At 49.0% G+C, this 46289-nt stretch carries 53 protein-coding genes and 1 rRNA gene (1 of these 54 cut by a window edge); 35 read left to right on the top strand and 19 right to left on the bottom strand.

Annotated features, from left to right (window positions below; all coding sequences use genetic code 11):
• The 4 genes from EDC56_RS17930 to EDC56_RS17945 form a co-directional block, all read right to left on the bottom strand.
• A protein-coding gene (locus EDC56_RS17930) for an NAD(P)/FAD-dependent oxidoreductase (protein ID WP_123714019.1) crosses the window boundary here: on the bottom strand, positions 1–909 show its 5' portion. It extends 714 nt beyond the left edge of the window; only the first 909 of its 1623 coding nucleotides appear in the window; it begins with the start codon at positions 907–909; its stop codon lies off the left edge, out of view.
• 411 nt (positions 910–1320) lie between these two features.
• Positions 1321–1857, bottom strand: coding sequence for a glycine zipper 2TM domain-containing protein (locus tag EDC56_RS17935; RefSeq protein WP_123713969.1), 537 nt, complete (start codon positions 1855–1857; stop codon positions 1321–1323).
• 587 nt (positions 1858–2444) lie between these two features.
• Complete coding sequence (locus EDC56_RS17940) at positions 2445–3653, bottom strand: BaiN/RdsA family NAD(P)/FAD-dependent oxidoreductase (protein WP_281273378.1); 1209 nt, start codon at positions 3651–3653, stop codon at positions 2445–2447.
• A 184-nt stretch (positions 3654–3837) separates the two neighbouring features.
• On the bottom strand, positions 3838–4560 hold the full coding sequence (locus EDC56_RS17945) for an HAD family hydrolase (protein WP_123713971.1): 723 nt from the start codon (positions 4558–4560) through the stop codon (positions 3838–3840).
• A 261-nt stretch (positions 4561–4821) separates the two neighbouring features.
• Here EDC56_RS17945 and EDC56_RS17950 point away from each other — a divergent pair, with 261 nt between their 5' ends.
• The gene (locus EDC56_RS17950; protein ID WP_123713972.1) at positions 4822–5211 is read left to right on the top strand and encodes a BlaI/MecI/CopY family transcriptional regulator; all 390 of its coding nucleotides are present in this window, start codon (positions 4822–4824) and stop codon (positions 5209–5211) included.
• 194 nt (positions 5212–5405) lie between these two features.
• Positions 5406–6359, top strand: coding sequence for an alpha/beta fold hydrolase (locus tag EDC56_RS17955; RefSeq protein WP_123713973.1), 954 nt, complete (start codon positions 5406–5408; stop codon positions 6357–6359).
• Positions 6360–6890: 531 nt separating this feature from the next.
• Here EDC56_RS17955 and EDC56_RS17960 read toward each other — a convergent pair.
• Positions 6891–7820, bottom strand: coding sequence for a DUF808 domain-containing protein (locus tag EDC56_RS17960; RefSeq protein ID WP_123713974.1), 930 nt, complete (start codon positions 7818–7820; stop codon positions 6891–6893).
• Between the two features lie 9 nt (positions 7821–7829).
• The gene (locus tag EDC56_RS19700; RefSeq protein ID WP_162844238.1) at positions 7830–7997 is read right to left on the bottom strand and encodes a hypothetical protein; all 168 of its coding nucleotides are present in this window, start codon (positions 7995–7997) and stop codon (positions 7830–7832) included.
• Here EDC56_RS19700 and EDC56_RS17965 point away from each other — a divergent pair.
• Positions 7986–8417, top strand: coding sequence for a DMP19 family protein (locus EDC56_RS17965; protein ID WP_162844239.1), 432 nt, complete (start codon positions 7986–7988; stop codon positions 8415–8417). The two genes, EDC56_RS19700 and EDC56_RS17965, sit on opposite strands and share 12 nt — an antisense overlap.
• Positions 8418–8483: 66 nt before the next feature.
• Here the strand turns inward: EDC56_RS17965 and EDC56_RS17970 are convergent, their stop codons facing one another.
• Positions 8484–8879: a winged helix-turn-helix transcriptional regulator gene (locus EDC56_RS17970; RefSeq protein ID WP_123713976.1), complete on the bottom strand. Its 396-nt coding sequence runs from the start codon at positions 8877–8879 to the stop codon at positions 8484–8486.
• Between the two features lie 117 nt (positions 8880–8996).
• Between EDC56_RS17970 and EDC56_RS17975 the strand changes: the two genes are divergently transcribed.
• On the top strand, positions 8997–9644 hold the full coding sequence (locus EDC56_RS17975) for a glutathione S-transferase family protein (RefSeq protein ID WP_123713977.1): 648 nt from the start codon (positions 8997–8999) through the stop codon (positions 9642–9644).
• Between the two features lie 93 nt (positions 9645–9737).
• On the opposite strand, the gene EDC56_RS17980 is transcribed toward EDC56_RS17975, so the two are convergent.
• From EDC56_RS17980 to EDC56_RS19495, 4 genes are all read right to left on the bottom strand, one after another.
• On the bottom strand, positions 9738–10208 hold the full coding sequence (locus tag EDC56_RS17980) for a CYTH domain-containing protein (RefSeq protein ID WP_123713978.1): 471 nt from the start codon (positions 10206–10208) through the stop codon (positions 9738–9740).
• 44 nt (positions 10209–10252) lie between these two features.
• Positions 10253–10909 carry a 7-carboxy-7-deazaguanine synthase gene (gene queE, locus EDC56_RS17985; protein ID WP_123713979.1) on the bottom strand — a complete coding sequence of 219 codons (657 nt, stop codon included), beginning with the start codon at positions 10907–10909 and terminating at the stop codon, positions 10253–10255.
• Positions 10910–10959: 50 nt separating this feature from the next.
• Positions 10960–11616: a 7-cyano-7-deazaguanine synthase QueC gene (gene queC / locus EDC56_RS17990; RefSeq protein ID WP_123713980.1), complete on the bottom strand. Its 657-nt coding sequence runs from the start codon at positions 11614–11616 to the stop codon at positions 10960–10962.
• Between the two features lie 782 nt (positions 11617–12398).
• Complete coding sequence (locus tag EDC56_RS19495; protein WP_148059451.1) at positions 12399–12614, bottom strand: hypothetical protein; 216 nt, start codon at positions 12612–12614, stop codon at positions 12399–12401.
• Positions 12615–13059: 445 nt separating this feature from the next.
• On the opposite strand from EDC56_RS19495, the gene EDC56_RS18000 reads away from it, so the two are divergent.
• Positions 13060–13395 carry a GIY-YIG nuclease family protein gene (locus EDC56_RS18000; RefSeq protein WP_123713982.1) on the top strand — a complete coding sequence of 112 codons (336 nt, stop codon included), beginning with the start codon at positions 13060–13062 and terminating at the stop codon, positions 13393–13395.
• 20 nt (positions 13396–13415) lie between these two features.
• Here EDC56_RS18000 and EDC56_RS18005 read toward each other — a convergent pair whose 3' ends face one another.
• Positions 13416–14003 carry a Clp protease/crotonase-like domain-containing protein gene (locus EDC56_RS18005; protein ID WP_123713983.1) on the bottom strand — a complete coding sequence of 196 codons (588 nt, stop codon included), beginning with the start codon at positions 14001–14003 and terminating at the stop codon, positions 13416–13418.
• Positions 14004–14048: 45 nt separating this feature from the next.
• Complete coding sequence (locus EDC56_RS18010; protein WP_123713984.1) at positions 14049–14597, bottom strand: putative ATP-dependent zinc protease; 549 nt, start codon at positions 14595–14597, stop codon at positions 14049–14051.
• 431 nt (positions 14598–15028) lie between these two features.
• Here EDC56_RS18010 and EDC56_RS18015 point away from each other — a divergent pair, with 431 nt between their 5' ends.
• From EDC56_RS18015 to EDC56_RS18105, 23 genes are all read left to right on the top strand, one after another.
• Positions 15029–15259, top strand: coding sequence for a hypothetical protein (locus EDC56_RS18015; RefSeq protein ID WP_123713985.1), 231 nt, complete (start codon positions 15029–15031; stop codon positions 15257–15259).
• A gap of 629 nt (positions 15260–15888) precedes the next feature.
• Positions 15889–16482 (top strand): hypothetical protein, encoded by a 594-nt coding sequence (locus EDC56_RS18020; protein ID WP_123713986.1) that lies wholly within the window; start codon positions 15889–15891, stop codon positions 16480–16482.
• 84 nt (positions 16483–16566) lie between these two features.
• The gene (locus tag EDC56_RS18025; RefSeq protein WP_123713987.1) at positions 16567–16785 is read left to right on the top strand and encodes a DUF7336 domain-containing protein; all 219 of its coding nucleotides are present in this window, start codon (positions 16567–16569) and stop codon (positions 16783–16785) included.
• A 244-nt stretch (positions 16786–17029) separates the two neighbouring features.
• Positions 17030–17155: a hypothetical protein gene (locus EDC56_RS20010; protein WP_281273379.1), complete on the top strand. Its 126-nt coding sequence runs from the start codon at positions 17030–17032 to the stop codon at positions 17153–17155.
• 3 nt (positions 17156–17158) lie between these two features.
• Positions 17159–17422 carry a hypothetical protein gene (locus EDC56_RS19500; protein WP_148059452.1) on the top strand — a complete coding sequence of 88 codons (264 nt, stop codon included), beginning with the start codon at positions 17159–17161 and terminating at the stop codon, positions 17420–17422.
• 107 nt (positions 17423–17529) lie between these two features.
• Entirely contained in the window at positions 17530–17724 is a 195-nt protein-coding gene (locus EDC56_RS19505) for a hypothetical protein (protein WP_148059453.1), read from the top strand.
• 114 nt (positions 17725–17838) lie between these two features.
• Positions 17839–18354, top strand: coding sequence for a hypothetical protein (locus EDC56_RS18035; RefSeq protein ID WP_123713989.1), 516 nt, complete (start codon positions 17839–17841; stop codon positions 18352–18354).
• A gap of 185 nt (positions 18355–18539) precedes the next feature.
• Complete coding sequence (locus EDC56_RS18040; protein WP_123713990.1) at positions 18540–19079, top strand: hypothetical protein; 540 nt, start codon at positions 18540–18542, stop codon at positions 19077–19079.
• A 151-nt stretch (positions 19080–19230) separates the two neighbouring features.
• Entirely contained in the window at positions 19231–19695 is a 465-nt protein-coding gene (locus tag EDC56_RS18045) for a DUF3592 domain-containing protein (protein ID WP_123713991.1), read from the top strand.
• 361 nt (positions 19696–20056) lie between these two features.
• A complete protein-coding gene (locus EDC56_RS18050) occupies positions 20057–20500 on the top strand; it encodes a GNAT family N-acetyltransferase (RefSeq protein ID WP_123713992.1) in 444 nt (147 codons plus the stop codon).
• A gap of 142 nt (positions 20501–20642) precedes the next feature.
• Entirely contained in the window at positions 20643–20972 is a 330-nt protein-coding gene (locus EDC56_RS18055) for a 5-carboxymethyl-2-hydroxymuconate Delta-isomerase (RefSeq protein ID WP_123713993.1), read from the top strand.
• A gap of 122 nt (positions 20973–21094) precedes the next feature.
• Positions 21095–21736, top strand: a complete 642-nt coding sequence (locus tag EDC56_RS18060) for an HAD hydrolase-like protein (RefSeq protein ID WP_123713994.1) — start codon at positions 21095–21097, stop codon at positions 21734–21736.
• 74 nt (positions 21737–21810) lie between these two features.
• Positions 21811–22254 (top strand): GFA family protein, encoded by a 444-nt coding sequence (locus tag EDC56_RS20160; RefSeq protein ID WP_123713995.1) that lies wholly within the window; start codon positions 21811–21813, stop codon positions 22252–22254.
• 98 nt (positions 22255–22352) lie between these two features.
• Positions 22353–22784 (top strand): ribose 5-phosphate isomerase B, encoded by a 432-nt coding sequence (gene rpiB / locus EDC56_RS18070; RefSeq protein WP_123713996.1) that lies wholly within the window; start codon positions 22353–22355, stop codon positions 22782–22784.
• A gap of 126 nt (positions 22785–22910) precedes the next feature.
• Complete coding sequence (locus EDC56_RS18075; protein WP_123714020.1) at positions 22911–23318, top strand: GNAT family N-acetyltransferase; 408 nt, start codon at positions 22911–22913, stop codon at positions 23316–23318.
• Positions 23319–23429: 111 nt separating this feature from the next.
• Positions 23430–23579, top strand: a complete 150-nt coding sequence (locus EDC56_RS19510) for an ATP-binding protein (protein ID WP_148059455.1) — start codon at positions 23430–23432, stop codon at positions 23577–23579.
• A gap of 21 nt (positions 23580–23600) precedes the next feature.
• Entirely contained in the window at positions 23601–24104 is a 504-nt protein-coding gene (locus EDC56_RS18080) for a hypothetical protein (RefSeq protein ID WP_148059456.1), read from the top strand.
• Positions 24067–24423, top strand: coding sequence for a hypothetical protein (locus tag EDC56_RS18085; protein WP_148059457.1), 357 nt, complete (start codon positions 24067–24069; stop codon positions 24421–24423). The genes EDC56_RS18080 and EDC56_RS18085 overlap by 38 nt, the downstream gene beginning before the upstream one ends.
• A 385-nt stretch (positions 24424–24808) precedes the next feature.
• Positions 24809–25378, top strand: a complete 570-nt coding sequence (locus EDC56_RS18090; protein ID WP_123713999.1) for an SMI1/KNR4 family protein — start codon at positions 24809–24811, stop codon at positions 25376–25378.
• Between the two features lie 44 nt (positions 25379–25422).
• The gene (locus EDC56_RS20140) at positions 25423–25830 is read left to right on the top strand and encodes a GFA family protein (protein WP_123714000.1); all 408 of its coding nucleotides are present in this window, start codon (positions 25423–25425) and stop codon (positions 25828–25830) included.
• A 74-nt stretch (positions 25831–25904) separates the two neighbouring features.
• On the top strand, positions 25905–26174 hold the full coding sequence (locus EDC56_RS19515) for a hypothetical protein (RefSeq protein WP_148059458.1): 270 nt from the start codon (positions 25905–25907) through the stop codon (positions 26172–26174).
• Positions 26175–26284: 110 nt separating this feature from the next.
• Positions 26285–26785 (top strand): GNAT family N-acetyltransferase, encoded by a 501-nt coding sequence (locus EDC56_RS18100; RefSeq protein WP_211333751.1) that lies wholly within the window; start codon positions 26285–26287, stop codon positions 26783–26785.
• A gap of 129 nt (positions 26786–26914) precedes the next feature.
• Positions 26915–27382 carry a GNAT family N-acetyltransferase gene (locus EDC56_RS18105; RefSeq protein ID WP_211333752.1) on the top strand — a complete coding sequence of 156 codons (468 nt, stop codon included), beginning with the start codon at positions 26915–26917 and terminating at the stop codon, positions 27380–27382.
• Positions 27383–27741: 359 nt separating this feature from the next.
• On the opposite strand, the gene EDC56_RS18110 is transcribed toward EDC56_RS18105, so the two are convergent.
• Positions 27742–29673, bottom strand: a complete 1932-nt coding sequence (locus EDC56_RS18110) for a peroxidase family protein (RefSeq protein ID WP_123714002.1) — start codon at positions 29671–29673, stop codon at positions 27742–27744.
• A gap of 697 nt (positions 29674–30370) precedes the next feature.
• Between EDC56_RS18110 and EDC56_RS18115 the strand changes: the two genes are divergently transcribed.
• The 3 genes from EDC56_RS18115 (at position 30371) to EDC56_RS18130 (ending at position 33106) form a co-directional block, all read left to right on the top strand.
• Positions 30371–31372: a hypothetical protein gene (locus EDC56_RS18115; protein WP_123714003.1), complete on the top strand. Its 1002-nt coding sequence runs from the start codon at positions 30371–30373 to the stop codon at positions 31370–31372.
• Between the two features lie 790 nt (positions 31373–32162).
• A complete protein-coding gene (locus EDC56_RS20145) occupies positions 32163–32540 on the top strand; it encodes a DUF1203 domain-containing protein (protein WP_162844240.1) in 378 nt (125 codons plus the stop codon).
• Positions 32541–32578: 38 nt separating this feature from the next.
• On the top strand, positions 32579–33106 hold the full coding sequence (locus tag EDC56_RS18130; protein WP_123714006.1) for a nucleotidyltransferase family protein: 528 nt from the start codon (positions 32579–32581) through the stop codon (positions 33104–33106).
• 51 nt (positions 33107–33157) lie between these two features.
• Here the strand turns inward: EDC56_RS18130 and EDC56_RS18135 are convergent, their stop codons facing one another.
• Entirely contained in the window at positions 33158–34207 is a 1050-nt protein-coding gene (locus tag EDC56_RS18135; RefSeq protein ID WP_123714007.1) for a TIGR01620 family protein, read from the bottom strand.
• Positions 34204–35706: a YcjX family protein gene (locus EDC56_RS18140; RefSeq protein WP_211333754.1), complete on the bottom strand. Its 1503-nt coding sequence runs from the start codon at positions 35704–35706 to the stop codon at positions 34204–34206. The genes EDC56_RS18135 and EDC56_RS18140 overlap by 4 nt, the downstream gene beginning before the upstream one ends.
• Positions 35707–36008: 302 nt before the next feature.
• Here EDC56_RS18140 and EDC56_RS18145 point away from each other — a divergent pair, with 302 nt between their 5' ends.
• The 4 genes from EDC56_RS18145 (at position 36009) to EDC56_RS18160 (ending at position 41657) form a co-directional block, all read left to right on the top strand.
• Complete coding sequence (locus EDC56_RS18145) at positions 36009–36818, top strand: DUF3100 domain-containing protein (protein WP_123714008.1); 810 nt, start codon at positions 36009–36011, stop codon at positions 36816–36818.
• 36 nt (positions 36819–36854) lie between these two features.
• Complete coding sequence (locus tag EDC56_RS18150; RefSeq protein ID WP_123714009.1) at positions 36855–37322, top strand: hypothetical protein; 468 nt, start codon at positions 36855–36857, stop codon at positions 37320–37322.
• Positions 37323–37395: 73 nt separating this feature from the next.
• Positions 37396–38571: a M20 aminoacylase family protein gene (locus EDC56_RS18155; RefSeq protein WP_211333755.1), complete on the top strand. Its 1176-nt coding sequence runs from the start codon at positions 37396–37398 to the stop codon at positions 38569–38571.
• Positions 38572–38732: 161 nt separating this feature from the next.
• On the top strand, positions 38733–41657 hold the full coding sequence (locus tag EDC56_RS18160; RefSeq protein ID WP_123714011.1) for a DUF748 domain-containing protein: 2925 nt from the start codon (positions 38733–38735) through the stop codon (positions 41655–41657).
• A 72-nt stretch (positions 41658–41729) separates the two neighbouring features.
• Here the strand turns inward: EDC56_RS18160 and EDC56_RS18165 are convergent, their stop codons facing one another.
• The 3 genes from EDC56_RS18165 to rrf form a co-directional block, all read right to left on the bottom strand.
• Positions 41730–44336 (bottom strand): TRAP transporter permease, encoded by a 2607-nt coding sequence (locus tag EDC56_RS18165; RefSeq protein WP_123714012.1) that lies wholly within the window; start codon positions 44334–44336, stop codon positions 41730–41732.
• A 153-nt stretch (positions 44337–44489) separates the two neighbouring features.
• Complete coding sequence (locus EDC56_RS18170) at positions 44490–45461, bottom strand: TAXI family TRAP transporter solute-binding subunit (RefSeq protein ID WP_123714013.1); 972 nt, start codon at positions 45459–45461, stop codon at positions 44490–44492.
• A 284-nt stretch (positions 45462–45745) separates the two neighbouring features.
• Positions 45746–45861, bottom strand: a 5S ribosomal RNA gene (rrf, locus tag EDC56_RS18175).
• Positions 45862–46289: the final 428 nt, after the last annotated feature.

The following is a 46289-nucleotide window of genomic DNA, read 5'->3' on the forward strand; positions in this document are numbered from 1 at the left end:
AAAACGACAGTCGTCGATCATCGACTGTGGGTGTTCGACGCGGAAACCGATCGAGAACGGCTTGGCCTCGATATAGACGCCCTTGTCACGCAACATCGTAAAAGTATCGCGGGCACTGTGGCCGATGGCAAACACCACATGCTCGCTCTCCAGCCGGCTACCATCCTGTAGCACCACACCCTGCACCTGACCATCGTCGATCAATACCTCGTCGACGCGCTGACTAAAGCGCACCTCGCCCCCCAGTTCGGTAATTTTATGGCGCATGTTCTCCACCATCTTCACCAGCTTAAAGGTGCCGATATGGGGCTTGGAGACATAGAGGATCTCCTCCGGGGCGCCGAAATTAACAAACTCATGTAACACCTTACGGCCGTGGTGGTTGCTGTCCTTGATCTGGCTGTAGAGCTTGCCGTCGGAGAAGGTGCCTGCGCCGCCCTCGCCAAACTGTACATTCGATTCGCTATTGAGTTCACGCTTACGCCACAAGCCCCAGGTGTCTTTAGTGCGTTCGCGCACGGCCTTACCGCGCTCAAGGATGATCGGCGCCAAGCCCATCTGCGCCAGAATAAGCCCTACAAACATGCCGCAGGGACCGGTGCCGATGACAATCGGCCGCTTCGCGGGCACCTCGGTCGCGTGACCGACGAACTTATAGCTCATGTCCGGCGTGGCGCGGACGTTATTATCCTTGGCGAAACGCTCCAGCAACTGCTCGTTGCAGCGGGTGTCAACATCGAGCGTGTAAATCAGGGAGATATTGGTTTTCTTTCGGGCGTCGTAGCCGCGCTTAAAGACACTCACATTGAGTAGATCACCTTTGGCAATCTTCAACGTCTTCAGTACCTTAGACTCGATAGCCATCTCATCATGGTCGAGTGGCAGCTTAATTTGTGTTAACCGAATCATAATCTCTTCCCAGCTTCTCGCACCCCGTTTGGTATCAACATTCAAGGTACTGACAATAATCTCTGCACACACCAGACAGCACGCATCAAACGATGAAAATAGGGTTTAATCGAGGAGATACTGAGTGGCCGGCAGTTAATCGGAGGATTCTAGCATTTTCGGCGTCAGATACCCATACACGGTAACGACGAGCAATCGCTAGTGACAGAGAGAGGAATCGGGGAGAGCGAGGCACAGTTGATCATGGGCGGCGAATAGCCAGGGGAAAGCTCGCATCCACGCTTATTGGCTGCAAACAGGCCATCGGTAAACACTATAACGCCGAGCTTACATCAATAAGCTCGGCGCCATCAAAACCAACAGATCACAACAGGCTATAAAAGCAGTTGTGATTTAAAATCAATAAGTTGATTATTCTGCTAACACAACCTTACCGTTTTCAACGGGCAGGCGGCTCACCTGTGGCTTCTGCTTCATGCGGACAACGCCAGTCTCATCACCAATGGTATAAGAGACGTCGTAACCGACCGTTTCTTCATGCTCTTCGTTAACCGTTGTACACTGCTTTTTGTAGGTCGTGGTGGTGTCTTTGTCCTGCATGTTTTTCTGCGTCTTATTGCCCGCATAGCCACCGGCAATCGCACCGACAGCCGTCGCTGCATCCTTACCATGGCCACCGCCCACTTGGTGACCGATTAAACCACCGACGGCGGCACCGATGGCGGTACCGGCAATTTGATGAGTGTCTTTAACCGCTGCGTGCTCGGTGACAGCAACATCTTTACAGACTTCATGGGGGGTCTTCACGGTCTCGGTGACAGCTTCTACACCGGTCACTTCAGCAAACTTCGCTTTAGAAGCCTCGTCATTACAACCAGTTAAGCCAAGGCTAGCGCTTACAAGGATGATGCCGGTAAGGCAGAGTTTTTGGGGAGCTGAAATATTCATGGCATACCTACTGTATCAAATAATTTTCTCATCGATAAAATATGATCGATTTTTCTGTGCCGAAAACTACTTGCAGGCAGGCAGAACTGTCAATTTTTTTCAGTTTAAATCTGGTGAAAAATTGACCAGGAATAATAATTTCCTGCTTTTCAATAACCTATAGCGCAAGCTTTAATTCGTCGAATTAAGAAAAACAAACTTGTACATATCGCATTATTATTAACGAATTAGATGATAAAAAAAGCTGATAGTAATATATTTTCTGTCGATATTTTTATCAACATTTAATAGAAAACAATAGGTATTAACTTAAAAAAAGAGCGATAATCGCTTATTTAAATGTCATATTAATAGCAACAATCAACCGTCAAATAACAGCAAACAACGATAATATTTTTTTCATTTAAGTATTATCGACATTACTCAATCGACGGCGGAGCCATTAAACAAGCGTTTACAAACATAAAGTAAAACTTCTCTTTTGATCGAGGATGATTTTATGCTCGCAATTAATGAATGCTGTTCCGTTACAAAACTCAGCGAATAAAAACCATAGCGAGAAACCAGCAAGCCAGCCCTGCGATCGATTAAACGTACTGCCCTGCGGCGAAACCCGACGACCACGCCCACTGAAAATTAAAGCCGCCGAGATGACCCGAGACATCTAACACCTCACCAATGAAGTAGAGGCCCGGTTGCCCTTTAGCCTCAAAAGTCTTCGAGGAGATCTGATCGGTATCGACACCGCCCAGCGTCACCTCGGCGGTGCGATAACCTTCTGTCCCCGAAGGTTTCAAGACCCAACCGTTAATATGGTCACCGATCTGCTGCAACTGGCTATCGGTGGCTTCGGCAATGGCCGTCTCACTCTGTGCCGGCCAGAACAACTGCTGTAGCTCGACCACCAGCGCCTTCGCCAAATGCTGGCCCACGAGTGTCCGCACGAGGCTCTTCGGGCTGCGACTCTTCTGCGCCTTCAGCCATTCGCCCATATCCAGCGAGGGCAATAGATCCAGACAGATCTCGTCACCTGGCTGCCAGTAGTTGGAGAGCTGCAACACTGCCGGGCCACTGAGACCTCGGTGGGTAAAGAGAATCGCCTCGCTGAAGCTGTGACGACCACAGCTGAGAGTGCCATCCAGCGCCAGCCCTGAGAGACGCTCAGTGATCGCCTTAAAGCCATCACTAAAGGTAAAGGGCACCAGCCCTGCCCGCAGCGGCAACACGTTAATGGCAAACTGCCGAGCAATGTCGTGCCCGAAGCCCGTCGCCCCCATCGTCGGTATCGACAGGCTACCGGTGGCAATGACCAGCGACGCGCAGCGCAGCTCGCCCTGACTCGTCGATAGGCGATAGTATTCGCCCTCCTTACCCGGAGGCCTCACCTGCGTCGTTTTGCAATGTGTCGTCACTTTCACACCGGCCTGCTCGCACTCCTGCAACAGCATCGTCAAGATGTCTTTCGCCGAGTCATCACAGAACAACTGCCCGTGCTTGCGCTCGTGGTAGGCAATACCGTGCTCGAGCACCATGCCGATAAAGTCCCAGTTACTGTAGCGGGTCAGCGCCGACTTGACGAAGTGGGGGTTGGCACAGATATAGTGCTCCGGTGTCACCTCCATGTTGGTGAAGTTACAACGACCACCGCCGGACATCAGAATCTTCTTGCCCACCTTATTGCTGGCATCGATCACTAAAACGCTACGGCCACGTCGGCCAGCAGTCATGGCACACATCAGGCCAGAGGCACCGCCACCGATCACGATGACGTCGAAAAAAGGGCTGGATTGGGACAAAGTTGTTCTCGTAAGTGAGTGCAAGACCACATCGCCAGCCATGAGGGGGTTATCTCTCGAACGGCTGATGTGTTGTAGAGTGAATTTTAACAGATAGCGGCGTCGCGATGAAACAATCGTAACAGCAAACAGACCCTCGTCTTAGCTCAGCCGGCAATCTCGCCCGATAGGCTCACCTGGCAAACTACTGCTCGGCCAAGGCATCGACAAAGGCGATCAGCTCCGCTGGCGACGCCACCACATCGCTTGGCATCACACCGCTATCGTTGCCGGTACCGTGACTGACCCACAACGAGCGAATACCGCTGTCGTTGGCCCCCTGGATGTCCGCCGCCAACGAGTCGCCGATATGTATCGCCTCGTCAGCCGAGCAGTTGGCCAGACGCAGCGCCTTGGCGAAAATGCTCGGCGCCGGCTTCTGCTCCGGCTCCTGGCCTCCGATGATGATATGGTCGACATAGTCGCCGAGACTCACCGCCGCCACCTTGGCGAGCTGGGAGAACTCGGGGCCGTTGGTGATCACCACTAACGTGTAACGCTGACGCCACTCAATCAATTTCGCCTTGATACCCGGGAAAAAGTTGAAACACGCCTGGCGCGCCTCATCAAAACAACGCTGCAGCCCCTCTGCCTCTGCCTCCGCACAAGCCCCCCCCTGCTCGTCCAACAGGTCGCGGATCAAGCGCACGCGGAACGCCGCCTCATCCACCACCGGCAGATAACGGACGCTCTGCGCCGCGTCGAAGTCACGGTAGATGCCGCTGAGATAGCGCTGCGAGAAAAGTGCAGCGTCGAGCGAGACGAACTGATCACAAGCACGCTCGGCCATCGCCGCCAACGCCTGACGATTGGCTCCTGTGGTATCGCAAAGTGTCTCATCGAGGTCGAGTAACAGGGCTTTCAACATGTTTCATTGCCTATCATAGTGGGCGGCGCGGCCGTTATTGGCAGACAAATATACCACCTCACTGGTCAACCCGGAACCACGGTGCGAGGCTAGCGACGGACAAGCCTGCCAGCCAACAAGAACTGGCGATCTAACAACGGCTAAATCATTCTAGACACTAGACTTGGCTAACGAATCGTTTATTATTTAAACGCTTCTGTGGTCGATAGACGCCGTTATTCTAACAATAAAAATCACCCCGACCGTCAAACAGTGGGAGTTATGCAGTTACATCAACTACCGGATCTTTCTCGCGCCGAGCACGACATTTTTCAGGTGCTGTGGCAGCACGGTCAGCAGAGTATTCGCGAGGTGCACGATCAACTCGACAATGACTGGGCCTACTCCACCACCAAGACGGTGATGGATAGATTAACTAAAAAGGGGTTGCTGAGCCGAGATAACTTCCACGGCGTCTTCCTCTACCGCGCAATGATTGATCGCCCGACCGGCCTAGCCAAGCGAGTCCGTTACTTTGCCGAGCGCGTGCTCAAGCTCGACCACACCACCGTCATCGCGCTGTTGGCGCAGCGCGGCGAACTGTCTAGCGAAGAGATCAACAAGCTGCGTCGACTGATCGAGCTCGATATTCAACACGATAACGCGCAGTAGCGTTAGCCATGCATGACCATAGAGAGCACCGCCGACACGCCAAGGAGCCCCCCCTCGCCCACACTGGTGAGACCTGCTCCGTTAAATAACAACGGCATATGAACATCGGTGCTGGCTTTTAATCGTTGTGAAGGCTATAAATATTTTTTACACGCAACGCCATCCACCCACACTATCATCGACATGAGCGTATTATGAGCCAGCCCAGCATCGACACCCTGACACGTCCCAGCGGCGCTAGCATTGCCGTCCATCACTGGCCCAGCCAAGACCAGCCAATCGGCGTCATCCAGCTATTACACGGCATCGCCGAGCACTGCGGCCGCTACCAGCGTCTCGCCGAATTTTTAACCCTGCATGGCTGGCATGTCGTCGCCCATAACCATCGTGGCCACGGCCCCGAGGCGGAGCAGCTCGGGCACTGCCAACGCTTTACCGGCGAAGCCGACAGCTGGTCCTGCCTAGTCGATGACGCCATCGCCGTCTCCGAACACTGTCGACAACGCTTTGATGGGCTACCGCTACTGCTACTCGGCCACAGCATGGGCTCGTTCATGGCCCAACATTGTGTCATGCGCAAACAGGTGCAATCCTCGCAACCGGCGTTCTACGACGGCCTCATACTCTCGGGCTCTAACCTGCCAAAGCCCATGGAAGTTAAAGCGCTACAGGCCATCACTCGGCTCGAACAATGGCGGCTCAGCCCGGCCCAAAGCAGCAAGCTGATCGCTAAACTCTCCTTCGGTCACTTCAACAAGCAGGTCAACGGCCAGCGCACCGACTACGACTGGCTGAGCCGTGACCCGGAACAGGTCGACCGCTACCTCGACGACGAGCTCTGTGGTTTCGACTGCAGCATCGGCTTCTGGCAGAGCTTCTGTCGTGGCCTGCTCACCATTAACGCCCGAGGCATCGCCGCCGTCGACCAACGGTTAGCGCTCTATATTCTCTCCGGTAAGCAGGACCCCGTCGGCGGCATGGGCGTCGGTGTCAGTAAGTTAGCTACACTCTGGCGTCAGCACGGCAATCCCGTCGACGTTCAGCTCTACGCCAATGCCCGGCACGAGTTATTCAACGAGATCAATTACCGTGATGTGTATCGAGATTTACTCCGTTGGCTAACCGACGGACGAAAAAAAACCGCTTAATCTGGGGGGATTAAACGGTTTTAAAAGACCTTGGATGTGGAGGACACACACTGTGTGTACGCCTTCTATTATGCCAATCGGCCATCGAGATACTATTCGCAGTTATACTGAAGCTATTGCCACATATACCTATTCGCGAATATTCAACAATAAACACAGCACAAAAAAAAACCGTTCAGCCGGGGGAGACTGAACGGTTTTAAAAAGACCTTGGATGTGGAGGACACACTCTGTGTGTACGCCTGCTATTATGCCCTTTATCGACGGCGAAACTATTCGCAGTTATACCGAAAGAAGTGCTATTTATACTTATTTTTCAGTGTTAATAGCCCAGCGCTAGGCAAAAAAAAACCGTTCAGCCGGGGGCGACTGAACGGTTTTAAAAAGACCTTGGATGTGGAGGACACACTCTGTGTGTACGCCCACTATTATGCCCTTTATCTGTAATAAGAATATTCGCAGTTATACCAAAAAAGATTGATAATTATACTTATCTAACAAGCCTCAATACTAGCCATAACACCTAAACTGTTATTCAGCTCCGCCTTTTAATGCCTTGGCCGCCGTCACCGCCAACAATACGACGCCCCCACAAACCACGCCTAACAAACCGCTCAGTACAGGCGGCGCCACCACGGCGGCAACACCGCCAATAGTCGGCCACGATGCGACCCAGGCGACGCTATGTTCGAGCAGGGCATGCGAACCCGGAATACCGTGTAGGATGATACCGCCGCCGACCAAAAACATCGCGACAGTGCCGACAATCGTCAAGCCGCGCATGAGATATGGTGCCGAGGCAACCAAGAACGCGCCGCAACGTTGCTTCAACGAACCCAGCTGTGACACCTTCACCAAGTAAAAGCCCAAGTCATCGATCTTGACGATGGCCGCAACCAAACCGTAGACGCCGGCGGTGATCAGTAGCGCGATCGCCGACAATACACCTAATTGAGTCGGCAGTGACGCGGCCTGCACCACCCCCAAGGCAATCACAATAATCTCTGCCGAGAGCACAAAGTCCGTGCGAATCGCGCCGCTCACCCGCTGCTTCTCGAAAGCGGCGATGTCGACATCTTCCTTAACCAGCGCCTCAAGGCGTTGCTGGCTCCCCTCATTACTGTGATGGAACAGTTTCTCGAACACCTTTTCGAAACCTTCGAAGCACAGAAAGAGCCCGCCTAACATCAGCATCGGCGTAATCAACCAGGGAATAAACGCACTGATCAGCAGCGCCGCCGGCACCAGCAGCGCCTTATTCTTTAACGAACCCTTGGCCACCGCCCAGACCACCGGTAACTCACGGTCAGCCCGCACACCGGAGACCTGTTGCGCATTCAGCGCCAAGTCGTCGCCCAGCACCCCCGCGGTCTTGGTTGCGGCGACCTTGGTCATCACCGCGACGTCATCGAGTAGTGTTGCAATATCATCGAGCAGGGTTAACAGGCTTGCTCCCGCCATAGCTTTCTCCTAAATTTTTTGTTGGCTGTCATGAAGACTACCATAGCCTCCTCGCTGAGATTGCCCCCCTAGCGTCAAGCAGATCATCATCTGCTCTCGCTGATAATGATACAATGTCAGCCAATCAAGCAACCGCCTACCACGCACAGCCTGCCCGAGGATGCCATGGATCTCCAAACAAAACTCATCGATAAGTGTCTCAGTGAACGCGAAGCCGGCCTCACCGCCAGCATTCTCGACGACCTCGACAACCCCTGCAACCTCTACACGCTGCTGGCACTGTTCTGTTACGACGTACAAGAAGGCGGCTTCGCACAATTCGTCTACAACTCCAACGGGGTGTATTTGGTGGAGGTCGCCCAGGCCCTCGAGGCGGTCGAGGCCGACAACACCGGCCTGTTCCTCGAGCGCGTCATCAACCTCTGTCTAGACGAAGATAAACTGTATAAGAAGTTTCTCGCCAGTGATGGCAGCGACGGCTTCTTCAAGCGTAAACTCGATAAGATCAGCGAGGAGTACCTGCGCTGTGACGAGCCCCTCATCGTCGAAGCCGAAGAATCACTCATTGCGCTCATCAGCCAGTGTGAAGCGGACTAACTCGAGTATCACAAGCTGGGCTGCCGACCCGCCGCCAGCCCAGAATCAGCTCAGCCCCGAATCAACTCAGCGCAGATAGCCACGCACACGCTCATCGATATGTACCCCTGCAATATGCTTATCCGACCAACGTATCAACTCAATCAATAACGGCCCAAGATCGCGCCCCTTCTCTGTTAACTGATAGTGATAACGCACGGGCCGCTGTTGGTAAGCGCTGCGAGTGACGAGCCCAGAAGCCTGTAAGCGCTTCAGACGTGACGACAAGATATTGGTTGGAATTGCCTCACTGCTCGCCTGTAGTTCGCCATAGGTCTGCGCGCCGAGAAACATGTCTCGAATAATCAACAAGCTCCACTTGTCTCCCAGCAGGTCGAGGCCGCAGCTTATGGCACAGGAAGAGCGTCTGCTCGATGACGCGGGGGCATCGCCTGCCACGGATGTGTTTTCAGTCTTTTTCATCCCACTACGATAACACTCACCTAGTTACTTGCATAATGAAAGTCACTTAGATAAGCTCAACCTAACTCACTTGCAAAAGTGAAGTAACTAATAACATAAAGATAAAAGGACCGATCGATGATCACATTACACGGTGTCATGCTCTCCCCCTTCGTGCGCAAAACCATGCTCTGTCTCGCCGTCAAAGAGCTCGACTATCAGCACATCACCGCCATACCTGGGCAGTTCGACGAAGACTTTCAACAGATCAGCCCGCTGCGAAAAATTCCCGCCCTGGTCGACGGCGACTTCGCTATCGCCGATTCCAGCGTTATCGCCGAGTATCTCGACGACCGCTACGACGGCCCCGCGCTGCTACCAACGACGGCAGAACAGCGGGCGCAGGCTCGCTGGCTAATGAACTTCGCCGGCGACGCCCTCGCCAGCGTGGCGCTGGATATCATCTACTTTCAGCGGGTGCTGCAACCACTGCTGTATAGCCAAACCACCGACGAGGCCCGTGTACAGAAAGCTATCGAGCAGCAGATGCCACCACTACTCGACTATCTCGAGCAGGTCGCCCCCGCCACAGGTCTGCTATTCGCCCAGCTCAGTGTCGCCGATATCAGCCTAGCCAGCATTTTCATCAGCCTCGGACAAGCCCAGTATCAAGTCGATGAGCAGCGCTGGCCACAACTACACGCTTATTTACAGCGCCTCAACGAGCAGCCGCTGATCATCGAGCAGATGGCAAAAGAACAGGCCTTCGTCGCAAGCTGGGGATAATTCTCTGCGGCGACAAGGTCATCAACGCAGCAATAAACTCGCGCATAAGGCTGCGCGAGGCGACGGCAGCGCGGGCTCGATATAGTCGCCGCCTTACCAGCGGCAATAGGGGGCTTCGATCAGCCTGGCGTTGTAATACTGTACCTCACCGGTGACCTCTCGACCCAGCCACTGCGGCTTATGCACCTGCTGCTGCTCATCCTCGAGCTCCAGCTCAGCCACCACCAGCCCACGGTTATCACCGTAGAACTCATCGACCTCAAACACTTGCTCGCGGTAGCTGACGAGGTAGCGGCGCTTCTCTATCACTCCCGGCTCGCACAGTTTCAACAGCTCTTCCGCTTCGAGCAGCGGCAATTCACGCTCCCACTCATAGCGCGATAGGCCCGCGGCATCGCTCTCGCCCTTGATGGTGAGAAAGCCGCGCTCGCCCTTGATACGCACGCGAACGGTTCGCTCCTTCACGCGACTCAAATAGCCCTGCACAATGCGTTGCGAGCTGCTTGCAAGGTCCTTAAAACAGCTGCTATTCACTAGGTATTTACGCTCTATCTCACGCGCCACGATACGCCCCTTTATCCATGATTGTCGGCCTTAGAGCCATCAGCCTAGGCGATGTTCAGCACCTTATGCTGCTGTAAGTTTAAGCGCCACTGCGGATGCTGTAGGCAGTAGTCGATCGCCTCCTGATAGCGGCTCGTGCCCAACAGCGATAGCTCCGCCGCATGGGGGTCATTCTCCGGCGAAATATAGTAGCGCTGCGCCTGGATGTGCAAATAGTCGGCAGGGTCGATACCCTGCTGTGGATAAACCACCTTCAGCTCGTCACACTCACGCAGTACCACCTCGTTGCCCTGTTTGGGGCTAATACAGACCCAGTCAATTGCCGCAGGCAACGGCAGCGTGCCGTTCGTCTCGATGGCAATCACACAGCCTCGTTGGTGCAACGCAGTCACCAGCGCCTCGTCGAGCTGCAGCGCCGGCTCACCGCCGGTAATCACCACAAAGCAGGGCACCTCTGCACTCGGCCAGAGTCCCGTGATCGCATCGGCCAGGGCATCGGCCGAGCGGAACTTACCACCATCGACACCGTCTGTGCCAATAAAGTCGGTGTCACAGAAACGACAGTCGGCGCTGGCCCGGTCCTGTTCACGACCGGTCCATAGGTTGCAACCGCTGAAACGGCAAAATATGGCAGGTCGCCCTGCCTGAGCGCCCTCGCCCTGCAAGGTATAAAACATCTCTTTGACGCTGTAAACGGCCATAACGCCCCTGTGCTTAAGTCCGAAAGTTCATTTAAAATCAAACAACTAAGTTAATCGTAAGCGACCGGGTCGCGGCGTTCTAATGCCGCGAAGGCCTCGAGACGTTCGACACAGGAACCGCATAGGCCACAGGCCTTCTCGAGCCCCTTATAACAGGTCCAGGTCTCGCCATAGTCGAGATCCATCGCCAGACCATCACGCAAGATATCGGTCTTGTTTTTGTAGAGGTAGGGGGCGTAGACATCGACCACCTCGAAATTCGCGAGGCGAGACACCTCGTTCATCTTCTCGACAAACTCAGGACGGCAGTCAGGGTATATGGTGTGATCACCGGAATGCGCGCCATACCAGACTGCCTCCGCACCGATATCGACAGCATAGCCAATAGCCAGTGAAATCAAGATCATGTTGCGATTAGGCACCACCGTCGACTTCATACTCTCAGCCTCGTAGTGTCCCTCCGGCACCGCTATGTCACTACTCACTAACGATGAGCTCTGCAACAAATCGGCAATGGCGGTGATATCACTCATCTTGTGCGTAACACCACGATCCTCGCAGACCTGCTTGGCACAGATCAGCTCTCGACTGTGTTTCTGGCCGTAGTTAAACGACAACGCAAACACCTCGTGGCCCTGCTGTAACGCCTTGTTGAGTACGGTATAAGAGTCCATACCACCTGAATATATCACCACCACCTTCGCCATGCTTACGCCTCAACTACCTATCTATCTATTTGAAATATTAATAATAATTATCTTACCCACAACTTACCCAACCGACAGCGAACCGCGAGCTCTGTTCACACAGAGGAGTAAACCGCTAGGTGGGTATTAAAGTGTAGTGGGTCTGTCCTGCGATGTAGCGCTATAGGCGCTACTGCCGTAGACAGCAAAACATACGGGAATGGCCGTAAACGCTATCGCGATAACGGCGAACAACGTCCTGCCGATAAGATTCGTCATTCAAGGCGCGGATTATAGCCCAAACTTCACAGTCGGCCAATTACCTCATCACGTCACCAATAAACGTAATAAAAAGAAGGCGCTCTCTACCCGTTTCTCAAGGGGGCTTCCTTCTTCTATAGAAGGGCGCAAACAGCCCCTATTTGATGCTGATAAAAACTGTGGAAAAAAACGACCCGTTTTTCTAAATCAGGGGCATTTGACTGAGTTGATATAACTTTTCGCTCTATTTCTCGTCGATATACCTTACAGTTATTATCTTATATTCACATATTCCAGCTATTCCCACCCTGATTTGCCTGTTTTTTAACCAGAACAAACAGTTGTGCACAAGAACCACCAATTATTACCGATTGTAATCTTTTCCCCAAATTCTGTGGACAAACATGTGTGCAATAGGTCGACTCCTGCCCCAAGTCCACTACTGGCGCAGCCCATCAATTCTGGTTGTTTTTTGATCAACTCTTAGCCTGCATTTGTCGCCTTTATACAAGCTTATTATCAATAGATTAACGAACAGCAACTTAGCTCACAGCAACCACCATACAGCGACCATTAACATCGGCGACACACAGCAGGCAACGAGTCAGCCGGAGCAATTCGACGCCCCCCATTCGACACCACCCATTCGACACCACCCATTCGACACCGCCAATTCGACACCGCCAATTCGACACCGCCAATTCGACACCACCCATTCGACACCGCCAATTCGACACCACCCATTCGACACCACCCATTCGACACCACCCATTCGACACCGCCAATTCGACACCATCAACACGCTACACAAGACACGCTCACACGAGCTGCGCTTGTCCCCAATTTCTGTGGGTAAGTATTAGGATAACCGACCAACAACAGTGACAAAGACATTAAATACAGAAGGTTATGTCGATCGAATGGTTTTTGAACGCTGCCAACAATTCAGCTGCCAGAGCTCACCGTTGCAGTCAGCGACAGACACAGTCTATCTAACACTTAGCATAAGGCTAAGGCGACACTACTGTCAGCGATGACGAGAAGCCAGCAACTAGCCTGGTGCTGCTTCAGCAAACAGGGCGAGGACGGTAAATAAGATAGCGCTATTACTCATACTGACACCTTATTATTGTTATTCGTTATAATCTCAGCCACCCGACTTATACTACGCCGCAATAGCGTCAACACAAGCGATTCCCCCCCATGAGCAAACAGCGGCCAGAACCGACTAGCCTTACCAACACGGTAACACCTCCAGCCCCGGGCAGTGCGGCCGACTGGACGGTCTATATCATCCGCTGTAGCGATCAGAGCCTCTATACCGGTATCTCCACAGATGCGGAAAGGCGCTTCGACGAGCATCACGAGACCCACTTGCGACAAGGCAACAAGGGCGCAAAATATTTCTACGGCCGCGCACCAGTGACGATAGTCTACCGTGAGCAACACAGCAGCCGCTCAGCAGCAAGCAAACGAGAAGCGGCCATTAAGAAACTCTCGCGCAGTAAAAAACTACAGCTGATCGCAAGCGGAAAATAACATCACCGTCTCCGTCCTAGCTAGGGATACAGACCTGCCAACAGTGACGCCTTACAGCGCATTAGCGCAGTCAGCTTACCTTCGTCTTGAAACACCTGTGTCGCGAGACCGATGCGCCGCGCCCTAACCGCGCCAAATAAATCCTGCGAGCGCACCCCCGCAGCGATCACAGATTGCATATAGCCGGTAATTTGTCGCGCCCATGGCAGCTGATCTATGCCTGACAAGGAGAATAAGCTGTCCCGTTCGGCTAGCACCATGTCACAGCTACTGGCCATCAGTAACGCTATACCAAAGCAGCCACCCTCGACACAGAGGATAACTGGCGCCGGAAAACTCTCTAAACGCAGCAGCACATCCATTAATAGGGCCGGACGAACCTCTTGTGCCGCCCCCGCATGGCAATACCAGGCGCTACTCCCCAACGCGTGATTAAAGTCGTCACCCTCATGACTAATCACCAGCAGCGTGCAACGCCCCTCCTCGGCGATGGCTCGCAACTCTATTGATAATTCTCGCAACAGGAAGCGCATCGATAAGCCAGCACCAGAACACGACTTGATCGTTAGCATCACCTCGTCAAATGGACCGTCAACTCTCTCAATCATGACCCATTCCTCTCACTGAACACCAACAGAGTCGACCAGCCCTCACTAACTCCTGTCGGCAAGCTGTTGCGCTGGCGCCGTATCGGCCGCCGAAGCTAGCGGCCTATTACCGACTAGTATCGTATCGCCCATGAAGTTTCTCCCCAGCAACATCGCATAGGGAAAGGCGCGCCGATCCATTAACGAGACATCAATATAACGGGTGACGCCGGCAACACGCAGATGCATTTTCACCACCGGCAGCAGCAAGCGGCTACCATCATGACGAATAATGCGCACCATCCGCACCACGTCATCGCGATGATGACTCACTCGCCCGGTCTTTCTGTCAACCAACTCATAATCGACATAAAAGGCTGTTTTAGTCCGCTCGATACGCACGTTGCGTGCATCGAGCGAGGTGGTCTGTGCGCCGGTGTCAACCAGCGCCTCCACCACCCGATTGGCCGCCGTCAGTTCGACACGCTCCACGATACTTAATATGGTTAACGAGTCCTCCCTCGACGATGTCGAACAGTTCTCAGCGATGACGGGGGCGACATAACCAGGCGCAATAACCAAGCTCAAGCAGAGTAAATAGGGACGATAATCCATCGGATACCACCTATTGCGACAAGTACAATACCGCACCACCTGTCGCCAGTTAATTTTCAGCGAGCCGACGTTTCCATACGTCGAAAATCAGGCTAACTCCTAATCAATCAGCCCACTTAAAAGTGTAGGCTAGTTTCCTTCTAAACCGAGCAGAAAGACTGTAAAAAAGGCGTATACATCATATTGTTGCGGAATTAAAAAACGCTAGTTTTCATTCATTTAATTTTAAAGGAATGAAAAAAAAATCCAATATAACAATACAAACGATCGAGAGCTGATCTTGCCCGCATTCACAGACACTAAAACTAAACTGAGCTGAGCTGAGCTGAGCTGAGGTGAGATGAGGTGAGGTGAGGTGAGGTGAGGTGAGGTGAGGTGTACTATGCCCACGAACAACAACACAGGTAAAACCTGTCAGTATTCTAACCACGGTGAGCGACCTTCGCCCACCTGTCGCTACCTTCGCGCTGGGACGTTTAACGAAGATTGGGCAATATCTGCAGAGCTCAGTTGATTGGGATGCGTGTAACAGCCGCGTCGATGTCACCCCCAAGTTTTACAAGGGTATCTATCACCACGACAGCACCGACAACAAAGCCAACCCATTAACAGTGGTGGGTCACATTGCCCTCGATGATGGCACCGTCCCACTAACGTTTTGAATTAGTCTCTATAGTGTCAGAGAAAGTCAGAAGGTGGCAGCGCGAACAAGAATACTTAGCTGATTCTGCGAGAAACACCAGCACTAGCTGCAGCATATAAAGATGAGCAGCTGCCAATATAATAGGCGCGTTGAATAAGATACACGCGCAACGTGCGCCTATATTGTTATCCAACTCCTATCGGTAACCCTCTATAAATATTCATCTTAAAAAAATAATCAACGAGTTAAAAAAAATAACACCGCATCGCGATGAGCGATATGCCGCCCTGATTATTATTTCAAAAGGTGCTTAAAAAACGAACAAATCAGGCCGCTCAAATCAGCAAAGGTAATTTCGGCACTATTGCCGCTAAATTACCCCTCACCTACAGCATCAATGCGTTAGAAGTTAGCCCAAAAATAAGCCGACGGCGGGTAACTAGCTGATATTAATACCCATAAATGTTGCGGTGTAGTTCTAATATACGCGCAAGTTGCGGTGTAATTCTGAAAGGCTTTTTATTGAAGGTAGATAAGCTTATGTTAATCATGTAATTTATAGGCAACTAAAATAATTAACCCCAGAATTACACCGCAACTGTGATACACCGCAGCTTGCGGTGTAATACGCTGTTAGAGCATACGAGTATGTACATCGAGAAGTTGGAAAGCAGGTTTCCAGCATGTCTTGCTGAAGACATAAAAATAATTGAAGCCACCATCGATCTTAGTTCGAAGCATCAGTCATATGAGCCGTTTGAAGTTAGCTTTGAAACGAACATGTTGTCCATACCTGCTAGGATTTATACAGACGAAAGACAGCTTGAAAAACTGAAGAAGCTGTCTTTGACTCAGAAGGAAATGGTTTATTGTTTATACTCTAGGCACCATGATGGTTTCGTTAGAGAAAGATGTTTGAGGGAATTCGTAACATCAAATAATTCATTCACCGCTCCCTATATCCTTCAGCTTCTTGGTGAATACGTCATAGAAATTATTGAGGTTATCTATCAAAAAAGAGAAATTCTCAATAAAGAAAATTTGGTGTCCTACATATCTGAAAACCCGGAACACTATGAAAAAACCAGGCAGCGTGTATATAGCTACTGGGATTGCTACTATCGTCGAGCATACCCAAAATACAAAAGAGGTGTTAATCCAAAGGGTGAGTGTTACCTAGATTATCCTGGTATAAAAATGGTTAAATACATCAATGCATTACTATCTAGCCACAAGCTCTAACAAGGCAAAGCACGCCGATGTCAAAAGTTCCGCTTCGCTCCACTTTTGCCACCGGTGTTTGCGGCGTTATATGCCTAAGGGATCATGATGGAGTACGTATACCTTTTAGAACATACTCATATTTATAGTGAAGGTGAAGAAAGCACTAAGACTATTGGCATCTACAAATCCGAGGCAGAAGCATTGAAGGTAGTTGAAAAACTAAAAGGAGTTTCTGGTTTTGAAAAATACCCCCAAGGCTTCAATATAGACAAGTACAAGCTAGGCCAATCGTTTTGGCAAGAGGGTTACGCAGGTGAATAACCACCGGGATATAACAAGGCAATCAAGCGCGACAAAGTGCTACGCACTTCGCCGCTTATTTAGGCGTTATAGCGCTAAAAGCCCCACTCTCTAATCTTACTTATCAGAACTCGCTCCACGCCTACAAACCTGCCTAATCGTCGTAAACCCATTCAACTATCAGCCACTTGTAACTTTCCATCCAGCCATTAGTACGGTACTGTATCCCTCAAATAATTAACAACACGGCTTAGCGGCAGTTAGCATGGACTTACTTCACAATCAGCAACAGTGCACCAAGCCCAGCTATAACAAGGCCAATCAGCATCGCCAGCAAAGCTGTCTGGACTTCGCTACGCTCAGCCGCTGTTGGCGGCGTTATGGACCCTAAATAATGTCGAATACTTACGTTACTATTCACGGCAGTGAATGGAAGAAAGAAGATGTCGATGAGCCTGTAACCTGGGCTAAAACCAAACAGTGGGTTAAAGAATCTTGGCCCTCTGATGCTGACAACTGGGATCACGATCACTGCCAAGTATGCTGGTGGAAACTTCATAAGTCTGATGACCCTGAACATGGAATTGGCTATCATAATCATGAAAATAATAACTGGCTTTGCACTGAATGCCATGAGCAGTTCGTTGTTCAGCCATAACAAAACGGTCAATGGCGCCTGCGGCTGGACAGCTTTAAGCGCTGCTTCGCAGCAAAGCTGCCCATTACCTAAGCGTTATGTAGTCAAAAAAGCCAATGGTGTTTTAAATGTCGAATAGTATTCACATGACTATTAAGCAAACTGTCCGTGAGTCAGGTTACAATTATGGAAGCCCAGAATTCAAGAAATATGTGTTCGAGCACAACATTGAATTATTGGCGGAAAAATCATCTTTAAAAAATAAAATTCGCCAAAAACGCCAAACGGAAAAGTTTAATAAGAATAATGGATCAAGCACATAACAAAACCAAGAACGGCGATAGCTTTTTCATTGCGGCTTCGCCTTCATTACAAAGCTACGCGTGTTGGTGGCGTTATGTGTAAATCTACCTCACTAAAATAAATAGAGTATATATATGTCACTTTTAAAAGTCGCTTTTCTATCACTTTTTATATTTCTTGTAGCTTGCGCAAGTAACAAAGATAATTTAACAAAGCGTCAAGATGCATCATTTCAAAATGGAGCCGTAAATACTGGCATTAAATCTTACAGCGGTTCTGGTGGGATAAAATGTTGTTACGACGTCTACTCGGAGATAAAGGATGCTACAGGTGAAAAACCTATTCTGGTATTAACTCGGCAACCTGAGCCAGGCACTAGAATTCAGCGAGTATCAATAACTGCAGGTAGCGCTGATGAACTAATTAACTATCTAGAGTATCAATTTAATTTACCAAAAGGTGAAACTGACCAAAAATCTATCAGTTTGGGTGGCGGTAAATGGCGTGTTGGCTCAAATATGCACGAAGGTGAAAGGCTAGTATTCATACTCAATCTAAATTATAATTTCGCCTTTAATAACGGCGACTTACCTGAGCTAATTAATGTATTGAAGGCTTATCGTGAAAAATTCGTCAAGTTAGACATATAACTAACTAACTACATATCCACCAAAAATAGCTTGTATTTATAATAATAAACATAACAAGAGCATGTTGCCGGAAAGTATTTCCATTGCTTGGTTTGTGCATCGCTACGCCATTATCGCACAAACCAATCCATTCCAATCCTTCCGCAAATGCGGGCGTTAGCTTCCAATCTGGATCGGAGAATTAATTGAAGATAGACAATGAAAATATTAGAACTCAAATAGGAAATGTTGGCTTTAAGATCCATGCTTCCGATGGAGATATTTCTAATGCGTCAATTGCTATCGCTGAAATAAAGCCAATTCTTCCCCAAGGAATGGAGGTAGAGGGTAGTATTGGGGTTCTTTTAACTTTGGTATCTCCAAGCCAAATAAAAAATTTAAAGTTTTCCTGTACTTGGAGCGACAATGAAGCAAAAGGTGATGCTTGCTCCGGAGAAGGCTTAGATGCATGGGAATGGGAAAGAGAGGGGCAGCTAGTTGTTATCGGAACTGAAGATGGCGAATGGTTATTTTCAAGGCTTAACCTAGGTAAGGTGACGCTAGATAATTACCCTGTATCCATCGATGTAAACCGCATCACAATAGAATTAGATCAATACCCGGCAAATACAGAGTTAACCCTGCATTTTGTCGTTTCAAGTAATAGTCTGCCAGAAAAAGAAGATTGTTCTTGCTGGTATGCAGTGGATATAGCGCATAAAAGGGTTGTTGAGTCATGCAGGTAAAAGCTAACAAGGCGCTGCTGTCGGACAAATTTTCCGCTGTTGGCGGCGTTATATGCACGGAAGAGCTGAGGATGCCTAACGACCCCATGCCATGGAAATTATTAAGAGTAGTATCTGCCAATATGCCGTGCTTTATTGAGCATAAGGTTTGATGCGTACTATCTCCGACGTATTTCTTATTGTTTTCGTAGTAGGATTGTGGCTATTTATTTCTGAAGCTAGTACAGGCGCACCTACAAGACTTATTGACTATTATGCTGGGGATTACAGCTCGACAACAGACGGCCATATTTTTCAGTCTCGTGTGAAAAATACAAGGTTATTGAAGACTAGACGTGGATATAAATACGACATTCAATATAATTTCGTACTATCCGGTAAAAGTTATTATTCTCATCGAGTGAACTTCCTTTCAAGTAACTGGAGGGTCGCAATCGAAACTGTTAATAAATATCCAAAAGGCTCCAAAGTAAAAGTATACTATGATAAATCAAATCCTAATTACTCAACGTTAGAAATAACCGAATTAAGCTATCAAGCGTGGGGGCAAGTCTTTGCCGCCGTCATTTTGGCAATAATATCAATCACACTCTTACCACTAAGCTTATTTAGATAAAAATATGGTGAATGAATACTCTATTATAGCGCTAAAAGCTCCACTCTCTAATCATACTCACACCAGTCTCTCTGCCAAAGCCCACTACTCCCGGTAATCGTTATAACACCTTGAGCTATCAGCCGCTTGTAACTTTTAATCCAGCCGTTAGTACGGTACTGTATCCCTCAAATAATTAACAACACAGCTTAGCGGCAGTTAGCATGGACTTACTTCACAATCAGCAGCAACAACCTACCAAGCCCAGCTATAACAAGGCCAATCAGCATCGCCAGCAAAGCTGGCTGGACTTCGCTACGCTCAGCCGCTGTTGGCGGCGTTAGTTGTATATTTATATTTAAAACTTAATTAAGGAGTAGTTATGAAAATAAAGCAGGTTTCAACCGAGGGGCTAAATGACTTGGCCGTATTGTTTGATCAGTACATGGTTTTTTATAAGCAACCCTCTGCACCAGATAAATATCGAGTATATTTAAAAGAGCGATTGGAAAGATCTGAAGCGACAGTGTTTATTGCTTACAGCTCAGAAAATAAACCAATGGGTTTCGTTTTAAATTACCATACCTTTTCTTCTGTATCTTTAGGGAAAGTCATTATTCTAAATGATCTTTTTGTTGCCCCACTTTATCGTAAACAAGGAGTTGCAAACAACCTGATTTCTTGCTCAATAAAATTAGCAAAAGATACAGATTCTATTAGAGTCGATTTAGCCACTTCAAAAGATAATTTTTCAGCGCAGGCGCTTTATGAAAAAATTGGGTTTGTTCAGGACAGAGAATATTTCTCCTACAGCTTATCTGTTTAATATAGAATAAAACTAACAAGGCCATGCAATCCGACTCCGTTTATTACTGATTTTTAGGATAATCGCTTCGCGAATCATAGCCTAAAACCCAGCAACAAACTCCACGGTTTATGGCAGGCGTTATATTCACCGGAGCCTAGTTATGCCTCATTGCATTATTGAACACTCTAAAAACTTAGAACCAGCGAAACTCATTGATGCAGTATATCAAGGAGCCCGAAAATCTAATCTTTTCGAAGATGATGATATAAAAAGTAGAACCATGGGATTTGATTATTATCAGTCTGGCTCCACAAAAAATTCATTTGTGCACGTAACGACAAAAATTTTATCTGGGCGTAACTTGGAACAACGAGCAATGCTGTCTCGTTCAATATTATCGGAGCTTGAAAGTCTTAATATTCAATCTACCTCTTTAACTGTTGAGGTAGTTGAAATAGAAAGAACATCTTATGCAAAGGTGGTAACGTGAATATAACAAGCCCATGAAGTCAGATTCGCAACGCTATCACACTGGTTGCAAAAGAAAAGGTGCAACAAATTGCGCCAGCATTGCTCACAGCTTATGGGGGCGTTAAATGATAAGAGCATACCATGCAATTCAAGTGTACAACTTTAGTTTTAGATCTTGATGGAACCATAAGCGATCCAAGTCTGGGGATCACGCGATGTTTTAACCATGCATTGCAAAGTCATGGTTTTCCCGCAGTGTCGGAGAGTGCGATTGCAAAGGAAATTGGGCCTCCTCTCGATGAAACATTTTTTAAGCTTGCACCTGGAATTAACGCTTCTAGTGTCGGTCAGTTCATAGCTACTTATAGAGATCGTTATTCTGATATAGGTTACTCTGAGAATACGTTGTATGATGGTATACCTGCAGCACTCAACAGATTAAAGAGCGCAGATATAACTCTTGGAGTGTGTACTTCTAAGCGGAGAGATTTTGCAGAAAAGATTTTGTCGCTGTTTGGTTTATCGGAGTATTTTAGCTTTATTAATGGTGGGGATGTTGGTATTACCAAGAAGTCGCAATTAGCAGGGTTATTGAATTCCAAGATCATTGATAATGATGCCGTTATGGTCGGTGACCGATACGTAGATATAAAATCTGCTCATGGAAATGGTTTACGTTCAGTTGGCGTTCTTTGGGGCTTTGGAGATTACGCGGAGTTATCAGAAGCCTCGCCTTTATGTATTCTAGAGAAAGTTGAGGAACTTCCCCGTGCCTTCATTTAACAAGCCCAAGTGTCGGAATCGTTTTCTGCTGCGCTTCAAACCATCCGCAAAAGCGGGCGTTATGAGTACTTAGTATGAGCATTCAAGGAAGTTGCAATTGCGGAAACTTTAAGATTAAGTGGCACTCAAATGACTATCAATTGACACCTAGAGAGTGCGTCTGTCGCTACTGCCAATCCAAAGGTGCTATGTACGTCTCTAAATATGACACAAGATTTGAAGTTATCATTGCCGACCAAAGCCTTCATCATATTCATCAGCAAGGCACACAATCTGCTCAATTTCATGAGTGTAAAGGATGTGATAGCCTCGTATTTGTAACCTCAGATATTAATGGTGCTTTGTTTGGCTCAATAAACTCTGCATGTTTAGAGAACGCTAACCAATTTCAGCCTAGGGTTTCTTTGGCGCTATCCACTACAACGGCAGCTCATAAGAAACACAAGTGGCGACAAAGTTGGTGCCAAGCCAGTATTCATAACAAGTTTAGGCAAGGGGCTACCAAAAGCGTCACTTAAATTACATACGCAATTACGTGTCGATTTTGTAGCCAATGCTAAAGGCGTTATGTGTAAGCTATATATTTTATCATTAGATCAAATAGAGTGGTTAAATAATGAAAATTGCATTAGGCGGTGATCACGCTGGATTTGAATACAAAAAGGTGATCATTGAGCTATTGGACTCTCAAGGCATCGAATCTGAGGATTTTGGTCCTTTTAGTTCTGAATCATGTGATTACCCAGACTTTGTGCATCCGGTGGCTGAAGCTATTGAAATCGGAAAATTTAATCTAGGTATAATAATTTGTGGGAGTGGAAATGGCGTAGCGATGACTGTAAATAAACATCAAAACATTCGCTGTGCGTTGGCTTGGGAGCCAGAACTCGCTGCGCTTGCTCGTGCTCACAATGACGCGAATATTATTTCCATTCCCGCACGTTACGTTAGCTTGGAAAAGGCCAAACAAATAGTATCGGTCTTCTTAAGCACTGAATTTGAAGGCGGTCGACATCAAAATAGGGTTTCCAAAATACCATGTGTATAGCAGAAACCTACAACCTAAGTATCGAGGTCATTAGCCATAACAAGCCCAAGTGTCGGAATGGTTTTCCGCTGCGCTCCAAACCATCCGCAAAAGCTGGCGTTATATAAAAATGAATTCGAGAGCAGTATGAACATAGAAATAAGGTTAAACGATTCGATTGACGATAAAGAAGTCATCGAGCTATATAAAGCTAACTCTTGGTCTTCTGCTAAGAAACCTGAATTATTAATTCCTGCTTTGCGTAACTCACATTCATTGGTTACGGCAAGGGTTGGTGGAAGCTTAATTGGTATTGGCAATGCTATTTCAGATGGGTATCTAGTTGTTTATTACCCACATATGTTAGTTCATCCTCAGTATCATGGGAAAGGCATTGGCCGTAAAATGATGGAATTAATGCAAACTGTTTACGGAGGTTTTCACCAACAAATGCTAACCGCAGATGGTGAGGCCATTGATTTCTACAAGGCATTGGGGTTTGAGCGTGCTGGTAAAACTGAGCCAATGTGGGTGTATGCAGGTAATGAGCACTAAGCGCATAACAAAAACCAGCAGTCTGACTCCGCAAACGGTCATGCATTTTGTACTAAAATTCCCGCCATTTAGCTACGCAGTTGTGCTTGGCGTTACTTTCAAGGGGGCTGAATGACCATAATATGTCTCGAAGGAGCTAGCGGTATCGGTAAGAGTACCGCAGCTTATTTTATGGAAAGGGAATATGGATATGTGCGTATTCCTGAGGTAAAGGAGTTATTTGATCGGCCATCTAATCAGCCTGATGATTGGTATTTCTAGATGCAGGTAAAGCGTTGGGAGTTGGCTAAAAATGAATCTGAGTCAGGAAAAGTAGCGATCCTAGATGGGGATCACCTACAGCCTGTTTGGTACAACTGGATTTTTGATGATTTAAATTTTCAACCTATCGATGATGTTTTGGATTTTTACTCAGAGGCTTTCCTAAAGGGGAGCTTGGATTTCCCAGATGCATATGTTGTGCTGCATTTAGGCATTGATAAATTGAAGTCTAGAAAGGAAAACGATAAAAAACGTAAGCGAAGTAACTTTGAAATGCATTTACGCTTAATCGAGCCTCAGCGGAATTACTTTCAAGAACTGCACTTAGGGGGCCATTCTGGTGTCAGTTTTATAGAGGCGACCTCTTCAGCTGACATAGCAGCTTTCTGTCATTCTTTGCATAAAGACATCATAGTTAGCAGTGCTAAAAAACCGAATTTTAATATCGTCGAGACATTCATTAGATCGAATGCAATAAGTAAAGGCATTGGGCAAAAAAAAACGCAACCAGGATTTAGACGTTAAATTTCATACATATATTATGGGGCAACAAGTGTTAAAAATAACTTTATCGGTAGCGATTTTCCTAGCTATTTTAACAGGAGGCGGATATTTCTACGTTGAGAAATATTTATTTCAAAGTACTGATTCCGCCCAGATTAAGGGACTGGGAGTAGTATCTGTAGGTGAATATGTTAAGCATAAAAAGTTTGGAACTGGCGTAATTAAGGCAATCCATCAAAATGGTGAAAGTCACTCTGTACAAATCAACTTTAAAGAATACGGAAGAAAATGGCTCATTGCAGAGTTTGCACCTCTCTCCATTGAAAATGATTCGCCGTAATATTTATTAAATTTAACATATCATCGCTTACGACCGCTTTAATTGGTTACTGCTTTGCAAAAAACTCCTTAAAAAAGCAGCCAAGAGCGGCTGTAAAACTTAACGCTATAGAGCTAACCCCCTCTCTAACAATAGTAATATCAGTCTACTGCAAACCGTTCCCCTCATCATTGTGAATTCATCGAGCTATCAGCCACTTGTACCTTTTCATCAGGCTATTTGTAAGGTACTGTATCTCTCAAATAATTAACAACAGGACTTAGCGCTAGTTAGTGAGGACTTACTGCAGGTCCAGCTATAACAAAGCCAAACAGCATCGCTAACTTCGCTACGCTCTGCCGCTATTGGTGGCGTTAGGTTTTAGTTCTGCTATAGAGATGCACCAATGAAATGCTGCAAGAAAGAATATCCTGAACCCGAGATTATTGATAGGACTGCGTACTTTGTCTGCCCAGAATGCGGAGAAGTTCAGGAAATCGAGAACTATAGAGTTTATTCACCTGAGGAGAGGCTCGATCTCTTTGAAAAAAAATTCGCCCTCAAGATCCCAGCTCAATATTTAAACTACGCAGGCACTCATAGCAATCACGTTTTCAAACTACCGAAGACAGCACCCGGCGATAGTAAAAATTACTTTGGCGATGGGTTCTATGAGATCGGAAGCTTTCATGGTTTAGATCCAAACGAAGGACAGTCAATCTTTGATAGCGAATGGCTTTCACAAGAATGGGAGCTGCCTGAGAAATTGGTACTAATTGAAGGTGATGGTCATGAATGGTTGGCCTTAGACTATCGAAGATCAAGTGAAGAACCAAAGGTTATTATCATAGAATCAGAAGGATGTACTTATAAAGTGCTTGCCAGCAACTTCAACGCCTTTATAGAGTCGCTGATAGAGTATGAAAGCGTTTACGATACGGGCGGTAATGTTATTTACAAAGAGCAATCAACCTAACAAGGCTGGGCACAGCGGCGTTAAAATTAGGAGTACAAAGACACATGGAAGCTTATTTAATAGGAGAATGCTTGTGTGGCACAGTAAAGTTCTCCGTAGCAGATAGATTTAAGGCCTTTTATCTCTGTCATTGCAAGCAATGTCAACAGCTTACTGGGTCTGCATTTGCAGCTAATGTATTCACAGATCCGGATAACATCGAGTGGCTGAGCGGTAAAAACAATGTTACTCACTACGAGCACCCTACACGAGAGTTCTCTAAGTCCTTTTGCAAAGCGTGTGGATCCTCTGTGCCATCCATAAACAAAACCAAAACCTCCTTAATTGTACCTGCAGGAGCACTAAATAATCTTCCCGATATACAACCGCAGGCTAATATCTTTATGTCTGAGGAGGCCTGTTGGCTCAAACAAGGTTTGCAGTCTGAGAATTTCAGTGGCTTCCCAGAGTAAATTTTTAACAAGGCAAGCAAACGGACGGTTTTACCGCCGCTTATATTGGCGTTATACCTCTTAGGAGAAATTGATTGTCTAACCTGAATAAAGGCAGCGAATCACCATTTATATGCAGCAACTTGTTTTATTCTATCTGTGCAATTACGGGTCTACCTGGAATTGCAATTCTTGCTTGGTGTGGCTTCTACAAAGGTAGCCCATTTCCTTATGCTACTTATATTGGCATTGGTCTTGTCGTATTCTGTACAATATTTTCAGTTTTTGTAGACAAAGCGGGCTGGGTAAAAGGCCGTCACCACTACTCAGATGATTTAGGAGGTAATCGTGGAGGCGCCGATTAACCAAAGGTATAACAAAACAAAGTACATTCACCTGCAAATGCTCGTGGGCTGGACTTCGCTAACACTTGGACTGTGTTTGTGGCGTTAACTTTAAGAGGAGATCATACATCGTGTCAGAAATTAGAATCCGAAACGAGAAAGAAAGTGACCGTGCAAGAATCAGTGAAATAATCACTCTTGCTTTTGAGAATGACCCAATCAGCGACAAGCGTGAAGCTGAGATTGTTCGATTAATGAGAGATGATTCTGCATTGAGTATTTCTCTTGTTGCCGAGAATAAAGATAAAATTGTCGGGCACATTGCTTTTTCAAAAGTTACCATAAATGATGAGTGCATTGATTGGTATGGTTTGGCTCCTGTAAGTGTTGACCCAAGATTTCAAAGTAAAGGCATTGGCTCTAAATTAATCAATGAGGGTATTAAACTTCTAAAAAAAATCAATGCTAAAGGTTGTGTTTTACTTGGAGAGCCAGAATACTATGGCCGCTTCGGTTACAAGGCTAATGCACAATTAATATTACCTGGTGTTCCAGCAGAGTATTTTCAGGCTTTAGCATTCAGTCATTCAATCCCAAGTGGTACAGTAAAATATCACCATTCTTTTGGGTAAACAGTTAACAAGCGGCTGCATCCTGACCTCCGACCACTGTTACCTTTTGTGCAAAAAGCCACACAAAATGCAGTAGCCTCAGGCAGTTGAGCCGGTCGTTGTTTAATCAAAAAATTTTAGGAGCTATAAATGACTGTTAGACTTATGAAAGAAGTCGATATTGATGGTACAGCATTAGTGCATCAAGAAGCTTTTACGAGGCAAGAAAAATCACGAGAATGGCTGTCTTGCACAGCGAATGCTTTTCCAAGAATGCTGTGTTACATCATAGAAAGTGAAGGTCAAACCGTAGGCTACATCATCTGGGCGCAGAAGAGTGGATTTCGGCCAGAAGTGGTTCTGGAGCTCGAACAGATCGCGATTCATCCAAGTTTTCAAGGTAATGGGTTTGGTCAAGATCTAATCGAGCGGTCGCTACAACTAGTTAAATCTCATCTTACTAACCAAGGCTCAAAGCTTAAGCATATTTTAGTGAGCACGCGGGAAGATAACGATGCACAAAAGCTTTATCGTAGAGTTTTAGGTGCAGAAGTTGAGGCCACAATAAGTAATCTATTTTCGGCTAATGAAGTTTATATGGTTGCTAGAAATGTCTAAACAACATAACCGGCACCTGCAACCTGACCTTCGGCCACTGTCACCTTTTGTACAAAAAACGCACAAAACTTTTTATTAGCCTGCGGCAGTTGTACCCGGAGTTATGCGTAAAAATAAATTATGAATTTAGCGAAACCTATAATTTGCGTATCTATGGTATATGCGGCACCACCTTTAGCCTCTCTGGCTCTGATGGACGTCAGTGCTCAGAAATAGCGAGCCGGCAGCGGAAGACGCGTCTCACGCAATGTGAGACGCTGTGTTGCTTGATGTCATTAATAGGATGACAGCATCCCCCGACTCCCGGCGGCCTGTTTTATTCGCGGCAAGTTTGCCTCATGCCGCTTGAGTGATGGCGCTTAGTCGAGGCAGTCATCCGCTTTATAATCGCTTATTACTGACGGTAGCGGAGATACAAACGCATTGCTTGGTAGTCGTTTGATGTCTGAGTTACGTTGAACAATATCAGCAAAAGAGGTCGATTCAATCGTCGCTAAGGCGACCGTATCAAAATGTTTATTTTTATAATAGAAGCGATCTCCATCGCGTAAGTTTGAAAACTGATCGACGAACATGTTTGCCAAGGTATGACCAACGGAAGAATTCTCAACATGTGGCTCTGACATTAAGCCGACCCATGCATCGATTTTTTTGACCTTGCCATAAAGTGTTTGAAGTGTTTCAGCCAGTTGTAGCTGATCGCTATCTTTTCCTGTGAGGTGTGTAAAACAGCTCAATGGATCGTTAGTACTAGTGAACCATTGAGAGGCTGGGCAGCCGGGTAGCCCATAAATTTTGTTGTTTACCTCTTTGTTGTATAGCCAGCGAAGCTGTAAATAGCTTTCTATGCCGTTCATTCTTGCTCGGTTAAGATTGGTAGCCAAGGTGTCAAATAAGACGTTGCGTGTCGGTATGTTGCGGATAGCATTCTCAACTCGAGTATCGATTTCGAAGGCTGTGGTGAGAGCCATATGGCGTAAAACAGGGTCGACTCCTTTTGTTATTCCCAATAAAACGAATATGTTAAAGGGGCCGCCCGTTCCACCGGCTAGCTGTAAGCTGTTAAAGGGCGCAGGTGCGTTGATCGTTGAGTTCAAACAGGCGTCTTGAGGCATGACTCTCTCGGGAATCATGGAGTGACCGACTCTAAATGCAGAGCTGGAAAAGGCGAGATCAATACGCGAGTCTATCCACGGAGAATAGCCTTGATAAGCTTTCATCTTATTGGATTGGCTGCCGAGTAATGCGGGTAGCCAGTCCTCATAAACGATTTTACTATACAATGCAGAAGTATATTTCCGTGCCTCTTGATACAGTTTTTCATCGCTCCATGTAGGGTATTTTAGAGCGAGCTCGAGAGCTTTACGGTTGTGCTCACGCATCCAAATCACATGGATGGCCGTTAGCATGACATTTTCATGGCCTCGGCTATCGCCGACACAGGTAACGACTTCATCAGGAGTGTGTGTAAGTTCTGTCAGCACCTTGCGTAGGTTGTTGCAACCATCAGCATAGGTCACCGGTAAGTTATCTAAATGAACAGGGGGAACAAAGTCTGGCGCCCCGAATACAGGGATGTCGTAGCTGGCGGTTTTTAATAAACCGCCAGTGAAGCTTCGTAATCCCGCGGCTTGATCTTTGTCTGAACCATAAATATTTGAGGCATCAACCAAATGAGTCACTCGGTTGGTGAATTCACATCCCCCTCGTCTATTTTTTACACATTTTGAGGCTTGCATCGCTAGGTAGACATCGCCGTCGACAACGAGCTCACTATCGATAGCATTCTCATAATTCAGTATACCGCTATCATCCGGGCTATAATAAAGCCCGGGGTAGCCGGCTGTGTTGGCATCTCTAAAATCACCTGTGGTGGTGAACTCGCCAAGATCAACCTCCTCGTCAACAAGGTCATGCGCTAAGAATTGACCGAAGATAACAAACATCAGAGAAAGCTGTTGCTGGCTATAGCGTAAAGGTTGGATATCGTTAATGGCATTAGATACTGCCCTGGGTGCAGGAAGATCCAGTGCTATAAAGTCAGTACCGGATATCACATCACCCTTATCAGGGAGGTTATTAATCAGGAATTTTCTTTTGAAAGTTGTTTCGTTTTTACCCAGGCTAGGTATAAACAGGTTGTTACAGCTACCGTCTAGCTTGCGGTATGGGCTGTTAGTGTCGCAATCGTAGGCATTTATAGCCGGCGATATTAAAAGCAGCGTCGCTATAATCGGCGTTGATATTAACCCGTGGCGAGATATCGCTTTTCTATTTAATCTTTTAATCATCTTTCTTCCTTGATTTATTTTTATGTTGATCGCCTATGATAATAACGTTGTTTGCTTTGGGTTTAAATAAACTATAAGAATATCCACTGTTATTGCTCCACACGCTAGTACCCGTACAGCGACGCTATAGGCCGGACCTATCACGTTTAAAGCGTCGTAATTATTCCAGTTTGGCGATTCGATAGCGGTATTATCAGACTAGTTCTGGTCGTATTATTTAGGAAAATAACTGAGCCAGCCATACTTATTTGTCCTGTAAAGTTGCTTTATCAATAGGGTCGGGTCAGTTGGCGGTGAAATTTAGGACAGATTTTTCCTTTTGCTTCTCTGTTTCGGTGTATGGCAAAACTAAAGATCTTCCCCTCATAGTTGTTATAGTGCTAAAAATGCCACTCTCGAATCAGACCAATATCAACCTACCGCACGAACCACAACACTACTGATAAACGTCATGAATTATTAAATCTATCAGTTACTTGTAACTTCCCATCCAGCCATAAGTACGGTACTGTATCTCTCAAATAATTAACAACAGGGCTTAGCGGCAGTTAGCATGGACTTACTTCACAATCAGCATCTGTGTACCAAGACCAACTATAACAAGGCCAAGCAGCATCGCCAGCAAAGCTGGCTGGACTTCGCTACGCTCAGCTGTTGTTGGCGGCGTTAGGAAAAATCCGCGGGGGAAATAGATAAAATGTATACTAATGAAGATCTATATTTAGCTGTAAATGCTGGAATATTCAAAAAAGAGGATGTTGACGAATTCAGGCTATATATCGCAAAAGATGCCAATACCAATTCAGTGGATGAAGAGAACTTTAGGCTAATTTCAGGTTTTAATGACATATTTGTTTCTATCTCAGCATTAGTTCTACTGATTTCATCTTGGTGGCTGACCTCCCAGATTGCACCTGTATTTGGTTTTTTAATAGCTGCCTCAATCTCTTGGTTTCTTTCTGAATTTTTTATTCTAAAAAAGAAATTAGCGCTTCCTGCAATAATATTATTAGCCTCGTTTGTCGTTAATATCTCTATATTCTCTGGCTTGGCTCTGTCCGCATACGGTATCAACAATGAGTACATAAAGATTGTCTTATTATGTATAGGAGCTATTGCTGCCTGGTTACACTGGATTAAATTTAAAGTCCCTATAACCGTTGCGGCAGGAATAGGCAGCATAGTTGTCTGTATCTTTGTGATTCTGGCGCAACTCGAAACAATTAAAAACTTAATTAATCTATTAATTTTTGTGTGCGGGCTGCTAACTTTCGCCATTGCTATGATTTGGGACGGTCAAGACCCAAACAGAAAAACACGAAAATCTGATGTAGCTTTTTGGTTGCACCTACTTGCAGCACCTTTAGTTGTTCACCCGGTCTTTGCTGCAATTGGAATATTGGATGGGGAGGCCAGCATTATCGGTATTGTTTTAGTAATAGTCATGTATATAGTGCTAGCAGCTATATCTATATCAGTAGATAGAAGAGCGCTGATGGTGTCATCACTGATCTATGTTATTTATGCTTTTAATCAATTATTCAATTCATTTGGCATGATCAATTCAGGCTTGGCAATGTCTGGAATATTTATAAGTTCAGTGCTGTTATTATTATCAGCGTTCTGGCAAAAAAGCAGACTAGCGCTACTACAAGTAGTTCCAAATTCAGTTGTTAAACGATTGCCTCCAGCGATCTAAATAACTAACAAGTTTATCAACAATCGCCACTGCGTGGCTGAACAGTCAAACCTGCGGTTTGACTTCCAATTGTAAATTGGTTTTATAAAGCATGGAGGATCCGAGCATGGAGTTAGCTATGATAGTCACATTAATTGTTGCTCTAATCGTACTTGTTTATATCAACATACTCGCCACGATTTGTCTGACATTAGATCCAGACCTTCCGAGTATACAGAGGCGCGGCCAGATCATCGTTACTTGGCTGCTTCCATATTTTGGTGCGTCACTTGTTCTCTACCTCGTATCTCATCATTCTCCAGAAGTTATAAGTCGTCTTTATATTCCCTGGCCATTCCGAAAGCTAATTGAGGATGAACCGATCAGAAAATCAAAATTCAGCCGGAACACTGAGGAGGCGCTAGGGGTTCATAGCACCAGCCATCATAGTGGCGGTGATAGCGGCGGCTCTAGTTCCGATTAGGCTTATAACAAGTTAAGGCACAGCGACCCAATACACTCCGCTTGAACTTTGTGCGGGACAATAATCGCACAAAACCCAAGCTACAGCATTGGGCGCGTGCTTAAAGCGTTAGGCCACCTTAATATTGAGAGAAATAAAAACTTAGCAAGAATCGGGTCGCTATAAAATTGATAACTTGGCAAAATTTATTTTCACGCTGCTAAATCTATTAGCCTGCAATGTTATCTAAGGAGCCCTCTTATCAAACTCAAAGTACAGGGAATCCCAACTCATAAAGTAATTGAGCTACGTAATGGTGGGCTGGATGCCTATGATAATATTCCGGAAGTGCATCTTGCTCAAGGGTTAGCAAACCCATGTCGTCACTGCTTGGAATTGATAGAGGAAGGGGATAATAAATTGATCCTCTCATATATGCCTTTCGATAGTAAGCAAGCTTATGCAGAGACAGGGCCGATATTTTTACATCAGAAACAATGCCATCGTTATAACAGTGACAAATTGCCCGATTGGTTCGCATTTTTAGATCCCGCAATCATCCGAGGATATGACGACAACGATTGGATGATATATGAAACCGGAGCGGTAACTCCTGGTTCAGAGCTTGAAAAAGAGTGTGTAAAGATATTTCATAACAAAGATGTTAAGTATATTCATATACGCTCTAAATTTAATTGTTTTCAATGTAAGGTAGAGATGGCATAACAAGTCGCTGCAACGGGCTCATCAAGGCGTTATAAGCTATGGATACCCTAGAAAATTTACTAAGCAATGATAATGAGAGAATGGAGGTTTTGGCTGCTGTAGAAAGCTTAAATCTCAATGAAGCTTATATAGCTGCCGGCTTCTTAAGAAATCTTTATTGGGATTCAATTCATAATAAATCAACTCAATTAAACGATGTTGATGTCATCTTCTTCGACGACTCTGATACAGATTTAACCCAGGAAAGAGAAGCAGAGAATACATTAAAGGCAAAATATCCGAACTATGAGTGGCAGGTCAAAAATCAGGCATTTATGCACATTAAAAACGGTGATGCTCCCTATCAAAATATCCTCGATGCAATGAGCCATTGGCCAGAAAAAGAAACCGCTATAGCAGCAAGAATCAATCACGGTGTCATCAATATCGTTGCTGCCTTTGGCTTATCATCTCTTTACCAAGGTCATATTACACACAACCCGAAAAGAGATAAGGCAATATTCTTAAACCGTGTGCAGTCAAAACATTGGCTAACAAAATGGCCAAACTTAAAAATAATGTTATAACAACTGTGTAGTGAAGGTGTTCTGCTTCTCATAACAAAGCACCCTGCCCCCCTATTCTTTACTGAAGATCCTTGTTAACTGCTTTAACAACGGTTTTAACAGGCCTCGTATGCGCGGCTTTTCCACCCGCTGCCACTCGATTGGACGGCTCACCGTCATCGCCGCCAAGCCAATGCGCGCGCAGTAGATCGCCGCCCCCATGCCCTGACCAATTTGCCCCGACGCCTTACCGGCAAAGCTCTGGATCGATAATTCATCCAGCGCCCGATCAATCAGTACCTCCGTCGCTCCGACAAAAGTAATCTGTTTCAACACCAACTTTAACAGCCCCAGGCGATTCAGCTTTGAGGGGCGAACACCGTAGACCTGACCGACATCTTCGATCATCTTCAGGCTGCGCCACAACGCCAATAGCATATCCATGCTCGCCCATGGGCTCGCCGCTACCGCCACCCCGGTCTGCAGACAGTACTTGGCCACGCGCTGCTCGGCTTCACGATCGAGGGGGTGTAAAAACGCCTCCTCCAGATACCCCATCACCTCGCGGTCATTGTAGTAATCTGGCATCTCATCGAGACACTCCTGCAGCAGTGCCGCCTGTGGCTTATCACGATAGAACGCTTGCAGCGCATCGACAAAGGACTGGCACTGCGCCAAGTCGCTACCGCTGTGAATCGCCTCCGATTTCGCCTGCAGCTGATCGACGTCGGACAGTGTCTGCCGATTGCTGCGCAACGACCACAGCGAGCGCGCCGTGCAAGCCACTACCGCGGCCAACAGGCCTGCGACGCCCAACGCCGCCGCCCAATGCCAACTGGCTGCCGCACGAATCAGCTCACTCAGTTCCCAGCCCGCCACCGCCAAAAATAATAATCCAGCGCTGAGCGACAGCGCCTTTAGTCCCTTGATTGGCAGCGCCTCCAACCGTAAGCCACGGTAGTCAGCCTGCCGTGGCAGCCGGTGATTATCGGTGATCGCCTGCGGTAACTCGACGGCCTCCTCATCCACATTAAACTCATAGGGTTGCTCGGGGCCAGAGCGCTGTTCAACAGCATCAGATGGCTCGGCAGCATCAAATTCATAGCGCTTGTTATCGCTCATCGACACTTATCTCCTATTAAACTATTAATGACGCTATCGACCCTGATGTGGGGCAGCGGATCGTGGTTGGCATGGGACAAGCCGGCCGGCGGCAGAAAGGGTTTCAGCGGCCACTGTGCAAAGGCCTGCCATTGCTCCCCCTGTGGTAAGCGGGTCGGAATCGGCGGCCCTACCAAGCCGCGACGCCGGCCATCCTGCTGCGTCGCCACTACGGCCTTATTGCCCTCGTGCACCACTTCTACCGAGGCTCTGACGGCGGCCGCCGCCTCGCAGATAGGCTCGATACCCTCGTGTTGCACCTGACGAAACGCCTGCCTGACCATCGTCGCCAACAACTGCCTGAGGTTATCGTGATCGGCAGACACCACCTGATCGACTTTGCTGGCGACGAAGGCGACGCGGTCAACCTTCGGCTGAATCAATTGACGCAGCCACGACTGTTGACCGTAGCAAAAACTATCGAGTATCGCCGTCAGCGACTGGCGCATGTCCGCAACATAATCCTCACCACCATGCAGTGCCGTTAGCACATCGACAAGCACCAGTTGACGATCAATTTTACTGAAAAAACGCTGATAAAACGGCTCTACCAGCTGCTCAAGATAGTCAGCATAGCAGCGCTCAAAGTATCTCAGATAACTCTCCTTCGGCGCCGCCTTTAGCTGCTCATCGGTCAGCGTCGGCGCCATCATCAGCGGCAAAAACGCCAGCAACTCAGGCTCGGCCGAGCCGGGCATAAGGAATCGTCCCGGCTGGACAAAACTGAAGCCCGCCGCCTCTTTGCACTGCTTCAGCAGCTGTTTAAACTCTGCCACCTGTTGGCCCAGAAGTGCCTGATCGACCGTTGCCAATGGGTCGATTTCGGCCAGCTGCGGTGCCCACTGCGCCAACAGCTGCGCGCGTTCAGCCTGCTGGTACTGGGCGCGAAACTGCCGGCACCACTCGAGATAGCTCTGCTGGCGCATCGGCAAATCCAACAACCACTCTCCCGGGTAATCGAGTATCTCGAGCAACAGGGTCTTGTAAGGGCGACCGAGGCGAGTCAATATGCCACGCGATCGCTGTAGGCGTATTTCCAACACACAGCCACTGATGTCCGTGGTCGAGTGTGGCCACTGCGGCGCCTCGCCACACAGCTGCCGGTAATTCTCCGCGTAGGGGAAGGTCTCGCCGGCGATCCTCGCCCGGTGCAGTTTGACGCCCAAGATGCGCTGCGTCAGCGCCGGAGAGAAGCCCGCCAGCGCCGCTTGCGCATGATCGAAGCTCATCAGCTGATTAATCAAGCTGGTGATAAACGTCGTCTTACCACTGCCACTCAAGCCGGTCACACCCAGGCAGAGGTGGCCATCGGCGAGACGGTCACCGACACGGTGTAGTTCGCTCTGTACACTGCTGCCGGCGCGCTTTACCTTTGCCCGGCCGCGACGCAGCACCTGTTTCACCTTAGCCATCCACTCTCCTCGCCCGGCCAGGTGCACAATGCCCTTTTGCCAAGCCATGGTTACTCATCATCAACTACACAGACTAAACACCTGCCGAAGTTAAGGCAATCGCGTCTATTGCCTATCGGCAACGCACGATTCAACCCGGGCAACAGTTGCTCAGCCATTGTCTTCACCTCACATGAACGCTCGGTAATATATTTCCAAAAACATATATAAGATTTTATTTCTAATCAGAAACTGCGCAATAAAACTAGCACACTGTCAACACTCAACATTTTGCGCGCTTTTTAAACAGTTGTTTTTTTGGCATGATGCCGCCCCTCTTACCCACTCTAAGTCTATAAATAGGGGCTCGCATGAACCAAGGCAGTATCAAATCACTGGCGATACTACAGCTTGTCGTATTGCTCATCTCGATCGTCTCCGAACAGATCGGCATCATTAAACAACCTCTTGGCCCCGGCACCATCGTCTTATTGCCACTGCTCTACGCCTTCATCTTCGGCTTATTATTCAACCCCAACGTCATCAAGGCAGCTAAGCTGATCGTCGACCATGAGGCAACCAAAACTGCCTCGACCTTCCTGTTAATTGGCATCCTCCCCTTCATCGCCAAGTTCGGCTCACTGATTGGCCCATCAATGGATCAAATCGTCGCTGCGGGTCCCGCCATGGCACTGCAGGAACTGGGCAACGTCGCCACCATCTTTATCGCCATGCCCGTCGCGGTACTGCTCTTTGGTATGGGCCGGGAGGCCATCGGTGCAACCCACTCCATTGCCCGCGAACCCAATATCGCACTGATCTCGGATCGTTATGGCCTAAAAACCCCCGAGGGAGTCGGCGTCATGGGTGTCTATGTTATGGGCACCGTATTCGGCTCCATCTTCTTCGCCATGCTCGCCTCCTTTCTCGCCTCGACGAACCTGTTTGATGTGCGCGCGCTCGCAATGGCCTGCGGTGTCGGCAGTGGCTCGATGATGGCCGCCTGTTCCGGCGCACTCGCGACAGTGCTACCGGAGCGAGAGACTGAGCTGCTCGCTTTCGCCGGCGCCAGTAACTTGATGACCTATGCTACCGGCCTCTATGTCAGCCTATTCGTCGCCATTCCCTGTGCCGAATTTATCTACCAGAAACTCGACAGGCTGCGTAATAAGCGCGCTTAAATCCCCCTGTTTCCTCTGCACCGAATCGAGACACCTATGAGCACACACAGTAATAACAGCATCGACCTAAAATTACACACCGCCGTACTGACGACCTTACTCGTCATCACCTTAATCAGTAACTGGCTGACCCCCTTGACCACGGTATCGCTGACCGAGGCCGTACCTGGCTTTCTGATCATCTTTGCCATCTGTCTGATGGGCTTAATTGTCGCCAAATATGCTCCCTTCTACCTGCCCTCCGTCGCTTGGATCTCACTACTCAGCATCCTCCTGACGCTACCCTGGACGCCGGGTTCAGCGTGGCTCAGCAACGAGATGGGCAAGGTTAACTTCCTCGCTATGCTGCCGCCGGTACTGGGCTATGCCGGCCTCGCCATCTCCGACGGCGAGATGACAACGTTTAAGCAGTCGGGACTAAAGATTGCCATCGTCGCCATGCTGGTCTTTACCGGCACCTATCTCGGCTCCGCCGTCGTGGCTCAGTTCGCACTGAGCTTTTAACCAAGCGGCGATCGCGATAACCTCTATCTACTAGCCCGCTAGCGGGCCTATTGACTCAACACCGGAGCGAGCTGTGCAGCCAATTCAACACAACGACGACTATCATCGACGCATGACAGAGTGGCGTCATACCCTACATCGCCACCCCGAGACCGCCTTCGAAGAGTTTCATACCAGCGACCTGATCGCCGAGGTACTCAGCCGCGCCGGCATCCCTCACCACCGCGGCCTCGGCGGCACCGGTATCGTCGCCACCCTCAGCGGCAAGCAACCCAGTGCCGGCACCCTGGCGCTGCGCGCCGATATGGATGCCCTCGATCTGCAGGAACACGGCAACTGCGCCCACCGCTCCACCATCGAGGGCAAGATGCACGGCTGTGGTCACGACGGCCACAGCGCCATGCTACTCGGCGCGGCCTGCTGGCTGGCCGAGCATCCACAGGCCATTATCGGCACCGTGCACTTCATCTTTCAACCCGCCGAAGAAAACGAGGGCGGCGCCCGCGAGATGATCAAGGACGGGCTGTTCGATCAGTTTCCCGTCGACGCCGTCTTCGGTATGCACAACTGGCCCGCCTTAGAGGCTGGCCGCGCCGCCGTCAGCCACAGCAAGGTGATGTCAGCCTTCGATACCTTCGAGATTATCATTACCGGCAAGGGCTGCCACGCCGCCATGCCGCATCAGGGCATCGACCCCATCATCATCGCCGCCGAGCTGACGTTGGCACTGCAGACCATCGTCAGCCGCCACATCGACCCCCTCGAACCCGCCGTCGTCACCGTCACCCAGGTACACAGCGGCGACGCCCTCAACGTCATTCCTGACACCGCCGTGCTCCGCGGCACCTGCCGTTATTTCAATGCCGAGGTGCAGCAGATAATTATCCAGCGCATGCGCGAGCTCGCCGAGGGCATCGCCAGCAGCCACAACGGCGACGCCGAGGTGCGTTATCAGCCGCGCTACCCAGCAACCATCAACAGCACCGACGAAGCCGCCCTAGCGCTGAGCGTGCTCGGCGAGTTAATGGCTGCCGACAACATCGACGTCGATCTGCCACCATCGATGGGGGCCGAAGATTTTTCCTTCATGCTGCAGCAAAATCCAGGCGCCTATATCTGGCTCGGCAACGGCTCAGAGCAGCATCGCGCGCCACTGCACAGCTCTCGTTATGACTTCAACGACACCATCCTACCGACCGGCGCTAACTATTGGATTAAACTGGTCGAAGCCTGGTTTGCCATGCGCTAACCGCAGCAAAGCTCAGCCTTATTGAGCCTGCCGATTTGCGCTATCGCAGGCTCACGCCAAAACGGCGTTTTCATTTCCCCACTAGCCATTCTACAATAGCCGCACGCCCTCCTGAATAACCGCAAGATCAGCACACGATCAGCACAAGAGCACACGCCATAATGGGACTTATCGAAAATAGCCTATCCGTCAGGCTGACAGGGATCTTCTTAAAATATGGTTGCCTGCTATTTATTCTCTACCTGTTATTTGGCTACTTCGCCGCACCGAGCATCATCGAGTCGCAAATGCGCCAGCAACTCGAACAGACCGGCAGGAAGATGCATGTTGAACACATCCGCTATAACCCGCTGGCGCTATCGCTGGATATGCATGGCCTCGTCATCGACGACCCACAGGGGCGCCCACAACTGAGCTTCGACCGGCTCTACGGCAACTTCGAGGCCTCCTCACTACTCTGGTCTACCGTGGTGTTTAAAGAGCTGAGGCTGGACAACTTCACCTATCACTACACAATTGCCAAAGATGGCAGCAGTAATATCGACGACCTACTGGCCCTCGCCAACACCCCAGACAGCGAGCCAGAGGCGGACACAGAAGAACCCCAACCAGTACCGCGCATCCTCATCAAGCAGCTCAGCCTCAACGGTATCAACCTCACCTATCGCGATAATCATCGCCCTAAGCCTTTCTACAAGGCCTTCGGTCCAATCTATATTAGCCTCTATTACTTCAATACCTTTCCCGGTAATGGCTACCCCTACAGTGTCGAGGCCAACACCGAGCAGGGCGAGAAGATCAGCTGGCAGGGCGATCTTTCCGTCGTCCCTCTCCGCTCACAGGGCGACATCGAGATCAGCGGTATCCGCCTGCGCGATGGCTGGGCCTTTGCCGAAGAGATGCTCAACTTTGAGTTAGTCGATGGCCGACTCGCCGCCCACGGCCACTACCAACTATCGCCCGACGGCAACGTCAAACTGTCCGACGCCAACATCAAGCTCGACAAGATCGATATTATCGATAAGAAGACGGCGCAACCGGCGCTTAACATCCCCAGTTTCACCCTCAGCGGTATCAACCTCGACTTACAACAACAACGCGTTGAGATTGGCCGCATCGACAGCCAAAAGGCGGTCTTCCATGAGCATATCGACGCCGACGGCCAGTCTCGGCTGCAACAGCTGCTTACCCCCATTAGCAGTGGCAATAACACGGATAACCAGGCCGACGAGGCGGCCTCGCCCTGGCAGGTACAGCTCAATAAGTTTGCCCTTAAAGATTACCGTATCGACCTCGACACCGACGTCGTCGGTAAGCCCCTCAACTTCACGCTCTCTAAGCTCAATCTCGGTTTCGAGCAATTCAACCTCGGCGATAGCCGCTTAAAGAACCTTCAGCTCGACACCACCATCGATGGCGAGGGCAGTGAGGCGAGCAGCCAACTGTCCATCAACAGCCCACAGCTCGCCTATGCCCCGCTAAAGACCTCGGTTAATGTTGACCTGAAAGCCTTCCCACTGAGTCATGCGCAGCCCATCCTCGACGACTTAGCCAACTTACAACTCGTCGATGGCACTCTCAGCAGCAAGCTCAACCTTCAGCTCGAAGAGGGCAAGCAGCTCAGCATCGTCGCCAAGGGCGAGGCTAGCATCGACACACTCAACCTCGTCGACACCTTGAAGCAGCTGCCCTTCCTCAGTTGGGATAGCCTTGACGTCCACGACATCGCCTACAGCAGTGCGGCCAACAGCCTCGACATCGATAGCATCGATACCGACGCCCTATTTGCCCGTGTCACCCTGCACAAAGACGGCACCAGCAACATTCAGGATATTTTGGCCCACCCCAGTCAGAGCGCACCGGCACAACCAGCGCAGCCAGCGGATAAAGAGCAGCAGGGCAATACCACACCGATGAGCATCAACGTCGGCAGCATCAACTTCAACAACGCCCGTTCACGCTTCTCTGACCTGTCGCTGTCGCGCCGCTTTGCGATGACCATCGGTGAGATCAACGGCAGCATCAAAGACATCTCCTCCGCCACCGACGGCCGTGCCAGTGTCGACCTCAAAGGCTCCGTCAACCGCTATGCACCGGTTTTGCTCAAGGGCCAGGTCAATCCACTGGCGGCAGAGACCTACACCGATCTCGCGCTCTCCTTCCACGGCCTCGAACTCACCAACCTGACTCCCTATGCCGACGTCTATGCCGGTTACGCCATCGACAAGGGCAAGCTCACCGTCGAGCTCAACTACAAGATGCTCAACAATCGCATCGTCGGCGGCAACCACCTCTTTATCGACCAGCTGACCCTCGGCGACCACACCAACTCCAGTACCGCCACCTCGCTGCCCGTCGCCCTGGCCATTGCCCTATTGAAAGATAGCCGCGGCCAAATCGACATTAAGCTCGAGGTCGAAGGCAGTCTCGACGACCCCGAGTTTAATTACGGCTCACTGCTGTGGGATGCCGCAACCTCCTTTATCGGTAAGATCATCGCCTCGCCATTCAACCTATTGGCCAGCCTTGTCGAGAGCTCCGAGCCCCTCAACGAGATCAACTTCGCCTTCGGCAGCAGCGAGCTGGATACTACCAGCACGCAGACCTTAAGCGACCTCGCCGACGCCCTCAAGCAGCGCCCGCAGCTCGATCTCGAGATTCGCAGCAACGCCAACAGCATTGCCGACAGGGAGGCGCTTGCGCGTACCAAGCTCGGCCAGCAGCTCTCTATCGACATGAACACTATCAGCAACAGCGACTGGAACAAGCTCAACGACTATTACCAACAGAGCAATAGTGAGCCGAGCCTAAATGAGTTGCGCCAAGAAATTGTCGCCGCACAGCCCGAGCTATCGAAACAGCAGGTCGAGACACAGCTGCAGAGCCACGTCCTGCAGACACTGTTACTGCAACAAAACATCAGCGATCACGCCCTCAAGCAGTTGGCACTGAAGCGCTCGAATAATATCCGCCTCGCACTGATTGCCCAAGCTATCGGTCACGACCGAGTCTTCGTACTCGACTCCAGCCTCGTCGACACGCCGAGCAAGCAGTCGACCAGCGCGCTAGAACTCAACGCTCACTAGGCAAAAAAAAGCCGCTAACCCACGCTGTGGGCTAGCGGCTGACATCGGTGTTAGACGATGCTTAATACCACACTACGCTGCCGGCGCAGTCTCAGCTAACTTCTCTCGCTTACGGCGCATCAGCTGCAGCTTGGCGATCAAGCCCAATAACAACAGTGCCGGAATGAAGAACAACTCCTTCGGGAAGCGATCGGTCTCCTCGAGGATGCCGGTAATCTTCCAGTCATAGTCTAGCGCGCTGTGCTCCGCAACACTGCCGTATTCAACATAGTCGACCAGCATCGAACCATCATCCTGCGGCAACAGCTCCAGGCCGACGTTCTTAGCTAATCGCTCCTTGGCATCGGCACCCTGCTCACCCAGCGGTAAAATCACCGTAGAACGCTTAAAGCGGCCGTCCAACGCCTCACCCTCAGCCACCAAGCGAATGTTGCCATCGCTTGGCTGTTCACTAATGTAGTGGTAGATATCACTTGGCGCCTTTAACTCGTAAGGTGGCTTGACCATGTCGAGCCAGAAGCCCGGCAAGAATAAGGTAAAAGCCGCCACTAACATCAACACCGTCTCGTACCACTTCGACTTAGTAAACCAGAAGCCCTGGGTCGAGGCAGCGAACACCAGCATCGCAATCAGCGCGATAATGAATACAAAGATGCCCTGATACCAGGTAACGTCGATCAGCAACAGATCCGTATTAAAGATAAACAGGAAGGGGAGCAGGGCCGTACGCATGCTGTAGAAGAACGCCTGTACTCCCGTCTTCAGCGGATCACCCCGCGATATCGCCGCCGCCGCGAACGACGCCAGCCCCACCGGCGGTGTGACATCGGCCATAATGCCAAAATAGAAGACGAACATATGCACCGCAATCAACGGCACGATAAAGCCATGCTGCGCCCCCAGTTCGACAACCACGCCGGCCATCAATGAGGAAACCACAATATAGTTTGCCGTGGTCGGCAACCCCATCCCCAGCACGATGCTGATCAGCGCCACAAACATCAGCATGAACAGCAGCACACCACCAGAGACGATCTGTACCAGATCGGCCATCACCTGCCCGATACCGGTCAGTGTCACCGTACCGACGATAATGCCCGCGGTCGCCGTCGCAACCCCGATACCGATCATGTTGCGCGCCCCCGAAGACAGCCCGTCACGCAGATCAATGAAGCCCTCTCCCAGAGCTGACACCATATTGCCACGACGGAAAAAGGCCTTCAGCGGCTTCTGCGTCAGCAGCACGAAGCCCATGATGACGCTCGCCCAAAAGGCCGATAAACCGGGAGAGTTACGCTCTACCATCAGGAACCAAATCAACGCAATCAACGGGATAAGATAGTACAGCCCAGTCTTGTAGATATTGGCAAAGAGCGGCAGCTCGATGATTTCTGAGTTAGGGTCGTCCATCTCCAGATCAGGCTGCTGCGCCGAAATATAGAGCAAGCCGATATACCCCGTCAGGATCACCAGCAGAATCAGCGCCACCGAAACCGGGCCGGTAATGGTCTTAATCGCAGAGATCAGGAAGAACAGTAGGCCAGCTAAGACAATCATGCTGGAGGTGATAATACCCATCCGCAGCATCTTCATCTTAAGGCTATAAACCGGACCAGTACGAGGCAGACCTTGCATATCAGCCTTCAGCGCCTCGAGATGAACAATGTAGAGCAGCGCAATATAGGAGATCGCCGCCGGTACAAAGGCGTGTTTAATGACCTCAATATAAGGAATACCAACATACTCGACCATCAGGAACGCAACCGCACCCATGACTGGCGGCATTAAAACACCGTTGATCGAGGACGAGGCCTCGATCGCACCGGCCTTTTCTGAGCTAAAGCCGACTCGCTTCATTAGCGGAATAGTAAACGTACCAGTCGTCACCACGTTGGCGATAGACGAGCCTGAGATTAGACCCGTCATAGCGGAAGAGAGTACCGCCGCCTTCGCGGGCCCACCACGCAGATGCCCCAGCAAGGAGAAGGCTATTTGGATAAAGTAGTTACCGGCACCAGCCTGATTCAACAGCGCGCCGAACAACACAAAGAGAAAGACGAAACCGGAGGAGACACCCAACGCAATACCGAAGACACCCTCTGTACTTAGCCACATGTGGCTCATCGCGCGCTCGATCGAGGCGCCCTTCCAGCGAATGACATCCGGCACAAACTGGCTGTCACCGAAAAAGACATAGGCGAGGAAGAATAACGCGACACAGACCAATGCTGGCCCCAGGGTGCGGCGCGTCGCCTCGAGTAATAATACCAGGCCTGCCACAGACACCCAGATATCCTGAGCGATTGGCGCTCCAGGGCGCGTCGATAGGCTGGTATAAAAAATAAAAATATAACAAGCACAAAACGCCGCCGCTAAACCGAGCACCCAGTCGAGCAGAGGTATGCGGTCGTGGGGGCTATTGTGCCGCGCCGGGAAAGCGAGGAAGGTCAACAACAGGGCGAAGCCTAGGTGAATCGCACGCGTCTCGGTATCATTGAGAAAGCCGACGCCAAAATGTGCCGGCAGCGGAGAGCCAATCCATAGCTGGAACAGCGACCAGATAACCGGCAACGATAATAGTAAGAAGGCGGCATACCATTGCTTGGGGTGACGATTCCCCGTATCCGATTCTTCGATAAGATCCTGAATATCAGAATCAATATGATATTTCTCAGTCATAAATAATGGCTCGTTATTATAAAACACACTCGGTGACGGTAGCTACTAAGTACAGCCTGTGAGCGAACTATTTGCTAGCGTTTCCCTGCATGATTTTTCAATCACTACAAACAAAACAACCGCTCAGAGAGCGGCTGTTAGACGTGCTTGGGACTACTTAATCCACTTACGCTCTTTGTAGTAGCGTACGGCGCCTGGGTGCAGCGGAGCGACGAGTGAGGTCGTTGCCATATCCTCGGCCTTCAAGTTGTTCAAGGCGGGGTGTAGACGACGGAAGCGGTTAAAGTTGCTGAATACAGCCTTAGTGAGCTGGTAAACCACCTCATCAGAAACCTTGTCAGAGGTCACGAGTGTACCCAGCGGTCCGACCGACATGATGTCTTTCTCATTACCCATGAACATACCACCCGGGATGGTCACCTTCGAGTAGGCAGGGTACTTCTGGATGAAGTCTGCAGCAAAATCACCATCAATCGCTAGGATCTTTACATCACAGGTAGAAGTCGCTTCCTGAGTTGAGGCATTCGGTAGGCCGGCAGACCAGAAGGTCGCATCAAACTTACCATCACACAACGCCTGCGCCTGCTCGGAGTTACGCAGCTCGGCAGTGATGCGGAAGGTCGACTTATCCCAGCCCTTTTCCTTCATAATCAAGTCGGCGTTCATGCGGCTGCCTGAACCTGGGTTGGCAATATTGACACGCTTACCGACCAAATCATCGAGGGTATTAATCTTAGCGTCGGCTCGGACAAGAATCTGAATAGGCTCAGGGTGTAAAGAGAACACCGAGCGCAGACCTTTGTATGGCTTGCCCTTGAATGGGCCAGTGCCATTATAAGCATCAGCCTGTGTATCGGATTGCGCAATACCAAAGTCCATCTCACCGGCCCGAATAGTGTTGATATTCGCTACCGAACCACCGGTTGATTCGGCAGAACAACGAATACCATGCTTAGAACGGTCGCGGTTGATCATGCCACAAATATGGCCACCCACTGGGAAATAGACACCAGTAACACCGCCCGTACCGATAGATATAAATTGATCTTCGGCTTGAGCGAGAGCGGTTAGGCTCAGGGCCGCTGCAGCAGCGGTAACGAGTGTAAACTTCTTTGCTATGCCCATCTAAAAAGCTCCAGTATATTTTTGTTGATCTAGTTATGTAGTTCGCATATGCGATACGTAAGAGTGGAACACAAGCTACGCAGAAACCCCTATGATACATGTCAATCGCGAAGAATGTTCCTAGCCCCTCCTTGATGACAATATTTTCATTGTCGAGTCACCCCGCAACGCCCACGACTACTTCTCAGCACGCCTAAAAGTAAGCTCGGCCTTCTTAGTCAAAGTAATAATAGCTAAAAACGAAAAAACCCCATCAGCATCACTGATGGGGTTTTAGGATAAGAGCCTGACGATGACCTACTCTCACATGGGGAAGCCCCACACTACCATCGGCGATGAATCGTTTCACTTCTGAGTTCGATATGGGATCAGGTGGTTCCAATTCTCTATGGTCGTCAGACAAACTGGTTAAGAGGCTGTAAGGTACAACCTCTCAGAATTTCTCGTAAGTATCTTACTGCGGCGAATTATATGAATTTCGACTGCCCAGTCAAGTGCTTTCCAACTATCGAAGAAAAATATAATGCAACACTGCGCCAACAGCAGCAGAAGACTCGGTAAACAAACGCTAAAGGCATAGACGCCACGCAACGAAAGATCAGAGCTTAGGGCGTTAGCACCGGTTGCATGCCACATATAGACGCCCTCAAAGACCCACCGTTCAATAACATCAACTACCCCGAGCTAGATAGCAAACACTTCCCCTCAGGCATAAAAAAACCCCGTAAGCGCGAGCTTACGGGGTTTTAGCATAAGAGCCTGACAATGACCTACTCTCACATGGGGAAGCCCCACACTACCATCGGCGATGAGTCGTTTCACTACTGA

It is taken from the genome of Sinobacterium caligoides, from assembly GCF_003752585.1.
GTDB classification, from domain to species: domain Bacteria; phylum Pseudomonadota; class Gammaproteobacteria; order Pseudomonadales; family Sinobacteriaceae; genus Sinobacterium; species Sinobacterium caligoides.

Bases quoted from the DNA above. Each gene is read 5' to 3' on its own strand.
- EDC56_RS17935 (WP_123713969.1), bottom strand. From the start codon at position 1,857: ATGAATATTTCAGCTCCCCAAAAACTCTGCCTTACCGGCATCATCCTT.
- EDC56_RS18035 (WP_123713989.1), top strand. From the start codon at position 17,839: ATGTCACTTTTAAAAGTCGCTTTTCTATCACTTTTTATATTTCTTGTA.
- EDC56_RS18150 (WP_123714009.1), top strand. From the start codon at position 36,855: ATGAGCACACACAGTAATAACAGCATCGACCTAAAATTACACACCGCC.
- EDC56_RS18165 (WP_123714012.1), bottom strand. From the start codon at position 44,336: ATGACTGAGAAATATCATATTGATTCTGATATTCAGGATCTTATCGAA.
- EDC56_RS18105 (WP_211333752.1), top strand. From the start codon at position 26,915: ATGACTGTTAGACTTATGAAAGAAGTCGATATTGATGGTACAGCATTA.
- EDC56_RS18170 (WP_123714013.1), bottom strand. From the start codon at position 45,461: ATGGGCATAGCAAAGAAGTTTACACTCGTTACCGCTGCTGCAGCGGCC.
- EDC56_RS18000 (WP_123713982.1), top strand. From the start codon at position 13,060: ATGAGCAAACAGCGGCCAGAACCGACTAGCCTTACCAACACGGTAACA.
- EDC56_RS18115 (WP_123714003.1), top strand. From the start codon at position 30,371: ATGTATACTAATGAAGATCTATATTTAGCTGTAAATGCTGGAATATTC.
- EDC56_RS19495 (WP_148059451.1), bottom strand. From the start codon at position 12,614: ATGGGTGGTGTCGAATGGGTGGTGTCGAATTGGCGGTGTCGAATGGGT.
- EDC56_RS19505 (WP_148059453.1), top strand. From the start codon at position 17,530: ATGTCGAATAGTATTCACATGACTATTAAGCAAACTGTCCGTGAGTCA.
- EDC56_RS17945 (WP_123713971.1), bottom strand. From the start codon at position 4,560: ATGTTGAAAGCCCTGTTACTCGACCTCGATGAGACACTTTGCGATACC.
- EDC56_RS18090 (WP_123713999.1), top strand. From the start codon at position 24,809: ATGAAATGCTGCAAGAAAGAATATCCTGAACCCGAGATTATTGATAGG.
- EDC56_RS18060 (WP_123713994.1), top strand. From the start codon at position 21,095: ATGCAATTCAAGTGTACAACTTTAGTTTTAGATCTTGATGGAACCATA.
- queE (WP_123713979.1), bottom strand. From the start codon at position 10,909: ATGGCCGTTTACAGCGTCAAAGAGATGTTTTATACCTTGCAGGGCGAG.
- EDC56_RS17965 (WP_162844239.1), top strand. From the start codon at position 7,986: ATGGATCTCCAAACAAAACTCATCGATAAGTGTCTCAGTGAACGCGAA.
- EDC56_RS18050 (WP_123713992.1), top strand. From the start codon at position 20,057: ATGAAAATAAAGCAGGTTTCAACCGAGGGGCTAAATGACTTGGCCGTA.
- EDC56_RS17950 (WP_123713972.1), top strand. From the start codon at position 4,822: ATGCAGTTACATCAACTACCGGATCTTTCTCGCGCCGAGCACGACATT.
- EDC56_RS19500 (WP_148059452.1), top strand. From the start codon at position 17,159: ATGTCGAATACTTACGTTACTATTCACGGCAGTGAATGGAAGAAAGAA.
- EDC56_RS17955 (WP_123713973.1), top strand. From the start codon at position 5,406: ATGAGCCAGCCCAGCATCGACACCCTGACACGTCCCAGCGGCGCTAGC.
- EDC56_RS18055 (WP_123713993.1), top strand. From the start codon at position 20,643: ATGCCTCATTGCATTATTGAACACTCTAAAAACTTAGAACCAGCGAAA.
- EDC56_RS18020 (WP_123713986.1), top strand. From the start codon at position 15,889: ATGTACATCGAGAAGTTGGAAAGCAGGTTTCCAGCATGTCTTGCTGAA.
- EDC56_RS18145 (WP_123714008.1), top strand. From the start codon at position 36,009: ATGAACCAAGGCAGTATCAAATCACTGGCGATACTACAGCTTGTCGTA.
- EDC56_RS18140 (WP_211333754.1), bottom strand. From the start codon at position 35,706: ATGGCTTGGCAAAAGGGCATTGTGCACCTGGCCGGGCGAGGAGAGTGG.
- EDC56_RS18005 (WP_123713983.1), bottom strand. From the start codon at position 14,003: ATGATTGAGAGAGTTGACGGTCCATTTGACGAGGTGATGCTAACGATC.
- rpiB (WP_123713996.1), top strand. From the start codon at position 22,353: ATGAAAATTGCATTAGGCGGTGATCACGCTGGATTTGAATACAAAAAG.
- EDC56_RS18110 (WP_123714002.1), bottom strand. From the start codon at position 29,673: ATGATTAAAAGATTAAATAGAAAAGCGATATCTCGCCACGGGTTAATA.
- EDC56_RS17960 (WP_123713974.1), bottom strand. From the start codon at position 7,820: ATGGCGGGAGCAAGCCTGTTAACCCTGCTCGATGATATTGCAACACTA.
- EDC56_RS20010 (WP_281273379.1), top strand. From the start codon at position 17,030: ATGGACTTACTTCACAATCAGCAACAGTGCACCAAGCCCAGCTATAAC.
- EDC56_RS18025 (WP_123713987.1), top strand. From the start codon at position 16,567: ATGATGGAGTACGTATACCTTTTAGAACATACTCATATTTATAGTGAA.
- EDC56_RS18010 (WP_123713984.1), bottom strand. From the start codon at position 14,597: ATGGATTATCGTCCCTATTTACTCTGCTTGAGCTTGGTTATTGCGCCT.
- EDC56_RS18160 (WP_123714011.1), top strand. From the start codon at position 38,733: ATGGGACTTATCGAAAATAGCCTATCCGTCAGGCTGACAGGGATCTTC.
- EDC56_RS18135 (WP_123714007.1), bottom strand. From the start codon at position 34,207: ATGAGCGATAACAAGCGCTATGAATTTGATGCTGCCGAGCCATCTGAT.
- EDC56_RS17975 (WP_123713977.1), top strand. From the start codon at position 8,997: ATGATCACATTACACGGTGTCATGCTCTCCCCCTTCGTGCGCAAAACC.
- EDC56_RS18075 (WP_123714020.1), top strand. From the start codon at position 22,911: ATGAACATAGAAATAAGGTTAAACGATTCGATTGACGATAAAGAAGTC.
- EDC56_RS19510 (WP_148059455.1), top strand. From the start codon at position 23,430: ATGACCATAATATGTCTCGAAGGAGCTAGCGGTATCGGTAAGAGTACC.
- EDC56_RS18045 (WP_123713991.1), top strand. From the start codon at position 19,231: ATGCGTACTATCTCCGACGTATTTCTTATTGTTTTCGTAGTAGGATTG.
- EDC56_RS20140 (WP_123714000.1), top strand. From the start codon at position 25,423: ATGGAAGCTTATTTAATAGGAGAATGCTTGTGTGGCACAGTAAAGTTC.
- EDC56_RS20160 (WP_123713995.1), top strand. From the start codon at position 21,811: ATGAGCATTCAAGGAAGTTGCAATTGCGGAAACTTTAAGATTAAGTGG.
- EDC56_RS17970 (WP_123713976.1), bottom strand. From the start codon at position 8,879: ATGAAAAAGACTGAAAACACATCCGTGGCAGGCGATGCCCCCGCGTCA.
- EDC56_RS18130 (WP_123714006.1), top strand. From the start codon at position 32,579: ATGGATACCCTAGAAAATTTACTAAGCAATGATAATGAGAGAATGGAG.
- queC (WP_123713980.1), bottom strand. From the start codon at position 11,616: ATGGCGAAGGTGGTGGTGATATATTCAGGTGGTATGGACTCTTATACC.